General features: G+C 44.8%; 44 protein-coding genes and 1 pseudogene. 37 read left to right on the top strand and 8 right to left on the bottom strand.

What is annotated here, in order from left to right; all coding sequences use genetic code 11:
• Positions 1-384 precede the first annotated feature (384 nt).
• On the bottom strand, positions 385-1692 hold the full coding sequence (locus MSA64_RS03130; RefSeq protein ID WP_287890498.1) for a carboxylesterase/lipase family protein: 1308 nt from the start codon (positions 1690-1692) through the stop codon (positions 385-387).
• Positions 1693-2189: 497 nt separating this feature from the next.
• Here MSA64_RS03130 and MSA64_RS03125 point away from each other — a divergent pair, with 497 nt between their 5' ends.
• The 6 genes from MSA64_RS03125 to MSA64_RS03100 all read left to right on the top strand — a co-directional run bounded on the left by MSA64_RS03125 (position 2190) and on the right by MSA64_RS03100 (position 8470).
• Positions 2190-3560, top strand: coding sequence for an ABC transporter substrate-binding protein (locus tag MSA64_RS03125; RefSeq protein WP_277664122.1), 1371 nt, complete (start codon positions 2190-2192; stop codon positions 3558-3560).
• A 106-nt stretch (positions 3561-3666) separates the two neighbouring features.
• On the top strand, positions 3667-4554 hold the full coding sequence (locus tag MSA64_RS03120) for a carbohydrate ABC transporter permease (protein ID WP_154432664.1): 888 nt from the start codon (positions 3667-3669) through the stop codon (positions 4552-4554).
• The gene (locus MSA64_RS03115) at positions 4554-5408 is read left to right on the top strand and encodes a carbohydrate ABC transporter permease (RefSeq protein ID WP_117525691.1); all 855 of its coding nucleotides are present in this window, start codon (positions 4554-4556) and stop codon (positions 5406-5408) included. The genes MSA64_RS03120 and MSA64_RS03115 overlap by 1 nt, the downstream gene beginning before the upstream one ends.
• A gap of 319 nt (positions 5409-5727) precedes the next feature.
• Complete coding sequence (locus tag MSA64_RS03110) at positions 5728-6756, top strand: LacI family DNA-binding transcriptional regulator (RefSeq protein WP_287890496.1); 1029 nt, start codon at positions 5728-5730, stop codon at positions 6754-6756.
• A 20-nt stretch (positions 6757-6776) separates the two neighbouring features.
• A complete protein-coding gene (locus MSA64_RS03105; protein ID WP_154432666.1) occupies positions 6777-7559 on the top strand; it encodes an alpha/beta hydrolase in 783 nt (260 codons plus the stop codon).
• Positions 7560-7591: 32 nt separating this feature from the next.
• Positions 7592-8470, top strand: a complete 879-nt coding sequence (locus MSA64_RS03100; RefSeq protein ID WP_270377621.1) for a serine hydrolase domain-containing protein — start codon at positions 7592-7594, stop codon at positions 8468-8470.
• Positions 8471-8636: 166 nt separating this feature from the next.
• Here MSA64_RS03100 and MSA64_RS03095 read toward each other — a convergent pair whose 3' ends face one another.
• The gene (locus tag MSA64_RS03095; protein ID WP_287890495.1) at positions 8637-9764 is read right to left on the bottom strand and encodes an ROK family protein; all 1128 of its coding nucleotides are present in this window, start codon (positions 9762-9764) and stop codon (positions 8637-8639) included.
• Between the two features lie 307 nt (positions 9765-10071).
• Here MSA64_RS03095 and MSA64_RS03090 point away from each other — a divergent pair, with 307 nt between their 5' ends.
• The 18 genes and pseudogenes from MSA64_RS03090 to MSA64_RS03005 all read left to right on the top strand — a co-directional run bounded on the left by MSA64_RS03090 (position 10072) and on the right by MSA64_RS03005 (position 31901).
• On the top strand, positions 10072-11472 hold the full coding sequence (locus MSA64_RS03090; RefSeq protein ID WP_277664096.1) for a sodium-dependent transporter: 1401 nt from the start codon (positions 10072-10074) through the stop codon (positions 11470-11472).
• 276 nt (positions 11473-11748) lie between these two features.
• The gene (locus tag MSA64_RS03085) at positions 11749-12249 is read left to right on the top strand and encodes a nitroreductase family protein (RefSeq protein ID WP_106492834.1); all 501 of its coding nucleotides are present in this window, start codon (positions 11749-11751) and stop codon (positions 12247-12249) included.
• Positions 12250-12332: 83 nt separating this feature from the next.
• Positions 12333-13265, top strand: coding sequence for a GTP-binding protein (locus MSA64_RS03080; RefSeq protein WP_287890492.1), 933 nt, complete (start codon positions 12333-12335; stop codon positions 13263-13265).
• 175 nt (positions 13266-13440) lie between these two features.
• On the top strand, positions 13441-13881 hold the full coding sequence (locus tag MSA64_RS03075; protein WP_154432671.1) for a GNAT family N-acetyltransferase: 441 nt from the start codon (positions 13441-13443) through the stop codon (positions 13879-13881).
• 279 nt (positions 13882-14160) lie between these two features.
• Entirely contained in the window at positions 14161-15345 is a 1185-nt protein-coding gene (locus MSA64_RS03070) for an MFS transporter (RefSeq protein WP_287890491.1), read from the top strand.
• Positions 15346-15430: 85 nt separating this feature from the next.
• Entirely contained in the window at positions 15431-15928 is a 498-nt protein-coding gene (locus MSA64_RS03065; RefSeq protein ID WP_287890490.1) for a DNA-deoxyinosine glycosylase, read from the top strand.
• 130 nt (positions 15929-16058) lie between these two features.
• Positions 16059-16493 carry a hypothetical protein gene (locus tag MSA64_RS03060; RefSeq protein ID WP_117525696.1) on the top strand — a complete coding sequence of 145 codons (435 nt, stop codon included), beginning with the start codon at positions 16059-16061 and terminating at the stop codon, positions 16491-16493.
• Positions 16494-16908: 415 nt separating this feature from the next.
• Positions 16909-18723 (top strand): Na/Pi cotransporter family protein, encoded by a 1815-nt coding sequence (locus tag MSA64_RS03055; RefSeq protein WP_287890488.1) that lies wholly within the window; start codon positions 16909-16911, stop codon positions 18721-18723.
• 599 nt (positions 18724-19322) lie between these two features.
• Entirely contained in the window at positions 19323-20111 is a 789-nt protein-coding gene (locus MSA64_RS03050; protein ID WP_022170913.1) for a PHP domain-containing protein, read from the top strand.
• Between the two features lie 125 nt (positions 20112-20236).
• Positions 20237-21502: a cation:proton antiporter gene (locus tag MSA64_RS03045; RefSeq protein ID WP_154432392.1), complete on the top strand. Its 1266-nt coding sequence runs from the start codon at positions 20237-20239 to the stop codon at positions 21500-21502.
• Between the two features lie 157 nt (positions 21503-21659).
• Entirely contained in the window at positions 21660-22979 is a 1320-nt protein-coding gene (locus tag MSA64_RS03040) for an aspartate kinase (protein WP_022170911.1), read from the top strand.
• A 106-nt stretch (positions 22980-23085) separates the two neighbouring features.
• Entirely contained in the window at positions 23086-23865 is a 780-nt protein-coding gene (locus MSA64_RS03035) for a hypothetical protein (RefSeq protein ID WP_158557426.1), read from the top strand.
• Between the two features lie 182 nt (positions 23866-24047).
• Entirely contained in the window at positions 24048-25070 is a 1023-nt protein-coding gene (plsX, locus tag MSA64_RS03030; protein ID WP_022170909.1) for a phosphate acyltransferase PlsX, read from the top strand.
• A 2-nt stretch (positions 25071-25072) separates the two neighbouring features.
• Positions 25073-25303, top strand: a complete 231-nt coding sequence (gene acpP, locus MSA64_RS03025) for an acyl carrier protein (protein WP_022170908.1) — start codon at positions 25073-25075, stop codon at positions 25301-25303.
• Positions 25304-25389: 86 nt separating this feature from the next.
• Positions 25390-25731, top strand: a pseudogene (locus MSA64_RS03020) (ribonuclease III family protein); the annotation flags it as partial.
• 19 nt (positions 25732-25750) lie between these two features.
• Positions 25751-28129, top strand: a complete 2379-nt coding sequence (locus MSA64_RS03015) for an AAA family ATPase (protein ID WP_287890485.1) — start codon at positions 25751-25753, stop codon at positions 28127-28129.
• A gap of 131 nt (positions 28130-28260) precedes the next feature.
• Positions 28261-29631 carry an aminopeptidase gene (locus MSA64_RS03010; RefSeq protein WP_287890483.1) on the top strand — a complete coding sequence of 457 codons (1371 nt, stop codon included), beginning with the start codon at positions 28261-28263 and terminating at the stop codon, positions 29629-29631.
• Between the two features lie 218 nt (positions 29632-29849).
• Positions 29850-31901 carry a HelD family protein gene (locus MSA64_RS03005; RefSeq protein WP_154431352.1) on the top strand — a complete coding sequence of 684 codons (2052 nt, stop codon included), beginning with the start codon at positions 29850-29852 and terminating at the stop codon, positions 31899-31901.
• Positions 31902-31951: 50 nt separating this feature from the next.
• On the opposite strand, the gene MSA64_RS03000 is transcribed toward MSA64_RS03005, so the two are convergent.
• Positions 31952-32458, bottom strand: a complete 507-nt coding sequence (locus tag MSA64_RS03000; protein ID WP_287890480.1) for a transcription repressor NadR — start codon at positions 32456-32458, stop codon at positions 31952-31954.
• A 246-nt stretch (positions 32459-32704) separates the two neighbouring features.
• On the opposite strand from MSA64_RS03000, the gene ftsH (MSA64_RS02995) reads away from it, so the two are divergent.
• Together ftsH (MSA64_RS02995) and MSA64_RS02990 are read left to right on the top strand one after the other, a co-directional pair.
• Entirely contained in the window at positions 32705-34534 is a 1830-nt protein-coding gene (gene ftsH / locus MSA64_RS02995) for an ATP-dependent zinc metalloprotease FtsH (RefSeq protein ID WP_154431354.1), read from the top strand.
• A 151-nt stretch (positions 34535-34685) separates the two neighbouring features.
• Positions 34686-36353, top strand: coding sequence for a glutamine--tRNA ligase/YqeY domain fusion protein (locus tag MSA64_RS02990; protein ID WP_287890477.1), 1668 nt, complete (start codon positions 34686-34688; stop codon positions 36351-36353).
• A 76-nt stretch (positions 36354-36429) separates the two neighbouring features.
• On the opposite strand, the gene MSA64_RS02985 is transcribed toward MSA64_RS02990, so the two are convergent.
• Positions 36430-36723: a hypothetical protein gene (locus MSA64_RS02985; protein ID WP_117525089.1), complete on the bottom strand. Its 294-nt coding sequence runs from the start codon at positions 36721-36723 to the stop codon at positions 36430-36432.
• Between the two features lie 234 nt (positions 36724-36957).
• Here MSA64_RS02985 and MSA64_RS02980 point away from each other — a divergent pair, with 234 nt between their 5' ends.
• From MSA64_RS02980 to galE, 4 genes are all read left to right on the top strand, one after another.
• Positions 36958-37614 (top strand): HAD family hydrolase, encoded by a 657-nt coding sequence (locus MSA64_RS02980; RefSeq protein ID WP_287890475.1) that lies wholly within the window; start codon positions 36958-36960, stop codon positions 37612-37614.
• 1 nt (position 37615) lies between these two features.
• Positions 37616-37873: a hypothetical protein gene (locus MSA64_RS02975; protein ID WP_022171655.1), complete on the top strand. Its 258-nt coding sequence runs from the start codon at positions 37616-37618 to the stop codon at positions 37871-37873.
• Between the two features lie 225 nt (positions 37874-38098).
• Positions 38099-38596 carry a VanZ family protein gene (locus tag MSA64_RS02970; RefSeq protein WP_287890473.1) on the top strand — a complete coding sequence of 166 codons (498 nt, stop codon included), beginning with the start codon at positions 38099-38101 and terminating at the stop codon, positions 38594-38596.
• Between the two features lie 187 nt (positions 38597-38783).
• Positions 38784-39806: a UDP-glucose 4-epimerase GalE gene (gene galE / locus MSA64_RS02965; protein WP_106491098.1), complete on the top strand. Its 1023-nt coding sequence runs from the start codon at positions 38784-38786 to the stop codon at positions 39804-39806.
• A 182-nt stretch (positions 39807-39988) separates the two neighbouring features.
• On the opposite strand, the gene MSA64_RS02960 is transcribed toward galE, so the two are convergent.
• Entirely contained in the window at positions 39989-41473 is a 1485-nt protein-coding gene (locus MSA64_RS02960; RefSeq protein ID WP_270622970.1) for a DUF1846 domain-containing protein, read from the bottom strand.
• A gap of 237 nt (positions 41474-41710) precedes the next feature.
• Between MSA64_RS02960 and ftsH (MSA64_RS02955) the strand changes: the two genes are divergently transcribed.
• The 4 genes from ftsH (MSA64_RS02955) to MSA64_RS02940 all read left to right on the top strand — a co-directional run bounded on the left by ftsH (MSA64_RS02955) (position 41711) and on the right by MSA64_RS02940 (position 47723).
• Positions 41711-43810: an ATP-dependent zinc metalloprotease FtsH gene (ftsH, locus tag MSA64_RS02955; RefSeq protein ID WP_287890469.1), complete on the top strand. Its 2100-nt coding sequence runs from the start codon at positions 41711-41713 to the stop codon at positions 43808-43810.
• A gap of 120 nt (positions 43811-43930) precedes the next feature.
• Positions 43931-45778: an excinuclease ABC subunit UvrC gene (gene uvrC, locus MSA64_RS02950; RefSeq protein ID WP_287890467.1), complete on the top strand. Its 1848-nt coding sequence runs from the start codon at positions 43931-43933 to the stop codon at positions 45776-45778.
• Between the two features lie 72 nt (positions 45779-45850).
• Positions 45851-46783: an HPr(Ser) kinase/phosphatase gene (gene hprK, locus MSA64_RS02945; protein ID WP_022171648.1), complete on the top strand. Its 933-nt coding sequence runs from the start codon at positions 45851-45853 to the stop codon at positions 46781-46783.
• 4 nt (positions 46784-46787) lie between these two features.
• Positions 46788-47723 carry an ROK family glucokinase gene (locus MSA64_RS02940; protein ID WP_118315839.1) on the top strand — a complete coding sequence of 312 codons (936 nt, stop codon included), beginning with the start codon at positions 46788-46790 and terminating at the stop codon, positions 47721-47723.
• 213 nt (positions 47724-47936) lie between these two features.
• On the opposite strand, the gene MSA64_RS02935 is transcribed toward MSA64_RS02940, so the two are convergent.
• Positions 47937-50561: a transglycosylase domain-containing protein gene (locus tag MSA64_RS02935; protein WP_205839891.1), complete on the bottom strand. Its 2625-nt coding sequence runs from the start codon at positions 50559-50561 to the stop codon at positions 47937-47939.
• 147 nt (positions 50562-50708) lie between these two features.
• Between MSA64_RS02935 and MSA64_RS02930 the strand changes: the two genes are divergently transcribed.
• On the top strand, positions 50709-51374 hold the full coding sequence (locus MSA64_RS02930) for a YigZ family protein (protein ID WP_118315841.1): 666 nt from the start codon (positions 50709-50711) through the stop codon (positions 51372-51374).
• A gap of 74 nt (positions 51375-51448) precedes the next feature.
• Here MSA64_RS02930 and MSA64_RS02925 read toward each other — a convergent pair whose 3' ends face one another.
• Positions 51449-51967, bottom strand: coding sequence for a peptidylprolyl isomerase (locus MSA64_RS02925; RefSeq protein ID WP_022171644.1), 519 nt, complete (start codon positions 51965-51967; stop codon positions 51449-51451).
• Positions 51968-52072: 105 nt separating this feature from the next.
• On the opposite strand from MSA64_RS02925, the gene MSA64_RS02920 reads away from it, so the two are divergent.
• Positions 52073-52747: a YkgJ family cysteine cluster protein gene (locus tag MSA64_RS02920; protein ID WP_287890465.1), complete on the top strand. Its 675-nt coding sequence runs from the start codon at positions 52073-52075 to the stop codon at positions 52745-52747.
• Positions 52748-52834: 87 nt separating this feature from the next.
• On the opposite strand, the gene MSA64_RS02915 is transcribed toward MSA64_RS02920, so the two are convergent.
• Positions 52835-53611: an NTP transferase domain-containing protein gene (locus MSA64_RS02915; protein ID WP_022171642.1), complete on the bottom strand. Its 777-nt coding sequence runs from the start codon at positions 53609-53611 to the stop codon at positions 52835-52837.
• A gap of 236 nt (positions 53612-53847) precedes the next feature.
• Here MSA64_RS02915 and MSA64_RS02910 point away from each other — a divergent pair, with 236 nt between their 5' ends.
• Positions 53848-56406 carry a L,D-transpeptidase family protein gene (locus MSA64_RS02910; protein ID WP_287890463.1) on the top strand — a complete coding sequence of 853 codons (2559 nt, stop codon included), beginning with the start codon at positions 53848-53850 and terminating at the stop codon, positions 56404-56406.
• The last annotated feature ends 355 nt before the right edge of the window (positions 56407-56761 follow it).

Raw genomic sequence — 56761 nt, 5'->3', positions numbered from 1 at the left:
CAAGGTTCCGTGCAAGCACGGACTTTGACTCGTTGCTCGCGTAAATCACCTTCGGTGATGGCATTTTGGCTTGTATGTCTCGGGATTTTGACATATTCATGTCAAAACACCTCGCGGGACAGTGGCTACTGAATAGTTACGTATGGCTGTTCTATATACCTGTAACGCTCAAAAACATTTGTAATATGCAAGTTTTACTTTGGAGAATGGCTACTTCCTTATGTTTTTGATCCTGATATTTCGTATAAAAGAAAAAATATATATTGAAAAATAAAAATGGAACCTGACAATTCAAAAAATGAATGCCTGGTTCCATTTTTTTGCATTGCATGAGATCTTGACGACTGCCGCGCCAACGAGTCAAATTCGCGAAGCGTTCAACGATTAAGCAAAGGTTTTAATAAAGCCTCCATCCTCTGTCCAGGCCTTCCATTCTTCCTTCACATCTTCATTCGGATCTCCCTGCTTCATAAAGCTCGTCCAGCAGGTCACCATTTCCTCAGCCAGTGCATGATCCTCATCGGTCATTGGGCGCCAGCAACGGTTCAGAGTTCCGAAAGTGTACCACAGTTCCGAAGAGTGGAAAGCACCGTCATCACTACCCGGCAGATCATGGCAGAATTCATAGAGATATACCGGAAGATTCTGCTTCCGGCAGGCATTTGCAAAAGAAACGGCAGCAGTGAAGAAACCACCCTCTCTGTGGGAAGCACCCTCCGGAATAAACAGATCATCCTTGGTAACACCCATCAGATAGGGGATATGGGCCATGCCCCCTTCTTTTGTCAGAACATCCGGAGTATCCGGAAGTACATGACCGTCGACGACCGGACGAAACGGAAGGGATGGGTACAGAGCCATCAGTTCATCGGATTTGTCCAGAAGGTCTTCTGCGGGGAGTCTGCGTAACTCTTCGATAGAAGAAACACCGCACAGTTCATAGAACTTATCCGTTACCGCCTGCGCCTGTGCTTTGGTAAATACCATTGGAGACGGAAAACAGGCAATGCTTCCGCTCTGAAGGATAGCCTGATGGATCATCGGTGTGGCCAGCGGAGAAAATGTGAGTACATGTGAACTCATGGCTCCGGCGGACTGGCCCATGATTGTGATGTTATCCGGATTCCCACCGAAGGCAGCGATATTTTCAGAGATCCACTCCAGTGCGGCAATCTGGTCGAGCAGTCCCTGGTTGCCGCTGAAACCAAGTTCCTCTTCCTGTTTCTGATCATAAAGGAAACCAAACACGTTGACGCGGTAAGAAATAGTCGCCAGGATCACACCTTTTTTTGCATAAGCTTCCCCATCAAACTCCAGTTCTGTGGAAAACCCATGTTCAAAGCCACCCCCGTGAATCCATACTGCTACCGGAAGTTTTTCAGAAGCAGTATGTGCCGGCGTCCAGATGTTCAGATACAGACAGTCTTCAGAAATCGGAAAATGAAAGTCCGGGTTATCATAGAATTCTTTCTGATATAAACCGTCCGGGTCGGTGAAATGCTGCATGGGGATGGAACGGAAAGTAAACGCATCATAAGCTTCTTTGAAGCTTTCCGGTTTTTGAGGTGGTGCAAAACGAAGAGCACCTGTGGGAACCTTTGCAAATGGAATGCCCCGAAAAACAGAATATCCATCTTTCTGAATACCGTTAATAGTTCCATAATTACTTGATACAGTTGTTAAAGTTGCCATTGGATAACCTCCTTGTTATCTCCGTTACGTTATTTTATAAAATGAAATGATTCAATATATAAATTAATCATAGGATAAATCGGCAAAAAGTACCAGTAGTAAAAATACACAAAGATAGAAATTGAGAATTGGGAAAAAAGCTGTATAAACAGGGGGCAATTGAATAGTGAAATAATTTAGCCAGCAGAGGAATGAAAATTTGAACACATATTGATACCTGGAGATATGCGAAAAAATCAAATTGAAACCCATAGATTTTATTGATTAATTCATATAAAATGAAACGGTTCAAAGATAAAGAAGATAAAAACTAAATGGGAAAATGGAAGGAAAGGTAAAAATGCACAAAAAGTAACCGGTAACTTTGATTAAAAATCACAATTGCTTTGTGCAAGATGTTGTAGTATAGTAAGTACAACGAAAGGAACTACGAAGAAACGAAAATGAACCGTTTCAAAGTAGCAAAGTGCATAAACTATTTTAGGAGGATATCTGATATGAAAAGAAAAGTAGTTGCAGCAATATTAACAATGGCAATGGCAGGAAGCCTGCTGGCAGGATGCGGAAGCTCTTCTTCCGATGACTCTTCTTCCAAGAGCGAAACCACAACAACAGATGAAAGCGGAAGCAGTGATTCCACAGCCAGCGCGCGTGAAGATTTCAGCGGTGTATCTATCACCATGCTGAACACAAAGAGTGAGATCGAATCTCAGCTGGAAGCTGCCGCTGAACAGTGGGGTGAACTGACAGGAGCAAAACTGGAAGTTTACACTATCGGTAGTGGTACACCTTCTCAGGAAGTATCTGCAAGATACGCAGCAAAGAATGCACCGACACTGATCATGTGTGATCCGCAGGACGTTGCTTCTATCTGCGAAGAAAAAGGCGTAGATCTGAGTGATGAATCCTGGGCAGCAAATGGTGGTACACAGTATGGTATCACAGGTAATGACGGAAAACTGTACAGCTTCCCATTCTGTATCGAAGGCAGAGGTATGATCTACAACAAAACAGCAATCGAAGATACTCTGGGAGAAGACTGGGATCCGACTTCTGTAACAAACATGGATGACTTCGAAGCACTGCTGAAAAAACTGGTAGACAACGGTATGGAAAGCCCGGTGGCTCTGAACCAGGAAGACTGGAGCAATGCAGGACATTACTTCACACAGGTATATGAAGAGCAGGACGGAACACTGACCGGTACAGAAAAGATTATGGAAGATCTGAGAAACGGAAGCGTAGATCTGATGTCCAACGAAAGATTTACTTCTCTGATGGATACCTACGATCTGCTGATGGAATATAACATCAATAAAGCAGATCCGCTGGCTGCTGATTACGATGAAAACGCTGCAGATCTGGCAGAAGGTGATGTGGCATTCTGGTTCAACGGAAACTGGGCATGGGCAGAGATTTCTGATTACATTGAAGACGATACTGAAATCGGAATCATGCCGGTACCGCAGAACGGAACAGAAGGAAATGCTAACGTAAATGATTACATCTGTGGTGGTGCTACCAAACAGGTTATGATTGATAAAGAATGTAACGATGAAAAACAGCAGGCAGCAGCAAAAGATTTCCTTGACTGGCTGGCAAACACAGCTGAAGGAAACAAAGTACTGGTTGATGATTGCTCTTTAGTACCTGCATTCTCCAACATCACAGAAGAAGCTACAAATATGCTGGGACAGAGTATCCAGAGATACACAGTAGAAGGAAAACTGTTTGATCAGCCTTCTAATTATCCTGGAGATCACTGGTCAGAAGTTGGTGCGATCATGCAGAAATATCTGGACAAACAGATCGACCGTGCCGAATTCGCAAAAGAAGTTCAGGATTACTGGACAAACCTTTCCGAATAATCAAAAAGGCAGATACATAATTGGTTGCTAGTTAAGAAGTTGCCGGGCAGAGTAATGAACACTGACCCGGCAACTGCTACTAAAAGAGGGAAAGAAAGGCAACGAGATGAATAGTAAAAAAGAAAGCTTATGGAGCAAAGTTTCCACGTTCCTGGTATTTGCAGGTCCTGCAACCTTCGCATTCCTGGCCGTGGTAATCGTACCATTCTTATATGGTGTATATCTGACATTTACAAGCTGGGACGGCGTATCCAGCAACAAACCTTTTGTAGGACTGAAAAACTATGCGGCAGTAGTTGCAGACAGTAGCTTCTGGCAGTCCCTGGGACTGACACTGCTGTATGTGGTAGTTTCCGTAATACTGGTAAACGTGATCGGATTTTTACTGGCACTGCTGGTAACCGGAAAAATCAAAGGAAAGAATTTCTTCCGTGCCGGATTCTTTACCCCGAACCTGATCGGTGGTATCATCCTTGGTTATATCTGGCAGTTCGTATTTAACAAAGTTATTGTTTACTTTGGTGATGCACTGAACGTTACAGTTCTGCAGAAATCCATGCTGTCAGGAAGTGCCTCTGCATTCGCAGCACTGGTACTGGTAACAATATGGCAGTTCTCCGGTTACATGATGTTAATTTATATCGCAGGTCTGACCGGTGTATCCGAAGACCTGAAAGAAGCAGCCAAGATCGATGGCTGTAACGAATCTCAGACAACAAGATATATCGTACTTCCGCTGATGAGAGCATCTTTCACGATCTGTATGTTCCTGACCATCACCAGATGTTTCATGATCTACGATGTGAACCTGTCCCTGACAGAAGGTGGTCCTTACGGATCTACTGTTATGGCTGCCATGTATGTATATCAGAAAGCCTTTTCTGCAAAACAGTATGGTGTCGGACAGACAGAAGCAATCATCCTGTTTATCTTTACAGCGATTATTGCAGTATCTCAGACAATCATCAACAAACGGAAGGAGGTTGAAGCATAATGGAAGGACAGGAAAAGACAGTAAGAGGCATCAAAACGTTCCTGAAAACACTGGTAACTGTAGTGCTGTTTATCATCTATATGTTCCCGTTCTACATGATCGTGCTGAATGCCTTCAAACACAAACGTGATATTATCAAAATGCCACTGAGCTGGGGTGGTAAAAAAGGTTTTACAACAGATAACTTTGTAGATGCTTTCCAGCAGATGAACTTCATGAACATCCTGAAGAACTCCCTGATCATTACCTGTGTGAGTGTGTTCCTGATCATTCTGTTCTCCTCCATGGCAGCTTACATCTTCGTAAGAAAAGCATGGAAGATCAATCAGATCATCTTCATGGTAATGCTGTTTTCCATGGTAATCCCGTTCCAGGTAGTTATGATCCCGCTGATCTCTATCTACGGTGGAACATTTGGAATCCTGAACCACAGAGCAACATTGATATTCATGCATCTGGGCTTCTCGGTATCTATGGCGGTATTCATGTTCCATGGATTTATCAAAGGCGGTGTACCGATCTCACTGGAAGAGGCAGCACAGATTGACGGAGCAGGAAGATTGAGAACATTCTTTCAGATTGTGTTCCCTCTGTTAAAACCGACCACAGCAACACTGGTTATCCTGTATGCCCTGTCTCTGTGGAACGATTACCTGCTGCCGAGCCTGATCCTGACAGATAAATCTCTGTACACGATCCCGATCGCAACCAAGCTGTTCCAGGGAACATACAGCAATGATATGGATCTTCTGATGGCGGCACTGGTTATGGCAATCATCCCGGTAATCATCCTGTATATCGCATTACAGAAATATATTATCGCTGGTGTAGTTGCCGGTGCAGTAAAATCATAATAAAGCGGTACTGAAAGGTGAGTGTATCTGAATCTGATAAAGAAAAGATACACTCACCTTTTCTTATATGAACGGAAAGATGTTGGGGTCAAAAGGTATTTTACCCCCTTTGATACCGGATTGATCCGTACTTCGTACTCTCACGATCCTGGTATCATAGAAAATAAAGTGCACAACAATACATAGACAATACGAGAAAATAATTCTATAATAAAAATAAATATAGCCTTTTCAGGTTCCGATGAAGGACGCGTCATGTCAGAAACTTGCAGTGTCGAACTTGAGTATCTGATAGGATGGTGTGGAGGAGGAAAATCAAATGGTAACAATCAAAGACGTTGCACGGGATGCCGGTGTATCGGTGGGAACTGTGTCGAACGTACTGAATGGAGGACGTGTCAGTGAAGCGAGGAGAAAGCTGGTAGAAGCGTCCATAGAAAAACTGGGGTATCAGGTGAATACTCTGGCAAAGGGAATGCGGATGCAGAAGACCGATTATGTGGTTGTCATTCTGCCGAATCTGATCAATCCGTATTTTGCACTGTTGCTGGATGCCCTGGAAAGCGAATTGTCAGCAGTCGGAAAACAGGTACTGCTATGCCTGTCCGGTGATAATGCCGAACGGGAAGTGGCATTTATGGATATGGCAAAACAAAATAAAGTTGACGGAATCATTGGTGTGACTTACAGTAAGGTAGAAGAGGAACGGATCGAAAACATGGCTTTTGTTTCCATCGACCGTCATTACAAATCACACATCCCATGTGTGGCAGGAGATAACTGGCAGCGCGGCTGGCTTGCAGCAGAAAATCTGCATAAAAGAGGATCCACCAACCTGTTGTGCTTTATGACAATGTCATCCGTAGACAGTGAAGTACGAAAAAGAAGAGTCGGTTTTACTGAATATTGTATGGAACATGATCTTTCCTGTAATAGTGTGGAAATGTCAGAAAAACAGATTGTTTCGGTCTATGAATCCTACGGATCCAGAAAACTGATCCACAATATGCTGCGGGCTTATATTTCCCCTTCCATGGGAGAACATTCCATCGATGGAATCTTTACCAGTTCGGATCACCTCGCAACGATTGTACGGGAAGAACTCGAAGAGATGGGAAAACGGGTTCCGGAAGATATCCAGATTATCGGATACGATGGTCTGCAGTTCTTAAATCAGGGGAAACCAATCGTATCGAGCATCGCGCAGCCGTTGCACGAGATTGCAAAACAGGCGGTGAAGAGTCTCACAGATATGATTGAAAACGGAAAAGCAGAGGATGTCACGAACATTCCGGTAACGTTTCATGAAGGATCGACGACAAAACCACTGGAAACAATAAGTGAATAACAATAAAGGAGGAATGTACCATGCCACAGATGCATTGCAATTTTTTTTCTTACGCTCTGGGTCACGGAGCAGATCTTACAATCACGCTGCCGGGAGTAAGTCCCTGTGATATGGATGATCCGGTGTTACTGACGCATCAGATGCCGGAAAAATTCCCGGTATTATACCTGTTACACGGTCATGGAAATGATTATCTTTCCTGGGAACGTTTTACATGCGTCAGCCGTTATGCGGAAGAGTACCGGATCGCGGTAGTTTCTGCATCCGTGGGAAATTCTCTGTATATGGATACGATCTACGGAGAAAAATTTTACGATTTTATTGGAAAAGAACTTCCTGAATTCGTAAAAGCATACTTCCCGATTTCAGATCGTCCGGAGGATACCTATATTGCAGGAGCTTCCATGGGCGGATATGGTGCGCTGATCCATGCGATGACAGACACAGAACAATATCGCGCGGTTGGTGCATTTTCACCGGCTACGGTCTGGTCGAAAGAGATGGAAGAAAAAGTCGGACATCAATATCCGGATGCGATGGATCTCTATCAGACGATCAAAGACGATCTGGATGCAGGCAAAAAGCTGCCGGATATTTTCTTCTGTGTGGGAAATGATGATTTCCTGATTGAATCGGTGGACCAGTTCGAGGAATATCTGAATTCTTTGAAAATTGAGCACCGTTTTGACCGTGTGGACGGTTATGAACACGAATGGAGATTCTGGGAACTGGAACTTCCAAAGTTCCTGGACTGGCTGCCGAGAACAGACAGCTATGCGAAGATGGGAAAACATAAAATGTAAATTATATATGCGAGTGCAAAAGGGGATTTTTTATGAATTTTGATGCATTTGAGAAAAAAGTCAAAGATCTGGGTGTGCTGGGGATCGTTGTGACGAAGGACGGCAAAGAAATCGGAAAGAAACTGTGGGATGAACAGTGCAGAAGAAATGTATATTCTGCCAGCAAAAGTTTCACTTCCACAGCTGTGGGAATTGCAGTAAAAGAAGGTCTGCTATCCCTGGATGAAAAACTGGTGGACTGTTTTGACGAAGATCTTCCGGAAAATGTCAGTGAGAACCTTGCAAAGGCTACGGTAAAAGACCTTCTGACCATGTGCCTCGGACAGGAAAAAGCGGAACTGATGGGTGCACAGCGCCCGGTTTATGAGGAAGAGGACTGGGTGAAGATGAGTCTTGCCCTCCCGTTTGTCTACGAGCCGGGAACAAAGTTTGTATACAATAACGTAGGTCCGTATCTTGCAGGTGTTCTGGTAGAACGGAGAGCCGGATGTGATCTGGTATCCTACCTGTATCCGCGACTGTTCAAACCGCTGGGCATCGCCCGTCCGACCTGGGAACTGGATCCCTATGGTCATGTCTTCGGTGCCGGCGGACTTTACCTGACAATGGATGAACTCCACAAACTGGGACTTCTCTATCTGCAGAACGGAAACTGGAACGGAAAACAACTGGTACCGGAAAGCTGGGTAAAAGCAGCTACCAGCAAACAGGTTGAAAATGATGCAGACAGCTTCGGTTACGGTTATCTGTTCTGGGGCGGCAGAGAAAACACCTTCCGTGCCGACGGAAAATACTGCCAGTGGTCCATCATCAGTCGCGAGAAAAACGCAGTCATCACCGTTGTCGCAGAATGCCGCAGAAGCCCGGAACTGATGGATGCGGTGTTTACAGAGGTATTCCCGCAGGTATAAACGGATAATGAAACATATAATGATATCATATAATACAAAAGAAGCAGAAATCTATTTTCGGATTTCTGCTTCTTTTGCATGTGGGTCAGCGAAAACCTGAAATGCCTATCTGGCATTCTAAAATTATAAAACCGGCAATGATACATTTACTTTGCGGATTCACAGGTCATACTGTTCGCAAAAAACCTTCCATCACATCCATCGCCGCCCCATAAGCCGCCGCTCCGGTCTGGTAGGTACACAGTTTTACAAAGCTGCCATCGTCTTCGAAAGTATTGCGTTCAGCAACCAAGTGGCGGATCGTATCGAGCCAGGGGGTGAGAAAGCTTCCTACATAACCGCCGAGGACGATATCGTAGTCGAGGAGCATATGCAGGTTGTTGATGACGACAGCCAGATGTTTCAGATAGGTGTCCCAGACAGAACGATAGTCCGGGTTGTTCTGCTGCAGTCCGAGAAAGAAATCTTCCAGCCGTCCGCCGGACAGATCCGAGAGGAGTCTGGCGGAACAGTAGGCATCGACGCAGCCGGTTTTTCCGCAGTAACACGGTTTTCCATCGGGAATCAGAGTCATGTGACCGGCTTCTCCACAGCGGAAAGCATCACCTGGAAGCAGATTTCCATCGTGAAAGATGGCACCGCCCACGGTGTTACTCAGAGAAAGATAAAAGAAGGGGGAAGGCAGATCCGAACCGATGCCTTCCGCAAAAGCCCCTGCATTTGCATCATTTAAAAAGGTACAGTGCCATGAGAAAGACGATTGTATTTCCCCAAAAGGCAGATCCCGCACACCGAGGGCATGGGAATAAGTGATCATTTTCTGCACCGGATCGACGATTCCTGGAAGAGAGATGCCAAGACCGAGGATCTGTTCTCCGGAAATCTCCGTTTCCAGGAGAAAATCATCAATTTTCTGACAGACTTCGGAGAAATAGGCAGAACTTCTGGAAAAACCAAGCTGCATTCTTTCATATTTTATAATGTCGCCGGTCAGATTCAAAAGAAGGATGCCAAGATGATTTCGGGTGATATCCAGTCCGATGGAAAACCGATAATCCGAAGCGGCACACAGCGCTCTGGCTCTGCGGCCACCGGTGGACTGCATCTCTCCGAGATCCCGCAGAAGCCCCGATTCGAGAAGTTCTCTGGTGGTGTTGGTCACGGTTGGGAGACTCAGGTGCAGGTCGGAGACAATATCCGGATTGGATACCGTTCCATGGGTACAAATATAACGGAAAATCTGATTCCGGTTTTTCTTTTTCACTTCTTTATTTGTCAGTCGTTGATGCTCCATAGTCCCCTCCATTTATTCTTATATATTCTGAAAAATAGTAAGTTTCATTCGTATCAGATTAAATTATAACATGATTTTGCGAGAAATGTTAAAAATATCTGCTTATGCGATTAGTATAAATTCTGTGCATCGCAAAGCGTGTTACTGGGAACGGAGTGAACGGTAACCATTTTCATGCCGGAACACCTCACGGGATCCTATCTGCTGAAGGATTATAAAAAACCAAAAAAATCAGGAAAATGCTAGACAAGATTCTGAAATCAGGGTACAGTAGTAAGGTACAAAAATTATAGAAAGTGAGTAACGTATGGAGAAAGGAAACAAACGAGGAAATTTTACCGGATCTATTGGATTCGTACTTGCAGCAGCAGGAAGTGCTGTCGGACTGGGAAATATCTGGAGATTTCCGTATCTGGCAGCGAAGGATGGAGGAGGAACTTTCATTCTGGTTTACATTATTCTGGCACTGACCTTTGGTTTTACGCTGTTGACCACAGATGTAGCCATCGGAAGAAAAACCGGACAGAGTCCGTTGAATGCGTACCGGATGATTCACCCCAAATGGGGCGGTCTTGGCATTCTGGCGTGTATCATTCCGGTTGTGATTCTGCCCTATTACTGTTCCATCGGTGGATGGGTACTGAAATATCTGGGAACCTTTATCACCGGACATGGGGTGGAAGCCGCACAGGACGGTTATTTTACCGGCTATATCACAAGCGTGTGGCAGCCGATCATCTGGCTGTTTATCTACCTGTTCCTGACCGCATTTGTTGTTTACAGGGGAGTAAACAAAGGAATTGAAAATTACAGCAGGATCCTGATGCCGATTCTTCTGGTAATGATCGTTGGTATATCCATCTTTTCGATGACGTTGTCTCACAGCGATGCGGACGGTGTGACAAGAAGCGGTCTGCAGGGGCTGAAAGTTTATCTGGTACCAAATTTCAGTGGTATGACACTGAAAGACTTTGTGATCGTATTTGTCGATGCACTGGGACAGCTGTTCTTCTCGATCAGTGTGGCGATGGGTATTATGGTAACTTATGGATCTTACGTAAAGAAAGAGACCAATCTGATGCGGTCTATTAATCAGATTGAATGGTTTGATACCGCGGTGGCTCTGCTGGCCGGTCTGATGATCGTTCCGGCCGTGTATACGTTCATGGGAACGGAGGGAATGTCCGCCGGTCCGGGACTGATGTTTGTATCACTGCCGAAGATTTTTGAGGCGATGGGAGTAGCCGGTCCGGTCATCGGAACGATTTTCTTCCTGATGGTATCTTTTGCAGCGGTAACATCTTCCGTATCTGTCATGGAATCGATTGTATCTAACATTATTGACCGGTTCCATGTGAGCAGAAAGAAAGGAACGGTTCTGGTAACAATCTATGCATGTATTGTCGGAGTGATCGTGTGTCTGGGATACAATGTCCTGTACTTTGAACTGAAACTTCCGAATGGTGCGGTTGCACAGATTCTGGATCTGATGGATTACCTGAGCAACAACCTGCTGATGCCGACTGTTGCACTGCTCAGCTGTATCCTGATCGGCTGGGTGGTAAAACCACAGACCATTATCGATGAAGTAACGATTGGCGGCTATAAGTTCGGAAGAAAGAAACTGTATATTGTTATGGTAAAATTCATCGCGCCGGTTCTGCTGGCAGCACTGCTTCTGCAGTCACTGGGTGTGTTCAGCCTGTAGGGAATACTTGAAAAGGATTGGGCGAGTACGAAGTACAGAACAATTCAGTATCAAAAACATAAAAAGTTCGAATTCATAAGTTGTTGTACAACAGATGGATTCGAATTTTTTATGTTTAAGAATGACAGAAGACCTGGAATGGATTTTACCCGTAACTGTGGGTGTACTGAACAGTAATCGGAAATAATGTCAGAAGCAGCTGTATGAAGAAATAGATTGGAAGTTTTGTGAAAAAATGATAAGATAGCAGATATAAAAATGTAAGGAGGCAAAACAATGGCAGATTTATTTCACAGAGTCAGTATTCGAAAGTATCAGGAGAAAAAGGTAGAACCGGAAAAACTGGATTATATTCTGAGGGCGTCCATGGCAGCACCATCTGCCTGTAACCAGCAGCCGTGGGAATTCTACATCGTGGAAGATCCGGAGATTTTAGAAGAACTTTCTGAGACAACACCATACGCAAAACTCACTGCGAAAGCACCGGTGGCGATCGTTACCGCTTACCGGAAAGAATGTACCGTACCGGCGTACGCACAGATTGACCTGAGTATCTGTATGGAAAATATGTGGCTTGCCACCGATGAAGTGGGACTTGGCGGTGTCTGGATGGGAATCGCGCCGTTAGAGGACAGGATGGAAAAAGTAGAAAAAATCATCGGTATTCCGGAAAGTCAGCGAGCCTTCGGTATCTTTGCGCTGGGATATCCGGCAGAAGAGAGAACCCAGCAGGATCGTTATGATGAAACCCGGATCCATCGTGTGACAAGAGGGTAAGGTGAGAACAGGAGTAATACCGAACATAATGTAGTCATGTAAAACTGACAGAATGATATGGAAACAACGTGAGGTGAGAAAATATGGTTACAATTGATCTTATCACCGGATTCTTAGGTTCGGGAAAAACGACATTTATCAAACACTATGCAAAATATCTGATGGATCAGGGAATGAACATCGGGATTCTGGAAAATGATTTTGGCTCGGTCAATGTGGATATGTTATTATTGCAGGAACTGATGGGGGATAAGTGCGAGTTGGAGATGATCGCTGGTGGATGCGACAGGGAAACACACCGGAGGAGATTTCGCACGAAGCTGATCGCGATGGGAATGTGCGGGTATGATCGGGTACTGGTGGAACCATCCGGTGTATACGATGTGGATGAATTCTTTGATGTGCTGCGGGATGAACCACTGGATCGGTGGTATCAGATTGGAAATGTCATTACCGTAGTCAACGCAAAGCTGGAGTCGGAACTTTCGGACATGTCTGAGTATCTGCTGGCTTCGGAGGCGGCACATGCGGGTGCGGTTGTGTTGAGCCGAGCAGAAGAGGCAACGAAGGAAGAGATCAAGGCAACGATCACACATCTGAACAGAGCATTGGAAAAGGTACGCTGCGGTCGCAGACTGGATCAGGAAATTATCCGAAAAGGCAGTCTGGCGCTCACAGATGAGGATTTTGCAAAGCTTCAGCAGTGCGGTTATGTGCAGGAAAATTATCAGAAAATGGATTTTACAGAAGAAAACAGTTTTGACACGGTGTATGTGATGGAACGTCAGATGCCGGTGGAGAAAATTCTTGCTGGAATGAAAAAAATCTTTGTAGATCCGTCCTGTGGGGCAGTCTTCCGGATCAAAGGATTTATGCAGGAGGAAAATGGCAGCTGGATCGAGGTCAATGCAACTCGCCATGAACTGAAAAAACAGCCGATCAAAGAAGGACAGGAGATCCTGATCGTGATCGGGGAAGGGTTGCAGGAGGCTGCAATCAGAAAGTATCTCAGCTAAAGGATGAATGAATGTAACTATTCAGCAGGTAGCGTAACCGTGAGGGGAATGAATAGTTACGAATGAATAACAAAAGAAGCAGTCCGGAAGTATAATGAGGGAATATGTGTAAGAAAAGTGTCAGAGGATCCGCAGAAATATCAGGTTTACAGGTAAAGAAGAAGGAGTGGAGGATATGACACAGAAAGAACATATCAGAAAAGCAACAGAGAGAGACTTCCCGGTAGTTTATGAATTCGTGAAAGCGTTGTGGACGTATAATACATATGAGGAAGCAACCGTCAGGCAGGTATATCAAAAAGTACTGGATGATGAGAATAGTTTCGCATGGTTATATGAAGAAAACGGGGTCTGCAGGGGATTTTGTCATGGGGATTATTTTCAGACCTTCTGGATGTCCGGACTGACCTGCTATGTATCCACTCTGATCACCAGAGAAGAAGACAGGGGAAAAGGATATGGGAAAAAATTATTGGATTTTGTAAGCAAAGAGGCACGGGAGAGAGGGTGTAAAGCGATTACTTTGGATTCCGGTCTTCCCAGAACGGCGGCCCATGGATTCTATGAACATTATGGATTCGAAAAATCCTGCTATGGTTTTGAAATGTTTTTATAACCGTAACTGGTAAAAAGTGTGATATAGGTAACTATTCAGTAGCCACTGTCCCGCGAGGTGTTTTGACATGAATATGTCAAAATCCCGAGACATACAAGCCAAAATGCCATCACCGAAGGTGATTTTTTATGAATTTTGGCTCGTAACTGTGAAGGTACTGAACAGTTACTGATATGGTATAAAAAGAAGTGAAATAAATGCAATTACAAACGACACAGGCTGATATATAATATAAATAGGATAAGCTCCGGAAAACGGGGCGCACATGGGAGGAAAGTGATGAAAGATAAGTATCAGAAAACCATATATGCCTGTTTTATCGGCTATGTGGTGCAGGCGGTGGTCAATAACTTTGTACCGTTGCTATTTTTAACCTTTGAAAAAACGTATGGGATTCCGTTGAGTAAAATTACCATGCTGATCACACTCAACTTTGGTGTTCAGCTGATCGTGGATCTGCTATCTGCCGGATTTGTCGATAAGATCGGCTACAGGGTATCAATCGTGATCGCACATGCGGCATCCGCGCTGGGACTGATCGGACTGGTCGTACTGCCAAACCTTTTACCGGATGCGTATACAGGAATTCTATTGTCTGTTATGATCTATGCGATCGGCGGCGGTCTGATTGAAGTACTGATCAGTCCGATCATGGAGAGCTGTCCGACAGACAACAAAGAAAAAGCGATGAGTCTGTTACATTCATTTTACTGCTGGGGACATGTGGCAGTTGTACTGATCTCCACCTGCTTTTTTAAAATTTTCGGGATTGAAAACTGGAAGATCCTTGCGTGTGTCTGGGCGATCATCCCGATTGTGAACGGAATGATTTTTACAAAAGCACCGATTGCTCCTCTGGTAGAAGAAGGAGAAACGGGAATGACAATTCTTGACCTGTGCAGGGAGAAAATGTTCTGGATCCTGTTATTGATGATGGTTTGCGCCGGAGCCAGCGAGCAGGCGGTTAGCCAGTGGGCGTCCACTTTCGCGGAAAAAGGTCTGGGAGTAAGCAAATCGATCGGCGATCTGGCAGGACCGATGGCTTTCGCCATCCTGATGGGAAGTGCCAGAGCGTTTTATGGAAAATTCGGTGATAAAATCGATCTTGACAAGTTCATGGTGGGCAGCGGGCTGCTTTGTATAGGCTCTTATCTGCTGATTTCCCTGTCTCCGCTTCCACAGCTGTCCCTGCTGGGATGTGCAATCTGCGGTCTGTCCGTAGGAATTATGTGGCCGGGAAGCTTCAGCAAGGCATCTGCTGTCATGCGAAACGGTGGAACCGCTATGTTTGCATTGTTAGCCCTCGGCGGTGACCTGGGCTGCTCCGGCGGTCCGACACTGGTCGGCTATGTATCCAGCATGTTTTCCGAAGATCTGAAAAAAGGAATCCTTGCAGCGATTGTTTTTCCGGTGTTACTGATTGCAGGAACAGTATTGTCCGGGAAGAAACGGGCAGTGAAATAAAAAATAATGAGAAAATAAGGGAAGATTCGCCTTGCTTGGTGGAGATTCCCTTACTTTGAGGCGGGTTAAAAAAAGGAGTAGATATATGAAAGAATATCAAAACATCAGCCACGGCTTTGGGCCGGTGTATAACAGAGAATCACGGATTCTGATTCTGGGAAGTTTCCCATCTGTGAAATCAAGGGAACAGGCATTTTTTTACGGGCATCCGCGGAATCGCTTCTGGAAAGTACTGGCGGCAGTGTTGAAAGAGGAGGAGCCACAGACGGTGGAAGAGAAAAAAGCGATGCTTCTCCGGCGGGGTGTTGCCGTATATGATGTGATCGAACAGTGCAGTATCATCGGGTCGAGCGACAGCAGTATCAAAGATGTGGTTCCGGCGGATCTTGGGAAAATCGTGGGAGAATCGCAGATCCGGAAGATTTACACCAACGGAAAAACTTCAGGAAAACTTTACAGGAAGTATCAGGATAAGGAACTGAACCTTCCGATGGAAGAACTGCCGTCCACAAGCCCTGCCAATGCAGCGTATTCTCTGGAAAAACTGACGGAAATCTGGAGCAGAGCAATCGTGGAAGTCTGAAAAATACATCAAAACATGTTACGTCAATCATGCATGAGGCTTTCAGAAAAACAAAAATATTCGCATAAAAGTCTTTTTCAAACGTCATACTATATCTGCATGTAACAAAAAAAGGAGGCAGTAAGAAATGATGGGACAGGAAGAGACAATCCGGCTGTTACAGGAGTGTGACGCCGGTGTACAGATGGGAATTGCTTCGATTCAGGAGGTACTTCCGTATGTAAAAGAAGAAAAATTCCGGCAGCTGTTACTTGGATGCAGGGATAAACATGAAAAACTGCAGGAGGAGATCCGGCAGAAACTGGAAGTTAACCGGGATGAGAGGAAAGAACCGAACCTGATGGCAAAAGGCATGTTCTGGATGAAGACGAAAGGAAAACTGGTGCTGGATGAGTCTGACGCAACGATCGCCGATCTGATGACGGATGGATGCAATATGGGAATCAAGTCGCTGCACCGCTGTCTGAACCAGTATGCAGAGGCTGACGAAAAGGCAAAGGATATTGCCAAACGGCTGATTAATATAGAAGAAAAACTTACGGTGGATATTCGTTCGTATCTGTAAAAGTAAGACGATGTTTCATAACTTCTGAACAGGGGATGAGACATCGTTTTTTTGTTTCCGGCCAATTTTCTTCCCGTAAATGAAAAAACATTCTACGGAGAGCCATACTGCGACGTTAAAAATTTAACAGAAAAGTCGAAATTGACATAAAGGTACACACAAGTATGTCAATAGAGAAAATAGTTGGAAAATTGCTGAAATTTACACAAAAAAAACGGCGCATTTTTGACGGGATGATAAAAATCACGTAGGAAAACAATCAAACATTGTAATTATGACGGCAACATGGCATAATAAGAAAGGAAATGTTAAGAAAAAGAAAATAAGAAGTAAAACAAAAGTAAAAAGAAACCAAATTTAGAATGTGTCCATTCCGGAAACAGATCCGGGATGTCAGACAACAGAGGAGAAACATATGGCAATTTTTTCAATGATTTTGTCTTTGCTATGCGGTGTAGCATTATTTTTGTTTGGAATGTCTTTGATGGGCGATGGCCTGAAGATGGTGGCAGGTAACAAACTGGAAGCCTTCTTATATCGAATGACAAATACACCGTTGAAAGGAGTAGCTCTTGGTACGGGTGTTACCAGTGTGATTCAGTCATCATCCGCCACGACGGTCATGGTCATCGGTTTTGTAAACTCCGGTATGATGAAACTGAAGCAGGCGATCGGTATCATCATGGGTGCCAACATCGGAACCAGTATTACCGGCTGGATCCTGTGTCTTTCTTATATTGGAGGAAGCGGTGGCGGAATCGCAAGTATCTTTTCTACTGCGACGATTTCTGCCGTTGTAGCTGTAATTGGCATTATTTTCCGTATGTTCTGCAAACGTTCCGTACATAAGAATATTGGAAATATCATGCTTGGTTTTGCCATTTTGATGACAGGTATGCAGATGATGAGTGGAGCGGTTTCTCCGCTGCGTGAAAATCCTACCTTTATCAAGATGCTGACGATGTTTTCCAACCCGCTGGCAGGTATTCTGGTAGGTATCCTGTTTACAGCAGTTTTACAGAGTGCATCTGCCACCGTTGGTGTGCTGCAGGCACTTTCTGTTACCGGTCTCTTAACATTTGCAAGTGCTTTCCCTATCGTACTGGGAATCGGTGTTGGTGCGGCCTGTCCGGTTCTGATCTCTGCGATCGGCGCCAATAAAAATGGAAAGAGAACCGCACTGGTCTATCTGCTGAACGACCTGTTCGGACTGATCATGTGGTCTGTTATCTTTTATACAGCCAATGCATTTGTTCACTTTACCTTTACAGATATGGTGATGACACCGGTATCTATCGCACTGTTAAATACAGTATTCCGTGTGGCAACTGTAGTAGTACTGTTCCCGTTTATTCCGAAACTCGAGAAGCTGGTATGTATCCTGGTAAAAGACAGTGCGGAAGAACTGGAAGACGAAGCAGATTTTGATCTGTTAGAGGAACGTCTGCTGAACTATCCGGCACTGGCAATTGCACAGTGTCACCGTGCGATGAACGGCATGGCAAAGAAACTTCGCAAGAATGTCAACAGAGCCATGAATCTGTTGAATGAATATCAGCAGGATAAGTTTGACAAAGTACAGAGAAAAGAAGATCTGATTGACAAATATGAAAGCCGTCTGGGAGAATATCTGATTCAGCTGACAAAGCGTGAGATGAACACGGTACAGACCCGTCAGGTATCTCTGTATCTGCACACGATCGGTGACTTTGAGCGTATCGGAGACCATGCTTCTTATATTGCGCATATGTCCAACGAGATGCATGACAATCACACAGACTTTTCACCGGCAGCATGGAATGAGCTGAATATCGTTATGGAAGCGGTACGCGAAGAAATCAACATTACCTGCAACGCTTTTCTGAATGATGATAAAGAGGCAGCACAGAGGGTGGCTCCTCTCGGTGTGGTCATCACACATCTGTGTGACGAGCTGAAGATGCACCATGTGGAACGACTGAGCAATGGCAATTGCGGGCTGGAAGAGGGAACTGTATTTAACGATATCCTGAATAGCTTCGGACGAATTGCATCCCATTGTGCAAGTGCCATGGTAGCCCTGATGAAGAGTGGCGAACAAGACCCGGATATGCATATCCGCGACAGTAAGATCTATCCAACGGACAGTTTCGAATATTACACATACTTCAGCGAGTACAAAAAGAAATATGATATCACTGACAAAGGTGAAGAGCACGTGCTGAGCATGGAGCCGGAAGAAATAGAATAAAAAATATAAATTCAGAAAGCTTCCCGGGATTTTCCCGGGAAGCTTTTTTGCTCTACAGGAAATTGCTTTCCTGTAGAGCAAAAAACGCTCCGCGAGGATGCGCAGTGTGTTTCTCATAGTTTACATGAAATTATTTTTACGGAATCCTTTGTTGCTGTTCACTGATGATATTCTGCAAGGCGTGTTGCTGAGAACGGAGTGGACAGTAACCAGTAACAATCTTTTTGCACAGATGAATAATATAGTAGTGCGGAAAGAAGGGTTCTGTTATAATAAAAACAGAAGAAAGCGTTGACGAAAATTATTTTATAAATCGTAACTGTTCAGTACCTTCACAGTTACGAGCTAAAATGCATTTAAACGATAAAAACACGCTTTGCGAGTTTTTATCGTTATCGCGGCACTCATCAAGGTTCCGTGCAAGCACGGACTTTGACTCGTTGCTCGCGTAAATCACCTTCGGTGAAAATTTTACAATTATAATTTGTAACCGCGTACGAAAAAGGTTATAATATCTGTAAAGAAATTAGTAATAACTATCTGCGAAAGTGCAAAAAGATAGGTCGTTATGAAAACTGTACGAAAAGGGGTGAGGGTATATGAAGTTCGATATGCATTGCCATACCAAAGAGGGTTCCATGGATGGAAAAGTCATGATCGAAGAATATATCAAAAAACTGAAAGAAAAGGGATTCGGCGGGATGCTGGTGTCCGATCACAACTCTTATGACGGTTACCGGGAATGGAGAGATTCCATCAAAGGAAAGAATCATACAGATTTCGTGGTGTTAAAAGGTGTGGAATATGATACGATCGACTGTGGACATATGCTTGTGATCATGCCGGAGGGAGTGAAGCTGAAACTTCTTGAACTGCGCGGTCTGCCGGCTCAGATTCTGATCATGGTGGTACACAAATACGGAGGAATTGTCGGACCGGCGCATCCATACGGAGAAAAATACCTCAGTCTGATCAAAACCCAGGCGAGAAAGAAGTTTCACGAAGAACGTCTGAAAAGTCTGATGGAACAGTTTGACTTTGTGGAAGTTTTCAATGCCTGCGAATCAGAAGAAGTGAACGAAAAGGCCAGAAAACTGGCAAGAAAGTATCATAAACCCGGATTTGGGGGAAGCGATGCCCACAGACTGGAATGTATCGGAATGGCGTACACCAAACTGCCGGATAATATCCGCTGTGAATCGGATCTGATCAAATATGTAAAAAGTGTTTCCTATATTACCTGTGGCGGAACCCGGTACGATAAAACAACCAAAGACAAGCTGGGTCCCTTTAATAAACTGTTGGTGGAATCGTTCTTTGTATATAATAAAAGCGGTGAACGTCTGCGCCGGAGAAAACGAATGAAAGAACTGGAAAACCTCCATTGAGCGGTAAGAAAAATATTAAAATTTTATTAAAAAAATATTGTCTTTCCGCTGTAAAAATGCTATAGTAGGCAACAGTGCGGTTCTGACCTGAAGATGGGAACCGCAAAACACAGGGAGGAAAAAACATGGAAACAACGTACAATTTTTTACTGGATCTGGCATTGATCCTGCTTACTACGAAGATCCTCGGACTGGTAACACGTCGTTACAATATGCCACAGGTGGTAGGGGCATTGCTGGCAGGTCTACTGATGGGACCGGCCTGTCTTAATATTCTCCATGAGACCACTTTTATTCATGATGCTGCGGAGATCGGAGTTGTGGTTCTGATGTTCTGTGCAGGTATGGAGACGGATATCGACGAGTTAAAGAAGAGCGGAAAAGCCTCGTTTGTGATCGCATTGCTGGGTGTTCTGGTACCTCTGGCAGGCGGGTTTGCCGTGGCATATTTCTTTAACAAGCCCGGAATTATCGATTCTGATGCGGGAGCCAGTGCGTTTTTACAGAATATTTTTATCGGTGTTATCCTGACGGCAACGTCTGTAAGTATCAGTGTGGAAACGCTGAAAGAGATGGGAAAATTAAAAACTCATTCCGGTAATGCGATCCTGGGAGCCGCAATTATCGATGACATTCTGGGTATTATTGCACTGACAATTGTTACCAGTATGGCAGACTCTTCCGTAAGCCTCGGTATGGTACTGTTAAAAATCGTAGGTTTCTTTGCATTTGCGCTGATTGCAGGTGTGGCATTCTATTATGGTTACAAAAAATGGGAAGAACTGACAAACAGACCACTGCATCGCCATGCAATCATGGTATTTGTATTCTGTCTGTTGCTGTCATATTGCGCAGAAGTATTCTTCGGTGTGGCAGATATCACAGGTGCTTTCGTGGCAGGTCTGGTAGTATCCAAGACACAGAGAACACAGTGGCTGGCATCCAAATTCGACACGATTTCTTATATGCTTCTTTCACCGCTGTTTTTTGCAAGTATCGGTATCAAAGTTGTACTTCCGGCTATGAACGGAGAAGTTGTGGGATTTACGGTTGTTCTGGTAATCGTCGCAGTACTGACGAAAGTGCTGGGCTGCGGACTGGGTGCAAAAGTGTGTGGATATAAGAATTACCAGTGTGCCCGTATCGGTGTCGGTATGATCTCCCGAGGTGAGGTTGCACTGATCGTTGCTGATAAAGGATCAGCTCTCGGACTGATGGGATCTTCATTCCTGGGACCTGTGGTTATTGTAGTTGTGATCACGACTATCATAACGCCAATCCTTCTGAAATTTGTATTTCGTTTCGGACCAAAGGGTGCAAGCGGAACGGGTGCTCTTGCAAGCAACTATGAGCAGATTGAAAAATACCGTGAGGGTGAGATGGAAAAATAAATCAGTCAGTATATTGTTTTTATACAAAAATCATGCGAGAGCATGATTTTTGTGCTATCCGGAGCAAGACATTATTATTGACATATGAAAATGAGAAATCTATAATAGGAGAAAATGAAAAACCGCATATGTACAGTTATGCACAGAGGAGGAAAACATGAAAAAAGTAGTGAAGTTTGGTGGCAGCTCTCTTGCCAGTGCGGAACAGTTTAAAAAAGTAGGTGATATCATCCGTTCAGATGAATCCAGACGTTATGTGGTTCCGTCAGCACCGGGAAAGCGTTTTGATGGAGATATCAAAGTAACCGACATGCTCTATGAATGTTATCGGGCAGCTGAAAAAGGTGAAAAGATTGCAGGAAAGATCAAAAAAATCCAGGCGAGATACCAGGAAATTATTGACGGACTGGGACTGGATCTGAAACTGGATGAACAGTTTGCAGAGATTGAGAAAAACTTCATTGCGCAGGCAGGAAGTGACTATGCAGCATCCAGAGGAGAATTCCTGAACGGTATCGTGATGGCAAATTATCTGGGTTACACATTTGTGGATCCTGCAGAATGTATTTTCTTTGAAGATAACGGAAATCTGGACGGTGAGATGACTTATAAAAAGCTGGAAGAAAGACTGGAAGGAATCGATCATGCAGTAATCCCGGGATTTTATGGATCTCTCCATGATGGAAGTGTGAAGACATTTTCCCGTGGAGGTTCTGATGTAACGGGATCTATCGTTGCAAAAGCGATCCATGCAGATCTGTATGAAAACTGGACCGATGTTTCCGGTATGCTGGTAACAGATCCGCGTATCGTAGACAATCCGGCCGTCATTGAGACAATTACATACAAAGAACTCCGGGAACTGGCTTATATGGGAGCCACTGTACTGCACGAAGATGCTATTTTCCCGCTTCGTCAGGAAGGTATCCCGATCAATATCCGCAACACCAACCGCCCACAGGATAAAGGTACGGTTATTGTGGAAAGCACCTGCTACAAACCGGCCTATACGATCACAGGTATTGCGGGAAGAAAAGGATTTGCTTCTATTAATATCGAGAAAGATATGATGAACTCTGAAATCGGATTTGGCAGAAAAGTTCTTCAGGTATTTGAGGATAACGGGCTGTCCTTTGAACATATGCCTTCCGGCATTGACACACTGACTGTGTATGTACATCAGAGTGAATTCGAAGAAAAGGAACAGAACATTATCTCAGGTCTTCACCGTGCGGTAGCGCCGGATGCCATCGATCTGGAAGCAGATCTGGCATTGATCGCGGTCGTTGGAAGAGGTATGCGAAGAAACAGAGGTACAGCAGGAAGAATCTTTTCAGCACTGGCACATAATCATGTCAATGTAAAGATGATCGATCAGGGATCCAGTGAACTGAATATTATCATCGGTGTGGAAAACCGTGATTTTGAGACTGCGATCCGTGCGATCTACGACATTTTTGTAACTGCTCAGCTGTAAGGAAGAGGGGAAGCCTTTCAGTTGACATATAATTATGAAAATGTTACAATACAACACAGGAATGAAAAGAAATTGTAACAATTTCAAAATAAAAGGAGTAGATAATATGAGATTAAAAAGGGGATTGCTTGCAGGCATAGCACTCTGTTGTATGCCGCTTATGACTGCCTGCTCAGCAAAAGATACAATCGGTATCCTGGTAGGAAATAACAGTGAAGACACAAAAAAAGAGGAAGTTACTGTGGATCTGAATGCAGCAAATATTGATGACAGTGTGGAAAAACCACAGATCACTTCTGAGATGGGAGATCCGGTTACATACGATCTGCATGCGACTGCAGATGCGCTGACTGTGGAAGCCACAGTATCCGAAGGAACGTTAAGCTATCAGTGGTATCGGAACAATGTGGATTCCAATGGAGGTGGAACAGCTATTGACGGTGCAACAGAAGCAACCTATACACCGCCGACCACTGAGTCCGGAACAATTTACTATTATGTAGTAGTAACCAATACAGTAGGTGACGGAGTTCAGCTGACAGCCAGCGGAACCAAATGTGTTACTATCACTGAGCAGGAAGCAGCACCGGAAGAAACCGGGGATACACAGGAAGAGACTACAGAAGAGACTACAGAAGAAGTAGCTTCCGGAAGCTGGCAGCAGACCGATGGAAACTGGTGGTATCAGAATGCGGACGGAACTTATCCAACCAGCTGCTGGCAGGAAATTGACGGTCAGTGGTATGTATTTGACGAGAACGGATATATCCGTACCGGTTGGTATCAGGAAGGAGATAAGTGGTATTATTTCCAGGAAAACGGTGCAATGGCACATGATACGGATGTAGACGGTTATCATCTGGGATCTGACGGTGTGATGCAGTAGCAGAAAAGGAAATCTTATAACAGGAAAAACAGGGGACTTGTCAGGAAAGGCAAGTCCCTTTTATGTACATTTTCATTGCTTTTTTACACAATGTCTAGTATCATATAGATAGTTATACGTTACTTGTTCTATGAGAAAAAGGAACAGAGATATGACAGGTTTATGGGAAAAGAGGATGAAATATGAGCGAATATATTAAAGTGGCCGTGGACGCTATGGGTGGCGATTATGCGCCACAGGAACCGGTAAAAGGAGTGGTCGAAGCACTGCGGGAGAAACCTGAACTGTATGTATATCTGGTAGGTCAGGAGGATGTTCTGAAAAAAGAACTGGATAAATATACGTATCCGAAGGAACGTCTGGAAGTTGTTCATGCATCTGAGATCATTGAAACCGGAGAACCGCCGGTACACGCTATTCAGAAAAAGAAAGACTCCTCTCTGGTAAAGGCACTGCGAATGGTAAGAAGTAAAGAAGCTTCTGCTTTTGTATCCTGTGGCAGTACAGGAGCTGTACTGGTAGGCGGACAGGTCCTGGTAGGAAAAAGCAAAGGCGTGGAACGCGCTCCTCTGGCTCCACTGATTCCGACAGCAACCGGTGTTTCCCTGCTGATCGACTGTGGTGCCAATGTGGATGCCCGTTCTTCTCATCTGGTACAGTTTGCGCGCATGGGTTCTATTTATATGGAATATGTGATGGGAGTGAAAAACCCGAAGGTAGGTCTGGTCAATATCGGTGCAGAAGAAGAAAAAGGGAATGCACTGGTGAAGGAAACCTATCCGTTGTTAAAAGAGTGCAAAGACATTAACTTTATCGGAAATGTGGAAGCCAGAGATATTCCGAAAGGAGTCTGTGATGTCGTAGTCTGTGAGGCATTCGTGGGAAATGTAATCCTGAAACTGTACGAGGGTGTAGGAGCCACTTTGATTTCCAAGGTAAAAGCAGGGATGATGAGCACTCTGCGCAGTAAGATCGGAGCTCTTCTGGTAAAACCGGCATTAAAAGAAACACTCAAAAGTTTTGATGCCAGCGAGTACGGTGGAGCACCTCTGCTTGGTTTGAAAGGGCTGGTAGTCAAGGCTCACGGAAGTTCGAAAGCCAATGAGATCAAAAATTCACTGATTCAGTGTATTACATTTTCAAAAGAAGATATCTGCGGAAAGATTCAGGAGAATATGAAGCAGGATAATAAGGGGGATAATTAGAGATGGAACTGGAAAAATTACAGCAGATAATTGCGGAAGTACTGAATGTGGATGCTTCGGAAGTGATGCCGGGGACCACCTTTACCGAGGATCTGGGAGCAGATTCTCTGGATCTGTATCAGATTATTCTGGGAGTAGAGGATGCTTTTGATATTGAGATTCCACAGGAAGAAGCAGAAAAAATCGTGACGGTGGCGGATGCGATAGATCTGATTCAGAGAGTTGTGGAGTAAACTGTTTTCTGACAGAACAGGAAACAGTCACAGGGCAATATACAATCACCGAAGGTGATATGTGAAAAATAAAATCGGGAGAAAATATGAGAGAATTAAAGGAACTGGAAAAAAGGATAGGATATCATTTTCAGAATCCGGAACTTCTGGAAAAGGCATTGCGTCACAGCTCCTATGCCAATGAACATAAGATGAACCGGATCGAATGTAATGAACGGCTGGAGTTTTTAGGAGATGCAGTGCTGGAACTGGTAAGCAGTGAACATTTATTTGCACAGTTTCCACAGATGCCGGAGGGAGAACTGACCAGACTGCGTGCAAGCCTGGTATGTGAGCCGACACTGGCATTTTGCGCCAGAGAAATTGAACTGGGAAGCTTTCTTCGTCTGGGGAAAGGCGAAGAAATGACAGGTGGACGTCACAGAGAACAAAGACGGTGGAAGGACGATGACAAAGGAGCGGGGCAGCGTGGAGCTGTATCAGCCGGATGGCAGTCTGTATCCGGGAAACAGACAGGAAGTTAACCGGAAACTGGTGGAAATCCTCGGTGTGGATGCCAGGCAGTTTATGCAGATCGCGATGATCGCACAGGGAGATTTTCTGCGGCTGCTGCTGGCAAAGTCCGATGAGCGAAAAGAAATTTTCTCCCGGATCTTTGATACAAGAATCTTCGGACGGGTGCAGGAGGAACTGAAAAACAGGAACAAACGGTGTTACGGTGAGCTGGAGGATAACAGAAAGTCCTGTCTGCGGGAGATAGAACAGCTGGAAGTTTCGGAAAGCACGGTTCAGGAAAAGGAGGAACTGCTCCGGACAGGACAGAAAGAACCGGATCTTGAGGCTGTGCTTGCTTTTGCAGAGCGCATGCTGGAAGAAGATAAATTGCAGTATGAACAGAGCCGGAAAGAAATGAAAAAAACAACTGCGGCGCTGGAAAAACTGAATCAGCGCTACAGTGTGGAAAAAGAGAGAGCAGAGAGTTTTTCAAAACTTACGCAGCTGGAAAAACAGATTCGTGTGCTGGAAGAGAAAAGAGAAGAAAAGGAACAGGAAAAGGAACGGATCGGTGCCGCAAAGCGGGCGGCAAAAGTAGAAATGGTTTATGTAGGCTACCGGGAGACGGCAGAGAGCAGAGAACGGATGCAGATGCAGGAAAAACAGCTGAAAGCGTGGCTGGAGGAACGGAAAGAGGAAACAGAAAAACTGAAAGAAAAGGAGAAAACCTGGAATAGTTATGTGCAGAAACTGGAGGAGAAAGAAGTGCCGGTGCTTGAACGGCTGCGACAGGCACTTGAACAGTACGGACAGCTGCAGAGCCATCTGAAAGAAGCACAGCGTCTGGAAATACACCGGCAGCAGGCAGCAGACAGTTACCGGAAAGCAGACCTTTCTTACCGGCAGCAGGCCCAACGTTATGAAACTCTGTATCAGGAATATCTTGCCGGACAGGCAGGGATTCTTGCTTCCGGGCTACAGGACAATTATCCCTGTCCGGTATGTGGTTCCCTCCATCATCCGGCTCCGGCGGAGCCGGTTTCCGAGAATCTGAGCCAGGAACTGGTGGAAAAAGAGAGAGAACGCCGAAATCAGGCGGAAAATACCAGGGAAGACCGAAGACAGAAGTATCAGCAGTCAGAAAACCTCTATCAGCAGGAAATAGCGGTCATCCGGGAGCAGCAAACGCATCTGTTACATAGAGAACAGACAGAGGAAGAAAGTCTGGAAGTGATGAAAAACCGCTGGGAAGACTGGGAAGAAAAAGCCCGGAAACGATTGATAGACGGAGAAGAAAAGCTTCAGATATCCAAAAAAGAGCTGGATCGTGTCTCCGGGAGTCTGCAAAAATTCCTGCAGGAAGAAAACAGGAAAAAAGGTCAGCTGGAAGAGGTACAGCGACAGTGTAAAACTTTAAAACAACAGGAACAGGAAAAACAGAACGCTTATGAACAGGTGCGGAGGGAACAGCTTTTTGAAAAAGAAGAGGATTTTAAGAAAGCATGCATGAAACCTGCGGAGCTGGAGCGGAGGCAGAAAGCAATAGATGCCTACGAAGAGGAGTTGCGCCGGAGCTGTCAGGAAGTGGAATGGCTGAGAAGCCAGCTGAAAGAAAAAGAAGCCCCGGATCTTGAACAGACGGAAAAGGAGTTGAAAGAACAAAAAGAACAGCAGAGGCTGAAGGAGAGAGAACTCCGAAAGCTTTACAGCCGACGAGAGACGAATCAGCAGGCAAACCGAAGACTGCAGCAGCTGACGAAGGAGAGAGAAGAACTGCGAAAACGGTATCAGGTACTGAATACTCTGAGTCGCACTGCCAACGGGAGCCTTACCGGCACGGCAAAGATCGATCTGGAATCGTATATGCAGCGTCAGTATTTTCAGCATATGATCCGATGTGCCAATCGTCATCTGGAACGGATGGCTGCCGGACAGTTTCTGCTAAAATGCAGAAGTATGGAAAACCTTTCCACTCAGGGGAATACCGGCCTTGATCTGGATGTCTACAGTCTGATCACCGGAAAGGTGCGGGATGTCAAGACCCTTTCCGGTGGAGAATCCTTCATGGCAGCACTGGCACTGGCACTTGGTATGACGGATGTGATCACACAGGCTGTGGGAGCAGTTCATATCGATACCTTATTTATTGATGAAGGATTTGGTTCACTGGATGAAAACGCCAGGGAACAGGCAATCCGTATCCTCCAGGGACTCTCCGGAGGCAGCCGGCTGGTGGGAATCATTTCACATGTAACGGAACTGAAGGAACAGATTGAGCAGAAGCTGGTGGTGACAAAAGGAAAATCCGGAAGCAAAGTCGAGTGGAAATAAGAAAAAGACCTATGCAGACCGCAAAATTTGTGGTACTGTTTTTAATATGGTCTGCAAAGACAAAAAGTAGTGTAACTGTGAAGATGTTGAACAGTTACAAAGTAGTTACAAAGCAGAAAGGGGTAAGAATCATGAGACAGTATCATGAGACAGAAAAAAAAGAGATCCAGAAACTGGCAAAGATGTACCGGGAATTTCTGGATGCAGGAAAGACAGAGCGGGAATGCAGCAGCAATATCTGCAGAATCGCAAAAGAACAGGGTTTTGAAAATCTGGAGGATGTGATCCGTGAAGGAAAGCAGCTGAAAGCCGGAGATAAAATCTATGCGGAAAATATGAAAAAATCCGTAATCATGATGGAAATCGGAACAGATGATATCGAAAATGGTATGCTTCTGATAGGTTCCCACATCGATTCTCCGCGTCTGGACATCAAACAGAACCCGTTATATGAAAACGGAGGTATGGCTTATCTGGACACCCATTATTATGGTGGAATCAAAAAATACCAGTGGGTAGCTTCTCCGATGGCGATCCACGGTGTGATCGTAAAAACAGACGGAACAACCGTGCAGATAAACATAGGTGAGAAACCGGAAGATCCGGTTGTGGGAGTGACCGACATTCTGGTGCATCTGTCCGCAAAACAGATGGAGAAAAAAGGAAGCGTTGTCGTTGAAGGAGAAGCACTGGATCTTCTGGTGGGCAGTCAGCCGATGGATAAAAAAGAAGATGAAAAGGAAGAAAATCCGGTCAAAGCTTATGTGTTACAGCTGTTAAAAGAACAGTATGGCATTGAAGAAAAAGATTTTGTATCTGCCGAGCTTGAGGTTGTGCCTGCAGGAGCAGCAAGGGATTTCGGTCTGGACAGCAGCATGATCATGGCTTACGGACAGGATGACAGAATCTGTGCCTTTACTTCTCTGATGGGATTCTTATACAGCAAACCGTCTGCAAAGACAAAAGTATGCATGTTTGTGGATAAAGAAGAGATCGGAAGCGTGGGAGCAACCGGTATGCATGCTCATTTTCTGGAAAATACTGTTGCAGAAGTGATCAACAGTCAGGGGGAATACTCTGAACTGAAACTGCGCCGCGCTCTGAAAAACTCAAAAATGCTGTCTGCAGATGTCAATGCCGGATATGATCCGCTGTATGCTGAAGTATTTGAAAAGAATAATTCCGCGTACGTTGGAAAAGGAGCGGCGATAAGCAAATATACCGGAGCAAGAGGAAAGAGCGGTTCTAATGATGCCAATGCAGAATATCTGGGTATCTTACGTAAAGCGTTTGATGATGCAAAAGTGGAATACCAGACAGCAGAACTGGGACGAATCGATGCAGGCGGCGGTGGAACTATCGCTTATATTCCGGCAGCTTACGGTATGGATGTGATCGATATCGGTGTACCGATCCTGAATATGCATGCACCGTATGAAGTAAGTTCCAAGGCAGATGTATACGAGACAACCAAATGCTACAAAGCATTTTATGAAATGTAGTAACTATTCAGTAGCCACTGTCCCGCGAGGTGTTTTGACATGAATATGTCAAAATCCCGAGACATACAAGCCAAAATGCCATCACCGAAGGTGATTTTTTATGCATTTTGGCTCGTAACTGTGAAGGTACTGAACAGAGTTATGAAATGTAAATAACAGGGGCTGTGGTGCGTGCCGGTAAGACCGTACAACAGCCTCTTGTATAAAGGAAGAGGACGATGACAGACCAAACTGCTTACTTAAACCTGGTACTAGAAAAACTGAAAGAACGAATCGCAAAGCTGAATCTGTCCCTTGAAGAAGGGGCAAAAGAAGTAGAAGACATGCATGAATACTACTGGGAAAACTATACGGAGATGGATCAGTACGGATATGAGGATTATGATAATCAGCAGGCTCTGTTGAATCAGCTGAATACAAATCAGCAGCAGATGCATCTGAAACACCGGTTTCAGAAAATGCTTGATTCCCCTTTCTTTGGCAGAGTGGATTTCTGTTATGACGGAGAAGATGCGGCGGAAAGTTTTTATATTGGTATCGGCAATTTTGCTGAAAGAACCGGACAGACACCTCTGGTATATGACTGGCGTGCCCCGGTGAGCGGTCTCTTTTATGATTTCGATAAAGGAGAAGCCTGGTATGAAGCACCGGGAGGACGGATGGATGGAGAAATTGTCTCCAAGTGGCAGTATAAGATCAAAAACGGGAAAATGATCTATGCCTTTGAGAGTGATGTGAAGATCGATGATGATATCCTGAAAGCGGAGCTTGGAGCCAATGGAGATGTCCAGCTGAAAAATATTGTGCGGACGATCCAGAAAGAGCAAAATGCGATTATCCGAAATACCAGTGATCGGATTCTGGTGATCCAGGGAGTGGCTGGAAGCGGAAAGACTTCGGTGGCACTTCACAGGATTGCGTATCTTTTATATCATGACCGGAAAAACCTGAAATCCTCGAATATTCTGATCTTATCGCCAAATGGTGTATTTTCAGATTATATTTCCCATATTTTACCGGAACTGGGAGAAGAAAATATTCAGGAAATGAGTTTTGATCTCTTTGCTTACCGGGAACTCAAAGATGTGGTGCCGGACTGTGAAGACCGGTATGATATGATTGAAAGGAACCTGGTACAGCCGAAGGAGCGGGGAAGATACTGGGAAAAGCAGTCTCCGGATTTTCTGAACCAGATGGAAGGTTATCTGATGGAACTAGAGGACAGTCTGATGGATATCCGGGATTTTACGTATCGAAATTACGAGATCAAAGCATCCCGGATCCTGCTTCTATTTTATACCCGGTTTCTGGAGATTCCGTTACTGTCCCGGATGGATGCAGTGCGGGAATATGTGGTTGATGATTATGAAACTCTTGCCGGACGGGATCTGAACGAGGAAGAACAGCAGTATTTTTACGAACAGTTCATGGCGATGTATGAGACGAGAGATATCTATGTGCTGTACAGCCGTTTTCTGGAGTCTGTCGGGATGCGTCCGCTCCCATCGGTATGGTATGAGAAGCGTATGCTGCGTTATGAGGATGTCTATCCGGTGCTGTATCTGAAATATCGTCTGTTACAGCCCGCAAAACGTGCAGGAGTCAAACATCTGGTAATCGATGAGATGCAGGATTATACGCCGATGCAGTACCAGATTTTGTCACAGCTTTTTCCGTGCAAGATGACGATTCTTGGAGACCGGGCACAGACTATGGATGAAAAACAGCAGGATGTGCTGACATTTTTACCGGGGATTCTCGGGAAAAAACTTCGAAAAATCGTGATGGATAAAAGCTATCGGAATACGGTGGAAATCGCTGCTTATGCGGCTGAACTTGCCGGAATTACTGATCTTAAACTTTTTGAACGCCATGGAAAACCGGTGTGTGAGAAAAAAATCACAGAGGAAGAAGTTACCGCACAGATTCTGAAGGAACTGCGGGTACAGCCGGACGGTTATGAGACAGCAGCAGTTCTTACCATAACCGATCAGGAAGCGTGGAAGATGGCAGCAATCCTGAAAAAAGAGCTGGGAGATGAACAGGTTACCTATATGAACAAGGACAGTTCCCGGTTCAAAAAAGGTATTACGGTGACAACGTTCTATCTTGCGAAGGGTCTGGAATTCGATCAGGTATTTACTGTCTGGGGAAGACAGCCGGAGGACGATCTGATCCGGCAGGCAAAATATATCTGTGCAACGAGAGCACTGCACGAACTGTATATGTATCAGGTTGTGACAGAGAAAAGCAGAGACAATAGAGAATAAGATACCGGGAAAATAGAAAACGGACAAAAAAGGATATCACAGCCAGAAAGTTACTGGCAGAGATATCCTTTCTTTCCTAATTCCTGTCCGATCAGATCCAGAGTTTCGCCGGAGTCCGCGGAGACGGTATGATAATGGTAATCGGAAGTGACATCTTTCAGTGGCGTGGATTTGCCGCTATTTAACTCTTCCAGAAAGATCTGTACGTCTCTGCGTGATGAAATATGCAAGGGTGCCTGAAGCTGGCCGTAGATTTTATGATGAACAAAGACATCTTCAACGGTGCCGCCGAGATCCACAATGGTGCATAACTCATCGACAATCTGTTCGCTGGTGTGAAAAACTTTGAAAATACGGGAGACACGGAGAGGGGCCTGGATCAGATACCCGCGATTGGTGGAAAGCACTTCATGTCCCTGAGCACGAAGCAGTGCCATATCCTGAACAATCACCTGGCGGCTGACGGTAAAATGCTTTGCCAGTGAGGCACCGGAAATTGGTGTCTGTGTCCCGGATAAAAGTTGTAATAGTTCCTGTCGGCGTTCGCTGCCTGTCATGAGATTCCTCCTGTTGTGATATGATATGAGAATTATAAGCGTACAGAGTACGGAACAATTCGGTATCAAAGAGGTCAGAATACCTTTTGACCCCGACATCTTAATATATAAAAGAGTATATGCCAGAAAGAGGATAATTTCCAGTTATATTTTATGAGAAATTTATAAAAATTTTCTGATAGTTTTCTTGCAGGAAGCATTTTCCAGGGTATACAATAAAGTATATGAGAAAGGAGAAAAAAGGATATGAATGAAGTCAAAAACAATTCGCCGAAACGGCCTGTGATTTTCTATTATGCAATCGCACTGGTCGTTCTGTTGGCTCTGAACTTTCTGCTGGTGCCTTGGATGAGTGAGCGAAGTGTAAAAGAGACCGGATATAACGAGTTCTTAAGCCAGGTCAGTGCCGGTAATGTAACTGAAGTAGAGGTACAGGAACAGAATGCTGTAATTTACTATAAAGTAAATGTAAACGGCAGGGAAGAGGTCTGCAAGACAGGAACTATGAATGACCCTGATCTGGTAGATCGGCTGAATCAGGCGAATGTAAAGTTTGGTTCTGTGATTCCGCAGAAACAGTCCATGTTGGGTACCCTGATTTTCAGCTGGGTGATCCCGATTGTGATTTTTGTGTTGATCGGAAACTGGCTTTCCAAGAAAATGGCAAAGAGCATGGGTGGCGGTCCGGGCAGTATGATGTTCGGAAAGAGTAATGCAAAGATTTATGTAAAATCATCTACCGGTATCAAGTTTTCTGATGTGGCAGGTGAGGATGAGGCAAAGGAACTGCTGACAGAGATTGTAGATTATCTGCATCATCCGGAACGTTATCAGGATATCGGTGCACAGATGCCGAAAGGAGCCCTGCTTGTAGGCCCTCCTGGAACCGGTAAAACATTACTGGCCAAAGCGGTAGCCGGTGAGGCGGAAGTACCTTTTTTTTCCATCTCAGGATCAGAGTTTGTGGAGATGTTCGTAGGTATGGGTGCTGCAAAGGTGCGTGACCTGTTCAAACAGGCGAACGAAAAAGCACCGTGTATCGTTTTTATCGACGAGATCGATACCATTGGTAAAAAGCGTGACGGCAATATCGGCGGTAATGATGAGAGAGAACAGACTCTGAACCAGCTGCTGACTGAGATGGACGGATTTGATGGATCCAAAGGTGTTGTCATTCTGGCAGCAACCAACCGTCCGGATTCCCTGGATCCTGCACTGCTTCGTCCGGGACGTTTCGACCGGAGAATCCCGGTGGAACTGCCGGATCTGCAGGGAAGGGAAGAGATCCTGAAGGTTCATGCAAAGAAGATCAAGATTGCAGATAACGTAGACTTCAGTGCTATTGCGAAAGCTGCAGCCGGTGCTTCCGGTGCCGAACTTGCCAATATTGTCAATGAGGCAGCACTCCGTGCGGTCAGAGATGGCAGACGATTTGCCACACAGGCAGATATGGAAGAGAGTATCGAAGTGGTTATCGCCGGTTATCAGAAGAAGAACCGTGTACTTTCTGAGAAAGAGAAACTGATCGTATCCTATCATGAAATTGGCCATGCACTGGTAGCGGCAAAACAGACGAATTCTGCACCGGTACACAAGATCACCATCATTCCCAGAACTTCCGGTGCCCTCGGCTACACGATGCAGGTGGAAGACGGTGAACATTATCTGATGAATAAGGAAGAACTGGAGAATAAGATTGCTACATTCACCGGTGGACGCGCCGCGGAGGAACTGATCTTCCATTCTGTCACAACCGGTGCTTCCAACGACATAGAACAGGCAACCAAACTGGCAAGGGGTATGATCACCCGTTACGGTATGAGCGATGAGTTCGACATGGTGGCGATGGAAAATGTCAGCAACCAGTATCTGGGCGGTGATTCCTCCCTGAGTTGCTCCTTCGAGACACAGACACTGATCGACAAGAAAGTGGTAGAGCTGGTAAAACAGCAGCACGAGAAAGCACTGCAGATTCTGCAGGACAATATTATGAAACTGCATGAACTGGCAAAATACCTGTATGAAAATGAAACCATCACCGGCGAAGAATTCATGCAGATTCTGGAAAGACAATAGAAAAAGCCCTTTAATTCTTAAAAAAAATGTGGTAATATGAAGACTATATCAGAGCGTGTCTGGTTTCAGACACGCTCTCGTGGTTGCATTACATATTAATCATTAGTTCAATGGACCAATGATTGATTATTTTGAATTGAGGAGGAGTGTAATGGAAAAAGAAGTAGTTTCCAAGAATTTTATTGAACAGATTATAGAAAAGGACCTGGCAGAAGGGAAATACGAGACAATCTGCACCCGTTTTCCCCCGGAACCGAACGGATATCTGCATATCGGACATGCAAAATCCATTCTGTTAAACTATGGTCTTTCTCAGGAATATAACGGAAAATTCAACCTGCGGTTTGATGATACCAACCCGACCAAAGAAAAGATCGAATTTGTGGAGTCCATCCAGGCAGATGTAAAATGGCTGGGAGCTGACTGGGAAGACCGTCTGTTCTTTGCATCCAACTATTTTGACCAGATGTACGAAGCAGCCATTAAACTGATTAAAAAGGGAAAAGCATTTGTATGTGATCTGACAGCAGAGCAGATCCGTGAATATCGCGGAACCCTGACAGAGCCTGGAAAGAACAGCCCGTACCGTGACAGAAGCGTGGAAGAAAACCTGGATCTGTTTGAACGGATGAAAAACGGAGAGTTTGAGGATGGAACAAAAGTTCTGCGTGCCAAGATCGATATGGCATCTCCGAACATCAATATGAGAGATCCGGTTATCTACCGTGTGGCACATATGACACACCACAACACCGGAGACAAATGGTGCATCTACCCAATGTACGATTTCGCACATCCGATCGAGGATGCAATTGAGGGAGTTACTCATTCTATCTGTACGCTGGAATTTGAAGATCACCGTCCGTTATATGACTGGGTGGTAAGAGAACTGGAATATCAGTATCCGCCAAAGCAGATTGAATTTGCAAAACTGTACCTGACCAATGTGGTAACCGGAAAACGTTATATCAAACGTTTGGTAGAAGAGGGTATCGTAGACGGCTGGGATGATCCGCGTCTGGTATCCATCGCCGCTCTGAGAAGAAGAGGATTTACACCGGAATCCATCAAGATGTTTGTGGAACTGTGTGGTGTGTCCAAGGCAAACAGCTCTGTGGACTATGCTATGCTGGAGTATTGCATCCGTGAAGATCTGAAACTGAAACGTTCCCGTGTGATGGCGATCCTGGATCCGGTAAAACTGATCATTGACAATTATCCGCAAGGTCAGATCGAAGAGCTGGAAGCTCCGAACAACATGGAAAATGAAACTCTGGGAACCAGAAAAGTACCGTTTGGCAAAGAACTGTACATTGAGAGAGAAGATTTCATGGTAGAACCTCCCAAAAAATACAAACGTCTTTACCCGGGCAACGAAGTACGTCTGATGAATGCCTATTTTGTAACCTGTGTGGGTTATGATACCGACGAAGATGGCAACGTGACAGCCGTTCACTGTACGTACGATCCTGCTTCCAAGGGAGGCAATTCGCCGGACGGAAGAAAAGTAAAAGGAACTATTCACTGGGTAAGCGCACAGGATAATGTGCAGGCAGAGGTTCGTCTGTATGAAAATATCATTGATGAAGAGAAGGGTGTTTATAACGAAGACGGTTCCCTGAACCTGAACCCGAACTCTCTGACGGTTCTGAAAAACTGTTATGTAGAAAAGAGCCTGAAAGATGCGAAAGCATATGACAGCTTCCAGTTCGTAAGAAACGGATTTTTCTGTGTGGATGCAAAAGATTCCAAAGAGGGAGCGCTGGTATTTAACCGGATCGTTTCTCTTAAGAGTTCTTTCAAACTGCCAAATAAATAAAAAGATAAGAAAAGCGGAACAGCTGCAGACCTGTGAAACAGGAGCAGTCGTTCCGCTTTTTAACTTACATGAACAATCAGTCTTCTGAATTGTCAGAAGGAGTTTCTTTTTCAGAAGCGTCTTCTTCAGATTCTTCTATATGTTTTTCGTCTTCAGGAACAGGCGAATCTGAAGGAATCGTGGTGTAGCTGCGGCATGGGGTGCAGCTGCTGACTTCCGGGTTTTCTTCTTCACCATCCCACAGATCATCAAAGTCCTCCTCACCGAGGTCATTGACTTCTTTACATTTTTTTATATAGGCAAAGGCAGCACCTAAAGCAGTACCAACGATGGCCAGTCCAGTCAGAGTTTTTAAAAGTTTTTTATTCATTTGCGTCAGTCTCCTTTTTTGTACTCTCATATCATAATATCTATTCTAATCCATTTTGCGTTAAAAGAAAAGGATTATTTTTAAGAGAACAGACGGTGGAGGGTGAACAGTAATGCGTTTCCGCTTGCATCAGGCGGTGACAGGAAGTATAATGTAAGAAATCTGAGAATGTTGTCTGAAAAAAACGGATAAAACAAAGCAATGACAGATTGGGTTGAAAGGAAGAGGACAGAAATGTATAAAGCTTGTATTTTTGATCTGGATGGAACACTGGCAGATACGGTAGAATCCATTGCAAATGTTGCAAATCAGATTCTGGAGCGTTTTGGAGCGCCGGCACAGCCGGTAGAGGACTATAAATATCATGCAGGCGATGGCGGAAATGTACTGATGGAACGGTGTATGAAAGCTGCGGGAGCAGATATGAGCCGCCTGGAAGAAGGTCAGAGACTATACCGTGAGATTTTTGCCAGAGATCCATTATATAAAGTTACCGTATTTAACGGGATGAAGGAGACTCTGAAAGAACTGAAGCGAAGAGGCGTTAAGCTGGCGGTATTGTCCAACAAGCCACATGAAGCGACATATCTGGCTGTGACCGGACTGTTTGGCAGCGATACGTTTGAAGTCATCCAGGGGCTGGAAGTGGGGATGAAGAAAAAGCCGGACCCATCCGGAGCACGGAAAATTGCGAAAAAACTACAGGTGGAGCCGTCGGAGTGCATGTATGTGGGAGACACGAATACTGACATGAAGACCGGAAAAGCGGCAGGGATGTACACCATTGGAGTGCTGTGGGGATTTCGGGAGCGAAAAGAACTGGAAGAGAATCATGCGGATGAAATTATCGACCGACCGGAAAAATTACTGAAGATTCAGGAGGAAAAATAAAATGTACAGCAAGGAGTGCGTAGAAACCTTTTTAAAACAGCAGGGACAGCTTTTTGATGAACCTGTGGCAGAGACTTATGAGGAAGCAGAAGAATTTCTTGAAGAATGTATGGCTGTTGTAGTAAAAAACATCAAAGAAGTAAAAGAATATCTGGATGAAAGCGGCATGGATGTTGAGGGCATGAGTAAAGAAGAACTTCTGGAAGCCAGTGAAATCTTCTCTTTGCCGGACGGAACCTATTTGATCGTGGAAGGATGACAACGCTACAAAAAGCTATTCTGGAAATCTTGTAACTATTCAGCCACTATTATAAATGGAATGAATAGTTACGAAAATTATATGGAATAAGAGAAAATTAAGAAACCTCCTGTGTCTTTCTAAATATTTGGCTGTTACTATAGTTCCTTGTAAACCAGGGAAAACTCGTAACAGAGAAACTGTAAAACAGTTACAAAATATTTTAGAAAGATACAGGAGGTTTTTATGAAGAGGAAAGACTGGACAGGTGGATTATTTTTTATTTATCTGGCGTTTGTGATATGGGTTATACTATTGAAGTTCAGCACATCACCAGATGCACTTCCTCATTTGCGAAATATCAATCTGATTCCTTATGGAGATTGCCTGATGCTAAATGGAAATCTGAACATCAGGGAACTGGCGGAAAATATATTGATCTTTGTACCATTTGGAATATATGGAGGTATGTTGGCGCGAGAAAGAGCAGGGGGAACAGTGATCCTCGCCGGGGCAGGATTCAGTCTGTTTTTAGAAACACTGCAGTATTTGCTTGCTATGGGAGCAAGTGACATTACTGATGTAATCAATAATACTCTGGGAGCAGTTATAGGGGTTCTTTTGTGGAAGGCATTTCGTAAAATTGCGGGAGAAAAAAGCTGGCTGATCGTTCAGATTCTTGCAACTGTGGGAACTGTTGGTATGTTGGGAGTGGGTGTACTGATTTGTATCACAAATGCATAGAAAAAGAAAATGTGATATGTAACAATAATAGACAATACATATATAAATGTGCTTTTGGGCTTTAAATATTTGTAAAAGACATTGAATTCTCAAACGGATAATGCTAAACTAAGAAAGACATAAGAATCAACGGAACTGTTGAGACAATGAACAGTTTCGAATGAGTTCCTTAAGGAGGGAAAAGCAAATGAGAATCTTAGTTACAGGTGGTGCTGGTTATATCGGAAGCCATACATGCGTAGAACTGCTGAATGCAGGTTATGACGTTGTTGTTGTGGACAATCTGTACAATGCCAGTGAGAAAGCTCTGGAGAGAGTAGAAGAAATCACAGGAAAAAAAGTAGTATTTTATAATGCGGATATTCGTGATAAAGAAGCCATGAACGATATCTTCGACAAAGAGAAGGTAGACGCAGTTATTCATTTTGCCGGACTGAAAGCGGTAGGAGAATCTGTAGTAAAACCAATCGAGTATTATGAAAATAATATTGCAGGAACTCTGAATCTGTGTGACGCCATGAGAAATCACGGAGTTAAAAATATTATCTTCAGTTCTTCTGCAACTGTATACGGAGATCCGGCATTTATCCCGATCACTGAAGAATGCCCGAAAGGAACCTGTACCAACCCTTACGGATGGACAAAATGGATGCTGGAACAGATCCTCACTGACCTGCATACCTCAGATCCGGAATGGAATGTTATCCTGCTTCGTTACTTTAACCCAATCGGTGCTCATAAGAGCGGCATGATCGGTGAAGATCCGAAAGGAATCCCGAACAATCTGCTTCCATATGTTGCACAGGTTGCCATCGGTAAACTGGAATGTCTGGGAGTCTTCGGTGATGATTATGATACTCCGGACGGAACCGGTGTACGTGATTACATCCATGTAGTAGACCTGGCTGTAGGTCATGTAAAAGCATTGAAAAAACTGGAAGAAAAACCGGAAGTTCGTGTATACAACCTGGGAACAGGACATGGTTACAGTGTACTGGATGTCGTTCATGCATTTGAAAAGGCATGCGGTCATGAAGTAAAATACCAGATCAAACCGAGACGTGCAGGTGACATTGCCATGTGCTACTGCGATCCTACCAAAGCAAAAGAAGAGCTGGGATGGGAAGCTCAGTACGGCATCGAAGAGATGTGTCAGGATTCCTGGAGATGGCAGAGCCAGAACCCGGATGGATATGCAACCGAAAAATAATAGCTGCTCGGCAGGTATCCCGTAACCGGGAAGATACTGGAAAGTTACGGGAAATGAAGTATAAATAAAAAACATATAGCCCCGGATTTCATACAGCGTGAAATCCGGGGCTATTTTTAAATTTACGCGAGCAACGAGCCAAATTCGCAAAGCGTATTTTATCTCGTTGCGTTGTAAATCAATTATGCATTATGAAGAATTGATTTGTGTTCGTAAATCGGTTCGCAGGTCAGCTGGATACCGAGACGTTTGAAGGTCTGGATATCAACCTGAGACAACATCACACTTGTGTGTACCTGACAGCCTTTCAGGTTCGGGATCTGTTCCAGTGCTTTCTGAGCAGCCGGGTTCAGAGCAGTACTGCTGGAGAGCGCGATCAGGATCTCATCGGTGTGCAGTCTCGGGTTGCGGCTTCCCAGATAAGAAGTTTTCAAAATCTGGATCGGTTCGATGGCAGCAGGGGAAAGAATATGTGTTTCATGGGAGATGCCAGCCAGCTCTTTCAGTGCGTTCAAAAGAAGAGCGGCAGAGGATCCCAGCAGATCAGAGGTCTTTCCGGTGATGATTTTACCGTCGGGCAATTCCATGGCAGCAGCCGGTGCACCGGTCTGTTCTGCGCGATTCAGGGCAGCACTGACAACCTTACGATCCTGTGGTGTGATATGTGCCTGCTTCATCAGCAGTTCCAGCTTGAAGACTTCGTCTTCTTTTTTGGAACCATCTACCAGTCCGGCCTTTGCCTGATAATACCGGCGGATGATCTCCTGACGGGAAGCCTCCTGGCATACCTCATCATCGATGATACAATTTCCAGCCATATTGACCCCCATGTCTGTCGGAGATTTGTAAGGGCATTCACCGAAAATCCGTTCAAACATGGCTTCCAGTACCGGGAAGATTTCCACATCACGATTGTAATTGACTGTAGTTTCTCCGTAAGCTTCCAGATGGAAAGGGTCGATCATATTGACATCGTTCAGATCAGCAGTGGCAGCTTCGTATGCCAGATTAACCGGATGCTTCAACGGGATATTCCAGATCGGGAATGTCTCAAACTTCGCATAACCGGCACGAACACCACGTTTCTGCTCATGGTACAGCTGAGACAGGCAGGTAGCCATCTTTCCGCTTCCCGGACCCGGAGCTGTGATAACAACCAGAGGACGAGTGGTTTTGATGTAATCATTCTTTCCATAGCCTTCGTCGCTGACAATATGAGAAACATTATTTGGATATCCGTCAATGGAATAAAGAATGTATACCGGGATATCTAAGTTCTCCAGTTTCTTTTTGAAGGCATCTGCGCTTTTCTGACCGGTGTACTGGGTGATCGCAACGCTTCCCACATACAGACCTTTTCCGCGAAATGCTTCGATCAATCGCAGTACATCCAGATCATAGGTGATACCGAGATCTCCACGAACTTTGTTTTTTTCGATATCTCCGGCACTTATAACAACAACGATTTCTGCCTGGTCAGAAAGCTGCATCAGCATCTGTAGTTTGCTGTCCGGAGCAAAACCGGGCAGCACACGGGATGCGTGATAATCATCAAAAAGTTTTCCTCCAAACTCCAGGTAGAGTTTGTTGTCAAACTGATTGATACGTTCCCGGATGTGTTCAGACTGCATGGATAAATATTTTTGATTATCAAATCCGATTTTCATCTAACCTTGTCCTCCTGTATAAAAAATAAAATAACGTAACTGTTCTGTGTCTTTTATAAACACCGCCTATCGGACAGTTAAAAAATACATTCTCTAGTATACTACAAAAGAGACGAGAAATGCTATACAGAAATGAAAAAAAACAGTAATTTGAAAATTCGATGACGAAAGGGGGAAAAGAGTTGATTTATCGGGAAGAAATCTTTATAATAATGTAGGTATTAAAAGGAGGAAATTATGGACCAAAGACCGAATAATTATAACGATCAGGGGCCGAACGGACAGGGACCGAATGGAAATGGCGGACCCGGAGGCCCAAAGAATAAATCATCTCTGCTGGTGCTGCTGATCTGTGTACTGGCAACCCTGCTGATCTGGACAGTGTTCAGCAATATTTTACAAAGTTCCACATCGAAAGAAATCACTTATGATAAATTTCTGGAGATGCTGGATAAAGGAGAAGTCAAATCAGTAGAACTGCAAAGTGGTGTGCTGACCATTGTTCCAAGGGAACAGAAAGTGGAGGGTGTGGAATTTGAATATTCTACCACTGCGATGGAAGACAGCACAACATTGACAGCGAGACTTCTGGAGGCAGAACAGAAAACCGGAAATAAGATCACTTTTAATGAGATCCAGCCAGACCCAACCGGATCGATCATCTATACTATTTTAAGTCTGCTGGTACCCTTTGTATTCCTGATTATCCTGATGAACTGGTTGATGAGAAAGATGAACAAAGGCGGCGGAATGATGGGGGTTGGAAAAAGCAAAGCCAAAGCCTATGTACAGCAAGAAACCGGTGTTACGTTCAAAGACGTAGCCGGTGAGGATGAAGCGAAAGAATCCTTGCAGGAAGTGGTGGATTTCCTGCATAATCCGGGAAAATACACGACAATCGGTGCAAAACTGCCAAAAGGAGCCCTTCTTGTAGGACCTCCGGGAACAGGAAAAACTCTGTTGGCCAAAGCAGTTGCCGGAGAGGCGCATGTACCATTCTTTTCTTTGTCAGGGTCTGATTTTGTGGAGATGTTTGTCGGTGTGGGTGCTTCCCGTGTCCGTGATTTGTTTGAAGAAGCTAAGAAGAACGCACCGTGTATCATTTTTATTGATGAGATTGATGCAATTGGTAAAAGCCGTGACAGCCGGTATGGTGGCGGTAACGATGAACGGGAACAGACACTGAACCAGCTGCTTGCGGAGATGGATGGTTTTGATTCATCCAAGGGTATTCTGATCCTGGCGGCGACCAATCGTCCGGAGATTCTGGACCCGGCACTGCTTCGTCCGGGTCGTTTTGACCGTCGGGTTATTGTGGAACGTCCGGATCTGAAAGGACGTGTCAATATCCTGAAAGTGCATGCAAAAGATGTGTCACTGGATGAAACCGTGGATCTGGATGCGATTGCACTGGCAACTTCCGGAGCAGTAGGATCTGATCTTGCCAATATGATCAATGAGGCAGCCATTCTTGCTGTAAAGAACGGAAGAAAAGCCGTTTCTCAGAAAGATCTCTATGAAGCAGTGGAAGTTGTCCTGGTCGGTAAAGAAAAGAAGGATCGTATTCTCAGTCAGGAAGAACGTCGGATCGTTTCTTACCATGAGGTGGGTCATGCACTGGTAAGTGCACTGCAGAAGGATGCGGAGCCTGTGCAGAAGATTACGATTGTACCGCGGACCATGGGAGCACTCGGATATGTCATGCAGGTACCGGAAGAAGAAAAATATCTGAATACCAAAGCGGAGCTGGAAGCGATGCTGGTAGGTCTTCTTGGTGGTCGTGCTGCAGAAGAAGTGGTATTCGGGAATGTAACAACCGGAGCATCTAATGATATTGAAAAAGCTACGCAGATTGCGAAAGCGATGATCACCCAGTACGGCATGTCTGAAAAGTTCGGACTGATGGGACTGGCGAGTGTGGAGCATGAGTATCTGAACGGCCGTGCAACTCTGAACTGTGGCGATGCAACAGCAACTGAGATTGATCACGAAGTGATGAAGATGCTGAAAGAGTCTTACGAGCAGGCAAAACAGATGCTTTGCGAACACAGGAAAACACTGGACAAGATAGCCGCATTCCTGATCGAGCGCGAGACGATCACCGGAAAAGAATTCATGGAGATTTTCCATGAAGCAGAAGGTACAGAGGGAAAGGAACCGGAACCCGCAGAAACAGCAGTGGAAGCAACACAGGAAACACCGGATGCGGAACCGATGACAGAAACCGCATTGCAGGAGGAAGAAGTAACTGCGGATCCTGTCGTCGATACACCAGAAGAAAAGAAAGTACAGGATCCGGTGAAGGAAGACTCACAGGAATCTCCGATACAGGAATAAAAGAAATATCTGCCGGAAGGCAGGCAAAGAGAAAGGAAAATGGAACAGGAGACTGCGCCATTTTCCTTTTTTCAAAAACAGAGATCTGAGAAACATAGGAAAGAAGGGAAAACAGGGGTTATGTTTGATATACAGGAAGAACTGAAAAAACTGCCGGGAAAACCGGGAGTTTACATTATGCACGATGCGAAAGATACGATCATCTATGTGGGAAAAGCCATCAGTCTGAAAAACAGGGTCCGGCAGTATTTTCAAAGCAGCAGAAATCTTGGAATCAAGAAAGAACAGATGGTGCAGCAGATCGCCCGGTTTGAGTACATCATCACAGATTCCGAGCTGGAGGCTCTGGTGCTGGAGTGTAACCTGATCAAGGAACACCGGCCGAAGTACAACACGATGCTCAAGGACGACAAAACTTATCCGTATCTGAAAGTGACGGTTAATGAGGAATATCCACGGGTACTGTTTGTGCGGCAGATGAAAAAGGACAAAGCAAAATATTTCGGACCGTACACCAGTTCCAATGCGGTCAAGGATTCGATGGAGCTGATCCGCAAGCTCTACCATGTCCGTACCTGCAACCGGAATCTGCCACGGGATATCGGCAAGGAGCGCCCCTGCCTGTATTATCACATCAAACAGTGTAAGGCACCGTGTCAGGGGTATATTTCCAAAGAGGAGTATCAGAAGCAGATTGAGGGGGTGCTGGATTTCTTGAACGGGGATTATAAAAAACTGTTAAAAGAACTCGAAGAGAAGATGCTTGCGGCATCAGAAGAGCTGCGTTTTGAGGAGGCCGGGGAATATCTGGATCTGATGCAGAGTGTACAGAAGATCGGTGAGCGTCAGAAGATCACCGGAAGTCAGGGAGAGGATAAGGATGTGATCGCGATGGCGATGGATGAAGAAGATGCAGTGGTACAGGTGTTTTTTATCCGGGAAGGTAAAATGATCGGAAGAGATCATTTCTATCTGCGGATCGCAGCAGATGCCACACCATCGCAGATTCTTCTGAATTTTGTGAAACAGTTCTATGCAGGGACACCGTTTATCCCGAAAGAGCTGATGCTGCAAAGAGATATTGATGAGATTGAAGTGCTGGAGGAGTGGCTCAGTAAAAAACGGGGACAGAAAGTGCATATCAGGGTGCCGAAAAAGGGAACGAAAGAGAAACTGGTGGAACTGGCAGCAAGGAATGCACGAATGGTACTGACCCAGGATAAGGAGAAACTGAAACGGGAAGAGGGAAGAACAATCGGAGCTATGAAAGAAATCTGCGATCTTCTGGAACTGGACAGTCTGCAGCGGGTAGAGTCCTATGATATCTCCAACATCAGCGGATTTGAGTCGGTAGGTTCCATGGTGGTTTATGAAAAAGGAAAACCGAAAAGAAACGATTATCGCAAGTTTAAGATCAAATCTGTACAGGGACCGGACGATTACGCCAGCATGGAAGAAGTGCTGACAAGGCGGTTCCGGAGAGGAATTGAGGAACAAAAAGACAAAGAAGAAGAGGAATTCAGTGGTTTCAGTCAGTTCCCGGACCTGATCCTGATGGATGGTGGAAAGGGACAGGTGCATGTGGCAGAACAGGTACTGGCGGAACTCGGGCTTACGATTCCGGTATGCGGTATGGTCAAAGATGACAATCACCGGACAAGGGGTCTGTACTATCAGGAGCATGAGATTCCTATCAGTCACACCAGTGAGGGGTTTAAACTGATTACGAGGATCCAGGATGAAGTGCATCGGTTCGCTATTGAATATCACCGTCTGCTTCGAAGCAAGGGACAGATCCATTCGATTCTGGATGATATTGAGGGTATCGGGCCGACACGGAGAAAGGCACTGATGAAATATTTCAAATCTATCGAGGAGATCCGGGTGGCAAGTGAAGAGGAACTTGGCAATGTTCCGTCGATGAATCGGCAGTCTGCACAAAAAGTGTACCAATTTTTTCATTCTTGATGGTTGATTTCTTGCAGTTTGAGGTTTCATGTGATAAGATATTTATAAAGTTTTGAAAAAGGAGAGCGAGATATGAAGGCTGTAAAACTGACCAAACTGGTTCAAGAAATGAACCTGAAGAATCTTACGCCGGAAGTGGACATGGAGCATGTACGCATCACTCTTCCGGATATTAACAGACCGGCCCTTCAGCTGACAGGATATTTTGAACATTTTGCCTCTGAACGTGTACAGATTATCGGTTATGTAGAGTATACTTATTTGATGCACCTGAATCCGGAAGAGCGAAAACGCAGTTTTGAGAATTTTGTATCCAAACAGATTCCCTGTGTGATCTTTACGACGATGACGGAACCGGATGAAGATATGCTGGATATGGGAAGAAAGTACAATGTGCCGATTCTTGTAACCGAAAAAACCACATCCAATTTCATGGCAGAGATTATCCGCTGGCTGAATGTACAGCTGGCACCGTGTATCTCCATTCATGGTGTACTGGTGGATGTATATGGCGAAGGTGTTCTTATCATGGGTGAGAGCGGTATCGGTAAGAGTGAAGCAGCTCTGGAGCTGATCAAACGCGGTCATCGTCTGGTAAGTGATGATGTGGTGGAGATCAGCAAAGTCAGTGATGTGGAACTGGTGGGAACTGCACCGGATATCACCCGGCATTTTATTGAACTGCGTGGTATCGGTATCATTGATGTGAAGACGCTGTTTGGTGTGGAAAGTGTAAAAAATACCCAGTCCATCGATCTGGTCATCAAACTGGAAGAATGGAGCCGGGATAAAGAATACGACCGTCTGGGACTGAAAGAAGAATATACAGAGATCCTTGGCAATAAAGTGGTGTGCCATTCTCTGCCGATCCGTCCGGGTCGAAATCTGGCTGTTATCGTGGAATCTGCGGCAGTCAACCACCGTCAGAAAAAGATGGGATATAATGCGGCACAGGAACTGTATAACCGTGTACAGGCGAACCTGGCAAAAAAGAAGGAGGACTAAAAAGATGAGTTATTGTTTTGGAATTGATATCGGAGGAACAACCGTAAAATGCGGATTATTTACAACAGAAGGTGTACTTCTGGAAAAATGGGAGATCAAAACCCGTACAGAAGAAAATGGAAAAGCAATCCTTCCGGATGTAGCAGAAACGATCCTGAAAAAAATGGAAGAAAAAGGAATTGAAAAAACAGAAGTTACCGGTGTGGGTGTAGGTGTTCCGGGACCTGTTGTAAAAGAAAGAGAAGTACAGGTGGCAGTTAATCTGCACTGGGGATATACCATGCTGGCAGATGATCTGGAAAAACTGCTGGATCAGATTCCGGTAAAAGTAGGAAATGATGCCAACGTTGCAGCTCTTGGTGAGATGTGGAAAGGCGGTGGAGAAGGTACAAAGAACCTGATCATGGCTACACTGGGAACCGGTGTCGGCGGCGGTATTATTGTGGACGGTAAGATTGTCACCGGAGCACATGGAGCAGGTGGAGAAATCGGACATGCCTTTGTGGAACCGGAAGAAACCGAAAGCTGTAACTGTGGAAATAAAGGTTGTCTGGAACAGCTGGCTTCTGCTACCGGTATCGTAAGAATCGGTAAAAAAATCATGGCAGAAAATACTGCTGAGACAAAACTGCATCTGGATAATTTCAGTGCAAAAACCATCTTTGACGCATATAAAGAAGGCGACAGTGTAGCAAAACAGATCGTAGATAAATTTGCCGAGTATCTGGGAACGGCACTGGCTGTTTTTACCTGCGTAGTAGACCCGGAAGTAATTGTTATTGGTGGTGGTGTATCCAAAGCAGGTCAGCCTCTGATAGATGCAGTGGCAGGCTACTACAAAGAACACGCTTTCATCAGCTGTAAAGACACTCCGATCGTTCTGGCAAAACTGGACAACGATGCCGGAATCTACGGAGCTGCAAAACTGGTAGTCGCTTAGATGAAAATAAAAACAAACAATGAGATGAAATCGTTGTCTGAATGTAACTATTCAGTAGTCACTGTGATGGTACTGAACAGTTACGTCTGAATAACAAAAAGAACGGATACAAATCCATGAAAAACATGGTATTGTATCCGTTCTTTTTGTTGCATTGTATCGCGATAACCGGTCCGGTGGACTAATTATGATTCCATCTGTTATGTGGATCTGTCAGGCGGCCGGAGCTGCATCCTGTCCGCCGGTATCCGGAGTGGCAGGATCACCGCCTGCAGCCGGAGCAGAAGCATCCGGTGGTGCAGCATCGGTGCCACCGGTATCCGACGGTGTTGCGCCAGCACCGGCATCTGTTGTTGTGCCATCTCCGGTCGCAGAATCTGTGGTTTCTCCGGTAGTGGTATCACCATCTGTATTGATCTCAGAGTCGGAAGGACTTGCTTCCGGTGAGGGCAATGGAGGTGGTGTAGGAGCCACATAATGGCGGGTACACCGCACAGTAGGAATTGTAGAAGTTTCAAAATATTCTGTACGGGTTGGGCATCCGGAACCTGCCAGCAGTCCGCTGGAGGTACAGATCGTAGCCTGCTTTACAGTGGAAGGAATCTCGAAATCCACATAAGGAAGATCCGCATGAATCCGGCCCATAACCTTTTTCCACAAGTTTTTATGGAAAGATTTGCAGTCATCTTCCAGAAATTCGTTGGTGTCATAACCTGCCCATACGGCACAGGTGTAATATGGTGTAAAACCTGCAAACCACACGTCACGGGTTGCAGAAGTTGTACCTGTCTTACCTGCTACCGGCATATTATCCAGTTTCAGACCGTTACCGGTACCACCCTCATCGTTGACAACACTTTCGAGAGCACTTGTGAGCAGATAAGCGGTGCTTTCACGGAAGACTTCGGTTGTTTTTGGTTTGTTTTCCAGTACCACATCCCCGTTCTGATCCAGAATCTTGGTATAAAATACCGGTTTGGTGTAAGTACCACCGTTAGCGATTGCAGCGTAGGCAGCAGTCAGTTCCAATGTGGAAACACCGTTGGTGATACCGCCCAGGGCAGTAGGTTCTCTGGCGTCATCGAAAACCTGACCGTTGATTACTTCGTGATCGGTAACTTTTTCGAACCCTAGATCTTTCAGATACGTATATCCAAGTCGTGGGGTCACATCACGGAAGCACTGTACGGCAATGGTATTACAGGAATACTTGAGAGCATCACGGATCGTCATGGTACCGCGATAACCGCTGTAGGCATTTTTAACCGGGCGGTTTGTATTCTCATAAGTGATGGCCTGATCCACATAAGTGTCTGCCAGAGTAAGTCCAAGATCATTGATAGCAGGTCCGTAAACAGCCAGCGGTTTGAAAGTAGAACCAGGCTGGCGGTAGGTATCGGTTGCCCGGTTCAGAGTAAGACTGGCAGTCTTTTCACCACGTCCTCCGACCAGAGCTTTGACATATCCGGTGTGCTGGTCAATGATAACCATAGAAGATTGTGGCTGAGGAGCAAAGCTGATTCGTTCGGCAAGAATAGTTTCACCTTCACCAACGACGGCTGCTTTATATTCATCCACATAGTGTTGTGCTTCTTCTTCGGAGTCAAATAAAAGATCAAAATTATCTTCTCCATGATCTTTGAAATATAGTTTCATCATTTCTTTACTATAGTTCTGGATGGTTCCGTCTGCTTTCTGCACTGTCAGGGCCCAGTCGATACCGAGCTGTATATGAGCCGGGAAGTTTTCTTCATTTTGATATTCTTCATCCAGGATAGACTGAATTGCCGGATCCTGTGTGGTATAGATCCGAAGACCACCACTGTAAAGTGCATTTTGTGCCTGTACTTTTGTATAGCCTTTCTGTTCCTGCAGATCGGTAATGATCTGTGAGGTCAGTTCATCAATGAAATAAGAGTACGGGGTAGCGGTTTCCTGGGAAGAATCTGTTTCCTGGATCCGTTCATAGACGTTGTCAGCAAGCGCTTCCTGATATTCTGCTTCGGAAATATATCCCTGATTCCGCATATTGGTCAGTACCTTTTTGCGACGTTTTGCATTTTCTTCCGGAAAACGAATCGGATTATATGCATAAGGATTCTGGGGGATCGCAGCAAGTACGGCACATTCGGAAAGTGTCAGATCTTCACTGTTTTTTCCAAAATAGCGCTGAGCCGCGGCCTGAACACCATAAGTTCCCGCAGACAGATTGATGGTATTCAGATAATTTTCCAGAATTACACTTTTGGTATCCATTCCTTCGGCAGTCAGGGAAGCTTCCAGCTGAAGTGCCAGATACTGTTCCTGGATCTTACGCTTGAAACGTTCGATCTTACCTTCGTTGGTCCAGTTGGTAAATACATTATTTTTCAGGAGCTGCTGTGTCAGAGTACTGGCGCCCTCATTAAAATGAAATCCATGGGAGACACCGTTTACAAAAGCACGTAAAATTCCCTGGATATCAATTCCATTATGTTCGTAAAAACGTTCATCCTCGATGGCAACGATTGCATGCTGCATATTCAGCGGAATCTTGCTGATCGATACCGACATACGGTTGGCATTGGGAGCGGACAGTTTCTGAAGCTGATTACCATCTGCATCATACACGAAGGTGGCATTTCCACTGGGCATGATGTTTACATCAGAGATATCCGGAGCAGTATCGAGAATAGCACGGAAGGCGCCAATCCCCATGCAACAGAAGATCACACATACTGCAGCAAAACTCAGAAACAGAATGCGCAGAAAAGTGACACCCGCCCGTTTTCCTCTTTTCGAGGAGGCGGAAGACAGTTGTTTTCGCTTTTTCTGGGTGGAATTTTTTCCAAAATTCATTTGTGTACCTCCTTTATCCTGCTTATTATAGCAAATTTCAAAATTCAATAAAAGACTGAATTAAAAAGTTCACATTTTCCTTGCATCCAGAAAGGAAAATCCCCTATAATAAAAAAACAATGAATGATACTTATAAGGAGAATTACCATGTTGGAGCGATATAAAACAGTCTATCGTGGAAAAGAAGGGGAAATTATTGAAAAGAAATCCCGCTTTATTGCTACGGTACGTCTTGTGGAGACAGAAGAAGAAGCGCTGGCATTTATTGAAGAGATGAAGAAAAAGTACTGGAATGCCACCCATAACTGTTTTGCCTATGTGATCGGAGAGCGGAGAGAATGCGTGCGATGCAGCGATGATGGAGAACCAAGTGGAACAGCAGGAAAACCCATGCTGGATGTGTTACTCGGAGAAGAGCTGTATAACACAGCGGTTGTGGTAACAAGATACTTTGGTGGAACGCTTCTGGGAACCGGAGGACTTGTACGTGCGTATTCGAAGGCGGTACAGGAAGGTCTGGCACAGAGTGATCTGATCGAAAAACAGTATGGAAATATCCTGGAGATCGGAACGGATTACAACGGGGTGGGAAAGATCCAGTATCTGATCGGAGAAAATAAAATTCCGGTGCTTGAGTCTGAGTATACGGATAAAGTACGGTTTCAGGTACTTCTTCCAATGAGTGAGACAGAACACTTTCAAAAATTGCTGACAGAGGCAACAAATGCACGGGCCAGTCAGGAGATTGTGGATAGCTGCTATTATGCGGTGTGGAACGGGAAGATACTGATGGGGGATGAACTGAGAGGGTGAGAAACGCCGGTGCCGAAAATGACACCGACGTTTTCCCTGCGTTTTGACAGATCAATTGTTTTGAAACTTCCGGATTAAACAGTCACCGGTTCCGGATAAGTCTCGCCCAGTGTGTCGATTACAATAGTTGCAATCACCTGATCTTCCAGTGGTCTGTCACGGAAATCAGTTGGCACTTTGGCGATTTTGTCAATGACATCAAGACCTTCTGTGATCTTACCGAAGGCTGCATAAGCACCATCCAGATGAGGGGAGGTCTCATGCATGATGAAGAACTGACTTCCCGCAGAATCCGGATGCATGGCACGTGCCATGGACAGAACACCAGGGGTGTGCTTCAGATCGTTGGCAAAACCATTCTGTGCAAATTCTCCTTTGATGGAGTATCCGGGACCACCCATACCGGTTCCCTCCGGGCATCCGCCCTGGATCATGAAACCGGGAATGACACGATGAAAGATTTTTCCATCGTAGAAATGTTTGTTTGCCAGGCTGATAAAGTTGTTGACGGTATTTGGTGCGATTTCAGGATAGAGTTCGCCCTTCATCACATCACCGTTTTCCATTGTGATCGTAATAACAGGATTTGACATGATAAACGCTCCTTTTTCTTTTCATTTTTCAGCTGTTACAGCTGTCAGAACTCATTATAATATGGAAAGAACAAAGGCGCAAGAAAAAGAATAGATGAGGAAATTATGGAAAGAGAAATTGATTTAAAGAAAATATCTGATGGAAAATTATATACAAATAAAGATATGGTAAAGGCAGGATGCGGTGAATGTCAGGGGTGTTGTGACTGCTGTCGGGGGATGGGAAACTCGATTTTTCTGGATCCAATGGATATTTACCGGCTGACAACAGGATTGGAATGTACGTTTGAAGATCTTTTAAGTACCTGTGTGGAACTTCAGGTGGTGGACGGATTTATCCAGCCGAATATGAAGATGACCGGAAAAGAAGAACAGTGTCCGTTTTTAAATGAAAAAGGCCGCTGTAACATCCATGCGATCCGCCCGGGGATCTGTCGGTTATTTCCACTGGGAAGATGCTATGACGGTGAAGGTGGATTTCAGTATTTTCTTCAGATATATGAGTGCAAAAAAGAGCCGAAGTCCAAAGTAAAGATCAAAAACTGGCTGGGCGTGGAAGAGATCGGAAGATATGAGAACTTTGTGGCACAGTGGCACTATTTTCAGAAAGATGCCCGGAAGGTGTTGGAGGGGATTTCACAGGAAGCACTGGTAAAGAAACTTCATCTGTATCTGCTGACACTGTTTTATCAGAAACCCTATGATGGAAAACGGGATTTTTACCGTCAGTTTGAGCAACGACTTCAGGAAGCAAAACAGCAGATTGGTATTGCAGGATAAACAAAATCAGACAATACTCGTTCCGGTGTACACAGATACGGAGAGAGTTCCTGCCCGTATAAAAGGCGATAAATGATCAGGGAACGATCAGGTTGCTTTCAGCGAATCCCTGTAGGGGATATAGGAAGTATCGAAAAGACAGAGTTCATCGAGACTGTTAAACTCCCGGACAATACCTTCTGGATATTTTCGAAGAGTCAGGGAAAGTTCGTCCAGATGATTACTGTAAAAAGCTTCCCAACTGAGGTCTTTTGAGCCAGGGTCATCGTATTCTTTCTGCATCAGTTCACAGAAACGGGCAGAAAACTGATTATCCCAGTAAGCGGGACCGGTCATATACCAGCAATTGCTGCCACCTTTTCGAATACGGGAAATTTTTCCGTTAAAACCGGTAGTAACACATAACTTGTCTGTTTTTTCTGAAGAAAAAGTACCGGCGTAATAAGATTCATATACATAAGAATCAAAAATATTTTCCATACAGTACAGATCAGAACAACAGATATAGGAATTCTTCAGCACTTTTCGTGCGGCATAAATAGATGAAAGATTATTTCGGACTGCATACTCTGTATTTTCAATCAGATACACACCATATTTTTCTGCCAGATAAGAAAATGCTTCTTTTTGATGACCAACCACGATATAGATTTCCGGAATCTCAGCCTCGATCAGCTGACGGATCATCCTTTCAATAAGAATCTCTCCCTTGACTTTCAGAAAAGCTTTAGGCTTCGTATCAGACAGAGGTTTGAACCGGGAACACATACCGGCGGCAAGGATGATGGCATTGTCTACATGATAAGGACGGAGCGCATCATAATTTCCGTTTTGAAAGCAGTCATCGAACTCAGACTTTACCATAACGAAAGAATCCTCCTGTGAATAAAACACAATAATAACGTTACGATTGTAGTGCAGTTTTCAGGGAATGTCAAGAAAAATGGTGTGGGGGAGAAAAGGCTGCAACCAAAAAACACATAAAGAGACGGAAATGTAAGAAATCTGTAACGAAATATGATTAGAATATTAATATAAGTATAATACAATAAATAAAAAATGTACATTTGTATGTACGGAAAAATACAGGAGGGGAACAGATGAAAAAGAGAAGAGGCATATTATTCGCTTTGGGAATTGTACTGTCATTATCGGTGGCTGTTCCGGCGGTAGCAGCAGAAAATGTAACAGGTACTACTGTTACACAGGATTCTGTCGAGAATGAACAAGAGCAGGAAGCATCGAAAGAAAATGAGACAGATGCAGCTCAGATTCCACAGATACAGGATGAAGAAAAATCTGCAGATGCTGCCGGGGCAGAAAAAGAAGTTGCACCGACATGGGAAAAACATAAAACTGATGGTGGAGAGGTCTGGCGGTTAAAACTGAGTGATGCACGTGACACATTCTATACCAATGACGGAAAAACATACTATATTAATAAAGACGGTGATATGACGACCGGATACGTCAAAGTGGATGCTTCAGCAACAGATCCGTCAGCAACAGATCCGTCAGCAGTTAAACTCGATCCGGGTTTGTACTATTTTTCCAAAGAAGGAAACGATCCTTCCACAGATACTCTTGGAAGTATGTTGAAAGATTGCTGGGCACAGGAAGCAGATGAAAACGGTGCATGGCATTATCTGGGATCAGATGGAAAAGCGGTAAATACCGGAAAAAAAACAGGATGGCAGCAGCCGGAAGAAGACTGGTATTATCTGAAAGAGGATGGAACCATTGATACTTCTAAAACAGGCTGGGTGCAGATTGAAAATGTATGGATGAAAGCCGACAAAGGTGTGGCGGCTATTCAGAATGCTGGCTGGTATCAGATTGAAAACAGATGGTATATGCTGAAAAACGATGGAACCAGAGACACTTCTAAAGTGAACTGGCAGCAGATCAACGGAAGCTGGTATTTCCTGAAAGCTGACGGAAGCAGAGATACTTCGAAAACCGGTATGCAGACAGGAATAAATGGAAAAACCTATTTTCTGAATGCAGAAGGAGTACCACAGAACGGATTCCAGACAGTAAACGGCGTTGCCTATTATTTTGATGTGCAGGCAGGAACAGCAAGACAGCTGGGAAATAATTGGCAGCAGATGAATGGTGCCTGGTACTGGATCGAAAACGGAAGGGTGGCAACCGGCTGGAGAGTAATCAATGGTAAGTGGTATTATCTGAATCCGGCAGACGGAAGAATGCTCACCGGATTCTATAAGGATGCAACCGGACAGTTGTTCTACAGTGATGGAAGCGGCGCAATGTTAAGTACTACCGGCTGGTATCTGCTGAACGGAACCTGGTACTGGGTAAATGGAAACGGATCTCTGGCAACCGGCTGGATCAATGTTGGCGGAACCTGGTACTACATGGGGGAAAACGGTGCTATGAAAACCGGCTGGTATCAGGTGAAAGGTGTATGGTATTATGCCAATGGAAGCGGAGCGATGCAGACCGGCTGGCTGAATCGTGGAGGAACCTGGTATTATCTGACGGGAAGCGGAGCGATGGCAACCGGTTGGATCAATCTGGGAGGAACCTGGTATTACCTGAACCCGGGCAATGGTGATATGAAAATTGGCTGGTATCAGGTGAATGGTGCATGGTATTATTCCAATGGAAGCGGAGCGATGCAGACCGGCTGGCTGAATCGTGGAGGAACCTGGTATTATCTGACGGGAAGCGGAGCGATGGCAACCGGTTGGATCAATCTGGGAGGAACCTGGTATTACCTGAATCCGGGCAATGGTGATATGATGGGTGCCGGCTGGCATCTGATCAACAACAAATGGTATTATTTTGGCGGAAGTGGTGCTATGTACAGCAATCGCTGGATCGGTAACTATTATGTCGGTGGAAACGGTGATATGCTGACGAACACCTGGGTTGGTTCTTACTGGGTTGGAGCAGATGGAAAATGGATTCCTAATTATGACCCGGATGCTAATGCCAACTGGGTGAAATCCGGAAATACCTGGTACTATCAGAGACCGGATGGAAGCAAACTGACAAATTCCTGGAAGAGAATTAATGGAAGCTGGTATTACTTTGGCGCAGACGGTGCCATGACAACCGGATGGAAATATGTAGATGGTTATAAATTCTACTTTGGCACAGATGGGAAAATGGTACAGGATGTAGACAAGCTGATTGGGAAACAGTCCAGCTACAGAATTACCGTAAACAGAGTTAAGTGTCAGGTTACTGTATATGCGGCAAATGAAACCGGTAATTATTGTATTCCGGTAAAAACATTTACCTGCTCGGTAGGTAAAGCAGGAACACCAACACATGCAGGAACCTATGCAACCCTGAAGAAACAGAATCCAGTAGAGTTGATGGGATCGTCTTGGGGTAAATATGGAACACAGATTAATAATTATGGTGACTGGTTCCATTCGGTAGCCTGCAGTAATCCGGATCCAACTTATGCGCTGGCAGCTGGAAATTATAATATGTTAGGTCAGCCGGCATCCCATGGATGTGTACGGCTTTGTGTACGAGATGCAAAATGGATCTATGATAATTGTGGTCTGTACACAAGAGTTGATATTTCGGATACCGAGTACACACCGTTTGACAAAGCACCGACTATTAAGATTCCGGCAAGTCAGAACTGGGATCCTACGGATGCAGATGCAAAAAGATAAATACATCGAACAGATCAGAAGAAGTCTTCTGATCTGTTTTTCGTTATATTGCATATCAATAATTGATTCAGTGAATCAATTTTGATTTACGCGAGCAACGAGCCAAAGTCCGTGCTTGCACGAGTCATTGGCGACTGCCGCGATAACTTATGAAATTCGCGTAGTGTGTTTCTTATAGCGTATAAGTATAAGTGCCTTAATAAAGAAAGCAGGTGATCTGTTTCTTACGATTTGCTGAATATCTGCTTTTTAGGCTTGAAAAGCCCCTGTTATTGTACTAGAATAAGACAGGTATAAGGAAAGAGATCCCATTTGAGAGGAGAATGATAATGAAAAAGAGAGCAAGTCTTTTATT

The sequence above is a fragment of the Oliverpabstia sp. genome, assembly GCF_022785585.1.
Lineage (GTDB): Bacteria > Bacillota > Clostridia > Lachnospirales > Lachnospiraceae > Oliverpabstia > Oliverpabstia intestinalis.
The sequence above is the reverse complement of the archived record's forward strand: the minus strand, read 5'-3'. Positions and strand labels throughout refer to the sequence as shown.

Bases quoted from the DNA above. Each gene is read 5' to 3' on its own strand.
- MSA64_RS02925 (WP_022171644.1), bottom strand. From the start codon at position 51,967: ATGTCAAATCCTGTTATTACGATCACAATGGAAAACGGTGATGTGATG.
- MSA64_RS03125 (WP_277664122.1), top strand. From the start codon at position 2,190: ATGAAAAGAAAAGTAGTTGCAGCAATATTAACAATGGCAATGGCAGGA.
- MSA64_RS03050 (WP_022170913.1), top strand. From the start codon at position 19,323: ATGAAGTTCGATATGCATTGCCATACCAAAGAGGGTTCCATGGATGGA.
- MSA64_RS03090 (WP_277664096.1), top strand. From the start codon at position 10,072: ATGGAGAAAGGAAACAAACGAGGAAATTTTACCGGATCTATTGGATTC.
- ftsH (WP_154431354.1), top strand. From the start codon at position 32,705: ATGAATGAAGTCAAAAACAATTCGCCGAAACGGCCTGTGATTTTCTAT.
- MSA64_RS03015 (WP_287890485.1), top strand. From the start codon at position 25,751: ATGACAAAGGAGCGGGGCAGCGTGGAGCTGTATCAGCCGGATGGCAGT.
- MSA64_RS03110 (WP_287890496.1), top strand. From the start codon at position 5,728: ATGGTAACAATCAAAGACGTTGCACGGGATGCCGGTGTATCGGTGGGA.
- MSA64_RS03085 (WP_106492834.1), top strand. From the start codon at position 11,749: ATGGCAGATTTATTTCACAGAGTCAGTATTCGAAAGTATCAGGAGAAA.
- ftsH (WP_287890469.1), top strand. From the start codon at position 41,711: ATGGACCAAAGACCGAATAATTATAACGATCAGGGGCCGAACGGACAG.
- MSA64_RS03070 (WP_287890491.1), top strand. From the start codon at position 14,161: ATGAAAGATAAGTATCAGAAAACCATATATGCCTGTTTTATCGGCTAT.
- MSA64_RS02930 (WP_118315841.1), top strand. From the start codon at position 50,709: ATGTTGGAGCGATATAAAACAGTCTATCGTGGAAAAGAAGGGGAAATT.
- plsX (WP_022170909.1), top strand. From the start codon at position 24,048: ATGAGCGAATATATTAAAGTGGCCGTGGACGCTATGGGTGGCGATTAT.
- MSA64_RS03130 (WP_287890498.1), bottom strand. From the start codon at position 1,692: ATGGCAACTTTAACAACTGTATCAAGTAATTATGGAACTATTAACGGT.
- MSA64_RS03005 (WP_154431352.1), top strand. From the start codon at position 29,850: ATGACAGACCAAACTGCTTACTTAAACCTGGTACTAGAAAAACTGAAA.
- MSA64_RS02975 (WP_022171655.1), top strand. From the start codon at position 37,616: ATGTACAGCAAGGAGTGCGTAGAAACCTTTTTAAAACAGCAGGGACAG.
- MSA64_RS02940 (WP_118315839.1), top strand. From the start codon at position 46,788: ATGAGTTATTGTTTTGGAATTGATATCGGAGGAACAACCGTAAAATGC.
- MSA64_RS03065 (WP_287890490.1), top strand. From the start codon at position 15,431: ATGAAAGAATATCAAAACATCAGCCACGGCTTTGGGCCGGTGTATAAC.
- MSA64_RS02935 (WP_205839891.1), bottom strand. From the start codon at position 50,561: ATGAATTTTGGAAAAAATTCCACCCAGAAAAAGCGAAAACAACTGTCT.
- MSA64_RS03080 (WP_287890492.1), top strand. From the start codon at position 12,333: ATGGTTACAATTGATCTTATCACCGGATTCTTAGGTTCGGGAAAAACG.
- uvrC (WP_287890467.1), top strand. From the start codon at position 43,931: ATGTTTGATATACAGGAAGAACTGAAAAAACTGCCGGGAAAACCGGGA.
- hprK (WP_022171648.1), top strand. From the start codon at position 45,851: ATGAAGGCTGTAAAACTGACCAAACTGGTTCAAGAAATGAACCTGAAG.
- MSA64_RS03120 (WP_154432664.1), top strand. From the start codon at position 3,667: ATGAATAGTAAAAAAGAAAGCTTATGGAGCAAAGTTTCCACGTTCCTG.
- MSA64_RS03075 (WP_154432671.1), top strand. From the start codon at position 13,441: ATGACACAGAAAGAACATATCAGAAAAGCAACAGAGAGAGACTTCCCG.
- MSA64_RS03010 (WP_287890483.1), top strand. From the start codon at position 28,261: ATGAGACAGTATCATGAGACAGAAAAAAAAGAGATCCAGAAACTGGCA.
- MSA64_RS03060 (WP_117525696.1), top strand. From the start codon at position 16,059: ATGGGACAGGAAGAGACAATCCGGCTGTTACAGGAGTGTGACGCCGGT.
- galE (WP_106491098.1), top strand. From the start codon at position 38,784: ATGAGAATCTTAGTTACAGGTGGTGCTGGTTATATCGGAAGCCATACA.
- MSA64_RS02970 (WP_287890473.1), top strand. From the start codon at position 38,099: ATGAAGAGGAAAGACTGGACAGGTGGATTATTTTTTATTTATCTGGCG.
- MSA64_RS02960 (WP_270622970.1), bottom strand. From the start codon at position 41,473: ATGAAAATCGGATTTGATAATCAAAAATATTTATCCATGCAGTCTGAA.
- MSA64_RS02980 (WP_287890475.1), top strand. From the start codon at position 36,958: ATGTATAAAGCTTGTATTTTTGATCTGGATGGAACACTGGCAGATACG.
- MSA64_RS03035 (WP_158557426.1), top strand. From the start codon at position 23,086: ATGAGATTAAAAAGGGGATTGCTTGCAGGCATAGCACTCTGTTGTATG.
- MSA64_RS03100 (WP_270377621.1), top strand. From the start codon at position 7,592: ATGAATTTTGATGCATTTGAGAAAAAAGTCAAAGATCTGGGTGTGCTG.
- MSA64_RS02910 (WP_287890463.1), top strand. From the start codon at position 53,848: ATGAAAAAGAGAAGAGGCATATTATTCGCTTTGGGAATTGTACTGTCA.
- MSA64_RS03115 (WP_117525691.1), top strand. From the start codon at position 4,554: ATGGAAGGACAGGAAAAGACAGTAAGAGGCATCAAAACGTTCCTGAAA.
- acpP (WP_022170908.1), top strand. From the start codon at position 25,073: ATGGAACTGGAAAAATTACAGCAGATAATTGCGGAAGTACTGAATGTG.
- MSA64_RS02990 (WP_287890477.1), top strand. From the start codon at position 34,686: ATGGAAAAAGAAGTAGTTTCCAAGAATTTTATTGAACAGATTATAGAA.
- MSA64_RS03055 (WP_287890488.1), top strand. From the start codon at position 16,909: ATGGCAATTTTTTCAATGATTTTGTCTTTGCTATGCGGTGTAGCATTA.
- MSA64_RS03040 (WP_022170911.1), top strand. From the start codon at position 21,660: ATGAAAAAAGTAGTGAAGTTTGGTGGCAGCTCTCTTGCCAGTGCGGAA.
- MSA64_RS03045 (WP_154432392.1), top strand. From the start codon at position 20,237: ATGGAAACAACGTACAATTTTTTACTGGATCTGGCATTGATCCTGCTT.
- MSA64_RS03000 (WP_287890480.1), bottom strand. From the start codon at position 32,458: ATGACAGGCAGCGAACGCCGACAGGAACTATTACAACTTTTATCCGGG.
- MSA64_RS03105 (WP_154432666.1), top strand. From the start codon at position 6,777: ATGCCACAGATGCATTGCAATTTTTTTTCTTACGCTCTGGGTCACGGA.
- MSA64_RS03095 (WP_287890495.1), bottom strand. From the start codon at position 9,764: ATGGAGCATCAACGACTGACAAATAAAGAAGTGAAAAAGAAAAACCGG.
- MSA64_RS02985 (WP_117525089.1), bottom strand. From the start codon at position 36,723: ATGAATAAAAAACTTTTAAAAACTCTGACTGGACTGGCCATCGTTGGT.
- MSA64_RS02920 (WP_287890465.1), top strand. From the start codon at position 52,073: ATGGAAAGAGAAATTGATTTAAAGAAAATATCTGATGGAAAATTATAT.
- MSA64_RS02915 (WP_022171642.1), bottom strand. From the start codon at position 53,611: ATGGTAAAGTCTGAGTTCGATGACTGCTTTCAAAACGGAAATTATGAT.